This is a genomic window from Arthrobacter sp. BB-1, assembly GCF_006151685.1.
Lineage (GTDB): Bacteria > Actinomycetota > Actinomycetes > Actinomycetales > Micrococcaceae > Arthrobacter.
Genome location: NZ_VDEV01000022.1, coordinates 1 through 55440, shown reverse-complemented (window position 1 = coordinate 55440; position 55440 = coordinate 1). Strand labels below are relative to the sequence as shown.

Genomic DNA, 55440 nt, shown 5'->3' with positions numbered 1-55440 from the left:
CCCCGTCCTGCCGCGGGGCGGGAGCACTGCCGTGGAGGACCGGCCCGGCCCAGTGGCGGACCGGACTGCCCCGGACGGCGTGGACCTGGCGGGGCTGGAAACCGCCGAGGTCCCGGACACCGCGGCCGGGCTGGAAGTCATTCCGGTGGAGACACCGCTTCCCGTGGCCGGCCGGCTGGTCCGGCTGCGCGAGCGCCTGGTCCGGTCCAACAACATCATGGGCAAGGGGCTCCTAGCCCTGCTCTCAAGCGACAAGATCGACGAGAACGTGTGGGACGAGGTGGAGGAAACCCTCCTGCTGGCGGACCTGGGCACCGAACCCACCATGCAGCTCGTGGACGCCCTCCGCGAACGGGTCAAGGTCCTGGGCACCCGGACCCCGGAGCAGGTCAAAGAGCTGCTCCGCGAAGAGCTCATCAAGCTCGTGGACCCCACCATGGACCGCACCCTCAACGTCCAGCGCCACGCTGACAAGCCGGCCGTCATGATGGTGGTGGGCGTCAATGGCGTGGGAAAGACCACCACCGTGGGCAAACTCGCCCGCGTGCTCGTGGCGGAGGACAAGGATGTCCTCCTCGGCGCTGCGGATACCTTCCGCGCCGCGGCGGCCGAACAGCTGGCCACGTGGGGCCAGCGGGTGGGGGTACCGACTGTGAAGTCGGACATCGACGGCGCCGATCCTGCCTCCGTTGCCTATGAAGCAGTCAAGGCCGGCATTGACCAGGAAGTGGATGTGGTCATGATCGACACTGCAGGCCGGCTGCAGAACAAGGTGGGCCTCATGGACGAGCTGGGCAAGGTCAAGCGCGTTATCGAGAAGCTGGCGGAGGTGGACGAGGTCCTCCTGGTGCTGGATGCCACCACCGGCCAGAACGGCCTCAACCAGGCCCGCGTCTTCTCGGAAGTCGTGAACATCACGGGCATTGTCCTGACCAAACTGGACGGAACCGCCAAGGGCGGCATCGTCGTCGCCATCCAAAAGAGCCTCGGCGTCCCGGTCAAGCTGATCGGCCTGGGCGAGGGGGCGGACGACCTCGCCCCCTTCGATGCAGAGGCCTTTGTGGACGCGCTGCTGAACTGACCCGACGCCATTTCGTCGTGTAAAACGGCGGCCGTCCCACAGGGGCGGCCGCCGATTTCGTCAGTGGGCAGGGCCCACGGTCAGGACTTTGCTGCCCGCAGCGTTTCGCGGGTGGCGGCCCAGCCCGCGGCCGCCACGAGCATGATGCCGCCGGTCACCCCGAAAGCCCAGCCGTAGCCGAGCCGGTCCGCCAGCACACCCGCCAGGACCGGCCCAACGATCGCGCCGACGTCGGACGTCATTTGGTAGGCGGCCAGGACCTTGCCCCCGGAGCGGCCGCTGCCGATCACGTCTGCGACGGCGGCCTGCTGGGCAGGGCCGAAGAGGCCGGAGCCGATGCCCGACAGCGCCGACGCCGCAAGGAACCAGCCCAGCCCGGACGTAAAACCGATGGCAGCGGTGGCGGCCCCGGCAACAACCAGGCCGGCAATCATCATGGGCCTGCGGCCCAAGGTGTCAGCCAGCCGGCCGGAGAAGGTGAGGGCTGCGGCGTTCCCGGCGGCAAAGACCGCCAGCGCAAACCCGGCCGCCTCGGGTCCCGCCCCGAGTGCCGCCACCGCGAACAGCGGAACAGTGGCCATCCTGACTCCAAAAGTAGCCCAGCCATTCACGAAGCTGGACAGCAGGGCGATCCGGTAGGGGCCCATGGCCAGCGCTTCGCCCAGCGGCATGTCCGGCGCGCGTTCCTGCCTGTCCCCGCCGCCCCGGCGCTGATGGCTCAGCTGTGTCTGGACCACGACGGCGGCCATCACCAGGGCGGCCGCGTAGGCCAGGAAGGGAACGCGCAGGCCGAAGCCGGCCAGCAGCCCGCCGACGATCGGGCCGCAGACATTGCCGATGAGGAAGGCCGACGCGTAGGCGCCGGAAACGCGGCCCCTGCTCTCCGGCGGAGCAAGCCGCACCACCAGTGCCATCGAAGCGACCGTGAACATCACCGATCCGGCGCCGCCAAGCCCCCGGAACAGCAGGAGCTGCCAATAGTCCTGGGCGAACGCGCAGGCGGCCGTGGAGGCAGCCACGATCAGCAGGCCCATGACGTAGACGGGCCGTTCGCCGAGCCGGCCAATCAGGGCACCGCCGGCCGGCGCGAAGACCAGCCGCATGAACGCGAAGATCGCCACGATCACCGAAGCTTCGGTATTTCCCACGCCGAAGGTTGTGGCGAACTGTGGCAACACGGGCGCAACAAGGCCGAATCCAAGGGCAATGAGGAAGGCCGCGGCCAGCATCACCTTGATGTCGCGCGGCAGCTTTTGCCTCCCGGGGTGCAGCAGGGAAAAAATCCGCGCTGTGGCGCGGCTCACGCGGGGTACTGCCGTCATGGTCGAAGGATCCTTGCGTACTGGGGTGCCGGGCATCGGCGGGAGAGGGGAAACATAACCGTAACAAGCCGGATATGCACCATTTACTTCCTAGAGGTTGTTGTAACAGCCCCGCAATCTAAATCCTCCGCGGCCGAAACACGGCGCCGACACACTCGTTACAGGACGCAAAAGGCGTTGGCAGGCGGATCATCTCCGCAATTTCGACCAAATCGATAAGAGAGGCGTGCACCATGGAACTTACCGCAGGTCACGTATGGATCATGGTGTCGGCGGCGCTTGTGCTGTTCATGACACCGGGTCTGGCATTTTTCTACGGCGGCATGACCCGGGCCAAGGCCGCGCTGAACATGATGATGATGAGCTTCATCTCCATCGGCATGGTTGGCGTTGTCTGGGTCCTCTGGGGCGCCTCCATGAGCTCCGGCGAGGGCTTCCTCCAGATCGTGGGCAACCCCTTCGCCACCTTCGGGCTGGAGGGCATTGACACCCCGGACGGACTGATCAAGGTCGGCTACGCCGCCACCTTCGCCATCATCACCGTCGCACTGATCAGCGGCGCCATTGCCGACCGCGCCAAGTTCGGCGCCTGGTCCGTGTTCGTGCCCGTCTGGGTCACCCTTGTCTACTGCCCGCTGGCCTTCATGGTGTGGGGCGGCGGACTGTTCGGTCCTGAAGGTGCAGTGGGCCAGGCGCTTGGCCCGGCCATCGACTTCGCCGGCGGCACCGTGGTCCACATCAACGCAGGTGTTGCAGCGCTGGTCCTGGTCCTCATCATCGGCAACCGCAAGGGCTTCGGTAAGGACCCGAACCACCGCCCGCACAACATCCCGTTCGTCATGCTCGGCGCAGCCATCCTCTGGTTCGGCTGGTTCGGCTTCAACGGCGGTGCCGCCACCACCGCTGAGCAGGGCGGCCTCATCTGGGTCAACACCCTCGCCGCCCCGGCTGCCGCGATGCTCGGCTGGCTGGTCACCGAGCGCATCCGCGACGGCCACCCCACCTCCCTGGGTGCCGCCTCCGGTGTTGTTGCCGGCCTCGTTGCCATCACTCCCGCCTGCGCCAACGTCAGCCCCGTCGGTGCCCTCGGCCTCGGCGTCGTCGCCGGTGTCGCCTCGGCCCTCGCAGTGGGACTGAAGTTCCGCTGGGGCTTCGATGACTCCCTTGACGTCGTCGGCGTGCACCTTGTCTCGGGCATCATCGGCACCGTGGCCCTCGGCTTCATCGCGCTGCCCACCGACGGTGTGGGCGGCGGCCTCTTCTACGGCGGCGGCATGACCCAGATGTGGGCGCAGCTCGCAGCGGCCGGCATCGCCATCGCGTACTCGGCAATCCTGACGGCGATCATCGCCTTCGCCATCCACAAGACCATGGGCTTCCGGGTCTCGCAGGAACAGGAAACGGTGGGTGTGGACCTCAGCCTGCACGCCGAGACCGCCTACGAGTTCGGTGTGGGCGGACACGGTGGAAGCTTCCAGCCGCTGCACGACATGATCACCGGCAAGACCCAGCAGGACGCGGCGCAGACTTCCGGCGCAGCGGGTGCGCCGAAGACCGAATCAGCAACAGGTAAGGAAAGCGTGGGGGCATGAAACTGATTACTGCGATCGTCCGGCCGGAAAAGCTCGAGGCCATCCGGGAAGGGCTGGAAGCCTACGGCGTGCAGGGCCTGACGGTCAGCGCGGCCAGCGGTTACGGCCGGCAGCGCGGTTACACCGAGGTGTACCGCGGAGCGGAGTACAACGTGGACCTGCTGCCAAAAATCCGGGTGGAGGTCCTGGCCACGGACGAACAGGCAGATGACATCCTGGACGTCATCATCGCCAGCTCGAACACCGGCCGTGCAGGTGACGGCAAGGTGTGGACGGTGGACGTTTCCGAGGCGGTGCGGGTCCGCACCGGCGAACGCGGCGTCGCCGCAATCTAGGACAGCAACACAGCACCAACATCAGCAGGGCGGGCAGGGTAACCGGAAGGTTCCCTGCCCGCCCTGCTGTGCCGCGTCCTTTGCCGGCCCGCAGGCTGGACGCAGCCGCCATATAGCCGCGCCGGACTCAGTCTCCCGGCACCGTGCCGGGCCAGCCCGCGGGCCCGGCCGATCCGGCGTCGTATTCTTCCAGCGGGACGGAATCCTGCTGCCAGGCTTTGAGCACAGGTTCAACGATGCGCCAGCATTCCTCCGCCGTGTCGCCGCGGACGGATAGCAGCGGGTCGCCCGCGAGCACTCCCTCAAGGACCTCACCGTAGGGGAGGAGGTCGGACGCGCTCAGTTCCGCGTCGAGGGTGATGCGGCCCAGGCTGAAGATGTTCCCGGGACCATTGACGTCGACGTCGAACGCCAGGGTGTCCGGCCCAAAACCGATCCTTAGCTTGTTCGGGGAGTCAACGCCGGTAAAGCCCAGGGGAAGGTGGGGCACCGGACGGAAAGTGACCACGGCTTCCTTGCGCTTGACGCCCAGCGCCTTGCCGGAACGAAGAATGAAGGGGACGCCCTTCCAGCGCCAGTTGTCGATGTTCACCTGGATTTCGGCCAGGGTCTCTGTGCCGCGGGCCGCGTCCACGCCATCCTCCCGCGCATAGTCGGGGACCTCCTTCCCCGCCACTTCACCCGCCGTGTAGCGTGCCCTGCGGGTGGAACCGGCGTAGGCCTCCGGGACGCTGCTGGCGCGCAGGACGGTGGAGATGGCGTCGCGGAGGTCCCGTTCGCCGATAGTGGCCGGTGGCTCGATGGCCATCAGGGCCATGATCTGAAGGAGGTGGCTCTGGATCATGTCCCGGAGAGCTCCCGCGCCGTCGTAATAGCGGGCCCTTCCCTCCAGCGCGAGGTCTTCGTCAAAGATGATTTCCACTTTTTCCACGTGGTGGCGGTCCCAGACGGGCTCCAGGAAGTTGTTGGCGAACCGCAGGCCCAGGATGTTCAGGACGGTGGCCTTGCCCAGGAAGTGGTCCACCCGGTGGATGTGGTCTTCCGGGACCAGCCGGACCAGCGTTTGATTGAGCGCCCGGGCAGACTCCTGGCTGGAGCCGAAGGGCTTTTCCATCACCAGCCGCGTGCCGGCCGGAACCTGGCCGGGCCTGAGCGCCTCACAGGCGAGCTGGCTGACCCTTGGCGGGAGGGCAAAGTACACGGCGGTGGGCCCTTCCAACTCGGCAAGCAGCGCCGCCAGGGCGCCGTCGGCAGTGACATCAAGCTGGTGGTAGACAGTTTCCTTTTCCAGCGACTGCAGGGCTTCTTTCCCTTCAGGATCGGCAGGTCCGGCAGCTGCTTCGAAGGCCGCGTGCACCCGTTCGCGCCACTGTTCCGGGGTCCACGGATCGGACCCTGCACCGACGAGCCGAAGACCCGTGGCCCGGCCCTTTGCCGCCAGGCGCGCCAGGCCGGGCAGGAGCAGCCGGCCCGTGAGGTCGCCGGAAGCGCCGAGGATGAGGAGGGTTTTTACAGTTGGTTGGCTCGTCATTTTGCCAGCATGCCACCTTGGGGGTCCGACTTGGTACCCTAGATAGTCGAGTCCCGATCATCCACGGCCTATGATCATCCACAGCCTTTGATCATCCACAGAAAGAAGTGCACGTCGCGTGTTCAATTCACTCTCTGACCGGTTGACAGCAACCTTCAAGAACCTGCGCGGTAAAGGCAGGCTCTCCGAGGCCGACGTCGATGCCACAGTCCGCGAGATCCGCCGTGCCCTCCTGGATGCCGACGTTGCAGTTCCCGTTGTCCGTGAATTCACCGGCCGGGTGCGGGAACGGGCCCTGGGTGCCGAGGTGTCCGGTGCGCTGAACCCGAGCCAGCAGATCGTCAAGATCGTCAACGAGGAGCTGGTGGAGATCCTCGGCGGTGAAACCCGCCGGATCCGCCTGGCCAAGAACGGCCCCACCATCATCATGCTGGCCGGCCTGCAGGGCGCCGGTAAGACCACCCTCGCCGGCAAGCTGTCCAAGTGGCTTAAGGCCCAGGGCCACAGCCCCATCCTGGTGGCCTGCGACCTGCAGCGCCCCAACGCGGTCACCCAGCTGCAGGTGGTGGGCCAGCGCGCCAAGGTGCCCGTATTCGCGCCGCACCCGGGAGCCACATCCTCCGAGCTCGAGCACCCTGCCGGCGACCCCGTGGCGGTCGCCCGCGCCGGCGTGGAGGAAGCCCGCCAGAAGCTGCACGACGTCGTCATTGTGGACACCGCCGGCCGGCTCGGCGTTGACGCGGACATGATGGAGCAGGCGCGCCAGATCCGCCGCGCCATTGTGCCCAACGAAGTCCTGTTCGTCATCGACTCCATGATCGGCCAGGACGCCGTAAACACGGCGCTTGCCTTTGACGAGGGCGTCAACTTCACGGGCATCGTCCTGTCCAAGCTCGACGGCGACGCGCGCGGCGGTGCCGCGCTCTCGGTGGCGTCGGTCACCGGCAAGCCCGTGATGTTCGCGTCCACCGGCGAAGGCCTGGACGACTTCGAGCTGTTCCACCCGGACCGGATGGCTTCGCGCATCCTGGACATGGGTGACGTCCTGACGCTGATTGAGCAGGCGGAGAAATCCTGGGACAAGGACGAAGCCGCCCGGATGGCGAAGAAATTCGCCGACCAGGAAGACTTCACCCTTGAGGACTTCCTGGCCCAGATGCAGCAGATCCGCAACATGGGCTCGATGAAGAAAATGCTCATGATGATGCCGGGCGCGCAGAACATCCGCCAGCAGCTGGAGCAGTTCGACGAACGCGAGATCGACCGCGTCGAGGCCATCGTCCGTTCCATGACCCCGCACGAGCGTGTTGCGCCCAAGATCATCAACGGCTCCCGCCGTGCCCGTATTGCCCGCGGTTCCGGTGTCCACGTCTCCGAGGTCAACGGGCTGCTTGAGCGCTTTGCCCAGGCCCAGAAGATGATGAAGAAGATGGCCCAGGGCGGCATGCCGGGGATGCCCGGAATGCCGGGCATGCCGGGGGCCGGTGGCGGGGCGCGGAAGAACGCCAAGAACGCCCCCAAGAAGAAGGCGAAGTCCGGCAACCCGGCCAAGGCCGCCCAGGAGCGGAAGGACGCCGAGGCCCGCCGGGCGAACGCGGCCAAGGCGTTGCCCACCGGCGCTGCCTTCGGCCAGCAGGGCGGCGACTTCGACCCGTCCCAGCTGAACCTGCCCAAGGGCTTCGACAAGTTCCTGGGCAAGTAGCCATCCCTGTCTCCCAACCAGGTAGCGCCAAGTGTCGTTTTGACGGTTCATAACGACACTTGGCGCTACCTGGTTGGGATGTCGGGGCTGTGGAATAGGGTTGGGTCATGTTCAAGCAGAGGGTAGTGTTCGTGCACGGCGCGGGCAGCTTCGGCGCCGCCGCCTGGCCCCGCCAGCATGGCCTGGCACTGTCCTATGACGCCTTGTTCCTGCGCCGCCACGGCTACGATCCCGTGGCGGAGCCAGTGGAATCCTCCTTCGACGAGGACGCCCGGATCCTGCTGCGGTCGCTGGCCGATGACGGCCGGGGCGCCGTAGGCGGACACATCGTGGCACACGCCCAAGGCGCCATCGCAGCGATGATGGCCGCCGTCGAACGTCCCGACCTTGTCTACTCGCTGACGCTGGTGGAGCCAGCCTGCCTGTCCCTGACCGCGGAACTGCCGGCCACGGCAGCCCACATCGCGCTAATGAGGCCACTCCTGGACATCCGGCACCAACTCAGTGATGAGGACTTCCAGCGGGAATTCGTCCGCCGGGTCTACGCCACGGACCTGCAACATCCGGTCACGGTGGAAGAAAAGCGGTCCGCCCGGCGGCTGCGGCTGCAGGTGCCGTCGTGGGAAGCGCCGCTGCACATCGTTCCCGGTGTGCCTACGCTCGTCCTGACGGGCGGCTGGGAGCCGCTTTACGAAGAGATCGCGGGCTACCTCCGGGAGACCGGCGCCCTGCACCGCACTGCGGCGGGAGGGCACCGGCCCCAGGATTCAATCGAAGGGGACCGCATCATCCGCTCGTTTATCGGTGACGCCAGCCGGGTCCAGGCACGCGCCTCCTGAAACGTTAGCTTCCGGCGGCAACGCGGGGCTCCGGCAGGTACACCTTGCCGCCGGCCGCCCGGAATTCCTCGCTTTTGCCCTTCATTCCCGCCGCAGCCTCGGCCAGGGCTGCCTGCGATTCAGCGGAGCCGTATTCATCCCGGATGTCCTGGCTGATCCTCATGGAACAGAATTTGGGGCCGCACATGGAGCAGAAATGCGCGGTTTTGGCAGGTTCGGCGGGCAGCGTCTCATCGTGGAAGGCTTCAGCAGTGACAGGGTCCAGGGACAACGCGAACTGGTCGCGCCAGCGGAACTCGAAGCGCGCCTTGGACAGCGCATCATCACGCTCGTGCGCACCCGGGTGGCCCTTGGCAAGGTCCGCCGCGTGCGCCGCGATCTTGTAGGTGATCACCCCGGTCTTTACGTCGTCCTTGTTGGGCAGCCCCAGGTGCTCCTTGGGCGTGACATAACACAGCATGGCGGTGCCGTAGCGGGCGATCTCGGTGGCACCGATGGCCGAGGTGATGTGGTCATAGCCCGGCGCCACGTCCGTCACCAGCGGCCCGAGCGTGTAGAAGGGCGCACCCTTGCACAGCTCCTGCTGGCGCTCCACGTTTTCGCGGACCAGGTGGAACGGGATGTGGCCCGGACCCTCAACCATCACCTGGACGTCGTATTCCCAGGCGCGCTGCGTCAGCTCCGCCAGCGTGTCCAGTTCGGCGAATTGCGCTGCGTCGTTGGCGTCCGCCGTCGCCCCGGGCCGCAGGCCGTCGCCCAGGGAAAACGCGACGTCGTACCGTGCGAAAATCTCGCAGAGCTCGTCAAAGTGGGTGTAGAGGAAGTTCTCCCGGTGGTGCGCCAGGCACCAGCCGGCCATGATGGAACCGCCGCGGGACACGATGCCGGTGACCCGGTTTGCCGTCAGGGGAACGTACCGGAGCAGGACCCCGGCGTGGATGGTCATGTAGTCCACACCCTGCTCGCACTGCTCAATAACGGTGTCGCGGAAAACCTCCCACGTAAGGGCATTGGCTTCCCCATTGACCTTCTCGAGCGCCTGGTAGATGGGGACGGTGCCGATTGGCACGGGCGAGTTGCGGATAATCCATTCGCGGGTGGTGTGGATGTCATCTCCGGTGGAAAGGTCCATCACCGTGTCCGCGCCCCATTGGGTGGCCCACTGCAGTTTGTCCACCTCCTCGGCGATCGAGGACGTGACCGCAGAGTTGCCGATGTTCGCGTTGATCTTCACCAGGAAGGCCTTGCCGATGATCATCGGCTCGGACTCAGGGTGGTTGATGTTGCTCGGGATGATGGCGCGGCCCGCAGCCAGTTCGCTGCGGACCAGTTCCACATCGCAGTTCTCCCGCAGCGCCACGAAACGCATCTCCGGGGTGATGACGCCCTGCCGCGCATAGTGCATTTGCGTCACGGTCCTGCCGTCGACGGCGCGGCGGGGCACGGGGCGCGCTCCCTTCCACTCCGCGCTGGCAGCGCCCCGGCGGACAGCCGAGCGGCCGTCGTCGAGCAGGTTCCGTTCCCTGCCGCTGTACGCCTCGGTGTGCCCGCGCGCTTCGATCCAGTCCGTCCGGACGGGAAGGAGGCCGCGGACGGGGTCGCTCCCGGGCCCTGCCGTCCGGTAGGTCCGGAACGGGCCGTTGGGCTGCCCGTTCGGTGAGTCCGTCAGCTCTATTTCCGTGACGGGTACCCGGATGCCCGCCGCCTCATCGTGGACAAACGCCAACGAGCGGGACTTCAGGGATTGCGTGACAGCAGGCTGGTTTTGGCTGGTTTCCTCCGCGACTGGCGGGTTGTGGGCAGGGTTCAGCTGTGCAGTTTGCATACTCAAGGAATACTCACTTCCTTCGCCGGCATTACCCGGACAGGTTCGACGGTCGCAGGCTGCGTCAGCCCGATCTCAGCCCCTGCAGGGGCACCCGTGTGGTCAAGATGAAAGCTACCACACGCCCGCAAGGGCAAACGCGAGGGGGCCTTGCCACGTTGGCCGGTGCTAGCCTGTCCGGGCGAGGAGAGGAAGGCCATGCCAGAAATCATCCAGTTCACCGGAACTGTGCTTACCGGGCCGGACAGCGAGGCCCGCGGCCTGTGGTCCATTAACGGCAGGCTGACGTTCCGCCAACCGGCGAAGGCGCCGGACAGGATCCTGGCCGGCTGGGTGCTGCCGGGCTTCGTGGATGCCCACTGCCACATCGGCTTGGGGGTGGGAGGTGCAGTGGATGCGGCCACCGCCGGGGACCAGGCCCGGACGGACTTGATAGCCGGCACGCTGTTGGTCCGGGACGCAGGATCCCCTGCCGACACCAGGTGGCTGCAGGGCGGGAGCGACGCGGAAGAGGTTGAGCCGGACGGCCTGGTGGAGGCTGTCCGCAAGCAGGCCCGGGACGGTGACGGCTGGGTCAAACTCGTGGGGGACTGGATCGACCGCTATGCCGGCGACCTGGCCCCGTCCTTTCCTGCCGCCGTCGTCCGTGATGCAGTCCAGGCCGCCCACGATGAGGGTGCGCGCGTTACCGCGCACTGCTTTGCCGAAGAGACGCTCGACGACGTGCTGGATGCCGGCATCGACTGCGTGGAGCATGCCACCGGCCTGCTGCCACGCCACCTTCCCCGGTTTGTGGAGCAGCGGGTACCCATCGTGCCCACTTTGATCAACATTGCCACGTTCCCGGACATCGCGGCGCAGGCCGATCCCAAGTTCCCCGCATACGCGGCGCATATGCGTGCGCTGTGGGAACGGCGGGAGGAACGGGTGCTTGAGGCCTACGAGGCCGGGGTGCGGATTTACGCCGGAACGGATGCCGGGAGTGTCATCACGCACAGCAGGATCGCCGATGAGATCCTCGCCCTCCACGCGGCAGGACTGCCCATCGCCGCTGCGTTGGACGCGGCGTGCTGGAGCGCCCGGACGTGGCTGGGCGCGGAGGGAATTGCGGAGGGGGCGCGGGCTGACGTTGTGCTCTGCAGGGAGGACCCGCGAATGGTGCCGGACACGGTCCGTGACCTGGCGCACGTTGTCTTGGGAGGACGGTTGGTCCGCTGAAACTGCCGGGCGAATGTCGAAAATTGGGACTTGGAATAAATTGAAGCTTCAAGTAATTTTAAGAGTGAAAGGCCTCCAGATCGGATGGCCCACAGCACCGGGAGTTTTCAATGACTGCACAAGCCGCCAGCCAGGATCTCCTTCCTGCCGACCTTGCCATGGGCACCGTGATGCTCAAGGTGGGCGACATGAAGGTCATGACCGACTACTACCAGCGCGCCCTGGGCCTGGAGGTCGTCGCGGAGCAGGACGGCGGGCTTTACCTCGGCCGGCTGCAGAGGCCGCTGGTGCACCTTGCCCCCGCTCCGGGCCTGAACCTCCCGGGCAGGGGAGAGGCCGGCCTTTTCCACACTGCGCTGCTGTTCGAGAACCAGGCGGACCTTGCCGCCACCATCGCCACCGCCGCCCAGTTCGAGCCCCGCTCCTTCACCGGCAGCGCAGACCACCTGGTCAGCGAGGCCTTCTACTTCACCGACCCGGAAGGCAATGGGATCGAGCTCTACTGGGACCGGCCGCGCAGCAACTGGTCCTGGAATGGCACTGACGTGGTGATGGACAGCCTGGCCCTTCCGCCGCAGCGCTACCTGGAGCAGCACCTCACCGAGGAGTCCCTGGAACGCCAGCGCGGAACGGTTGCCGGCGTGGGCCACGTGCACCTTCAGGTGGGTGACGTCCAAACGGCCCGCGACTTCTACGTTGGGACCCTCGGATTCGAAAAGACCGCCGGCTGGCACGGCCAGGCCCTGTTCGTCTCGGCGGGCCGGTACCACCACCACATGGCAATGAATGTCTGGAACAGCCGCGGCGCGGGGCCGCGCAAGGACACGCTCGGCCTGGGTGAGGTCCTCATCGAGGTTCCGTCAGGGGACGACGTCGGCGCCCTCGCCGACCGCCTTAAGGTTGCCGGTGTTGCCGCCCACCACACCGGCGCCGAACTCCGGTTCGAGGATCCGTGGCGCAACAGGATCCGGGTCGCCGTCCGCTGACAGCGGCGTTTTGTGTACCGGGCGGGTGGTGGCATGGGCAGGTGCCGCCGGGGGTATCTGTACTAGGCTGAAACCGAACCGCCGGGCGGCACGCGCTGCCCCCCGGCAGGCCGCACCGTCAACGGAATGAGGGCACTTCCCATGGGCTTCACCGAAATCTTTGTTGCCACCCACGACGCCGCACTGAAGCGCGGCGGCATCCTGGATAAAGGCGGCAGTGCCCCCGGCGGCGACGCCGTCCGGATCCCGGGAATCAGCGACTTTGAAGTGGAGCAGCTGGGTGACCTGGCCGGCACCGCGGTCCACGCCGGCGGGGCCGACTATGAGCTGACCATGGTGGACGTGGCGAGCGATTCGCTGCTCGCGGTTCCCCCGGCGATGGTGCGTGCCCTGGCGGACCTCCTGTCCTACGAAACCGAAGGGGAGGGCGACGTCCTCGAAGACGTCGCTGAGCAGTGGGCGGCACAGGATGACATGCCGTTCGGTGCTGCCCAGGCGCGCACCTACGTCCGGCAGCTTGCTGAAATGGCCGGCAGGATCGATGACTCGGAGCGCACGGGCCTCTACGTCTGGTCCGCCTGAGCCGTCCGTGCCCATCCGTCCGGGCAGCGCGAGCAGGGCCGGTACGTGTCAAGTCGAAATCCGGACGCTGATCTGGCACAATAAACAGGTACTCGATCTGCGTGGCCCCTCTCTCCGCGTCCGGATCCTGTCCTTCGAACCCGCAAGTACGGCCCGCCCCACGGGTGCAGAAAGCCGGGTTCACCCCCTTTTTCTGAAACAGGAGTGACCACAACAGTGGCCGTAAAGATTCGCCTTAAGCGCTTTGGCAAGATGCGCGCACCGTACTACCGCATCGTCGTCGCGGACTCACGCACCAAGCGTGACGGCCGTGCCATCGAAGAAATCGGTAAGTACCACCCCACCGAAGAGCCCTCATACATCGAGGTCAACTCCGAGCGTGCGCAGTACTGGCTGTCCGTCGGCGCCCAGCCGTCCGAGCAGGTCGCCGCGATCCTCAAGATCACCGGTGACTGGCAGAAGTTCAAGGGCCTGCCGGGCCAGGAAGGCACCCTGAAGACCAAATCTGAGAAGGTCGCCTTCGTTGCCCCGGAGAAGGGTTCCGTCATCATCCCGGAAGCCATCACCAAGAAGGCATCCAAGTCTGATGCAGCCGAAGCACCCGCCGAGGCCGAAGCAGAGACCACCGAGGCTGAGTAGATTGCTGGCAGAAGCGCTGGAACACCTGGTCCGCGGAATCGTTGATTCCCCGGATGACGTCAAGGTCAGCTCCAAGAACAACCGCCGCGGGGACACCCTCGAAGTGCGTGTTCACCAGGACGACCTCGGACGGGTGATTGGCCGCCAGGGCCGCACGGCGCGTGCACTGCGCACCGTGGTGGCAGCCTTGGCCGGCGGTGAGCCGGTAAGGGTCGACGTCGTCGACACCGACCGCCGCCGCTGAGCGCTCGGCAATATCAGTTTTAGCTCCGGCCCTTCCACCAACGCGGTGGAGGGGCCGGAGTGCTTTCACCAGGACACCGTGGACCAACCACAACCCGAACAGAGGAACACATGCAGCTTCAGGTGGCACGAATCGGCAAACCCCATGGCATCCGCGGGGAAGTAACCGTCCAGGTCCTGACCGATGCCCCTGGGGACCGGTTTGTCCCGGGTGCCGAGTTCATGGTGGAACCGGCATCCGTCGGCCCGCTCACTGTGAACAGCGCCCGGTGGAACAAGGACATCCTGCTGCTGGGCTTCGAGGAGATTGAAACCCGCAATGAAGCGGAAACCCTCCGTGGTGCCAAGCTCTTCATCGAAACCGAAGAGCTGGAGGAGGACGACGACGAAGGCTGGTACGAGCATGAACTCGTCGGCCTGGAGGCCCGGGTGGGCTCAAACGTCGTGGGCAAGGTGGCCGCGCTGAACACCGGAACCGCGCAGGACCTGCTGATGGTCACCACCCCGGACGGCGGCGAGATCCTGGTTCCGTTCGTCGAGCAGATTGTTCCTGAAGTCAATGTCGAGGGCGGCTACATCCTCCTCACGCCGCCGGACGGCCTTTTCGAGCTGAATGCGGAGACAGAAGCAGCCCCTTCGGAGCCGGAAGGCAAAGCGTAGATGCGGATCGACGTCGTCAGCATCTTTCCGGAGTACCTGGCGCCGCTGGAACTGTCACTGATTGGCAAGGCCAGGCAGGACGGGATCCTGGACCTGCGCGTCCACGATCTCCGCGCCTTCACCACGGACCGGCACCGGACTGTGGATGACACGCCCTATGGCGGCGGTGCGGGAATGGTCATGAAGCCCGAACCCTGGGCGCAGGCCCTGGCCTCCATTGCAGAAGGCCGCCCGGAAGGGGCGGCAAGGCCCGTGTTGATCGTTCCCTCACCGGCAGGGGAGCGCTTCACCCAGGCGCTGGCGCACGAACTGGCGGAACACGAGCACCTGGCATTCGCCTGTGGACGCTACGAGGGCATCGACGAACGCGTGATCGAGTGGTCCCGGGAACACTTCGACGTCCGTCCCATCAGCCTGGGGGACTATGTCCTGAACGGGGGCGAGGTGGCGGTCCTGGCCATGGTGGAGGCCATCGGCCGCCTGCTGCCGGGCGTGGTGGGCAATCCGGAATCGCTGGTGGAGGAATCCCACTCCGACGGCCTCCTGGAGTATCCCGTCTACACCAAGCCCTCCGTGTGGCGTGAACGGGAAGTGCCGGCCGTGCTCTTAAGCGGCAACCACGGCAAGATCGCGCAGTGGCGCCGGCATGAACAGTTCCGGCGGACGGCAGAGCGCCGGCCAGACCTCCTCGAAACGTTCGACGCTGGAAAGCTGCCACGCGCGGACCGCGCCGAACTGCAGGAACTGGGATACGACGTCGTCGACGGACGCCTGCGCCGGCGCCCTGGCGCTGAAGGTGCCGAGCAGGACGCGGCCTCCTCCTAGGCGGTCGGGGGCGGCCATATATTCTTCGGGTGGTTGCGGGGATTGGCTGTAACCTCCGCGATGTGGCAAAATTAGTCCTTGTGTCTGCTGGGTCCGCACCTGCCACAGGGGGAGCGCAACCAACAGCTAAGACAACCGGCCCCGTCAATCAGTGAAGCGGCCGGACCACTTAACTTTCGGCAGCAATCTCCGGTTACGCCACCAGCGTTCCGGGCTTGCCTGCCGTGACCCAAAGTGAATGACCTGTGGCGTTCACCAGGAGTGCACATCATGCATATTCTCGATTCCGTCGATGCAGCCTCGCTGCGTACCGATGTTCCCGCGTTCCGCGCCGGTGACACCCTCAAGGTTCACGTGAACATCATCGAAGGCAAGAACACCCGTGTCCAGGTATTCCAGGGCTTCGTCCTGGGCCGCCAGGGCGAGGGTGTCCGCGAAACCTTCACCGTCCGCAAGGTGTCCTTCGGTGTCGGCGTGGAGCGTACCTTCCCGGTTCACTCCCCGATCATCGAAAAGATCGAGGTCGTTACCAAGGGTGACGTCCGCCGCGCCAAGCTTTACTACATGCGTGCACTGCGCGGTAAGGCTGCGAAGATCAAGGAAAAGCGCGACTTCAGCACCGCCAAGTAAGTCCCTTCGGACCTACGAAGGCTGGGCCGCAGCCGTATCCGGCCAGCGCCGGAGCCATCCAGCACCAGCGCCCAGGATACGGACCATGGACCAGACAAAACGCCAGCCCCGAAAAATGGGCTGGCGTTTTGCGTTCCTTGCCGTCTTCCTGGCTTTGGCCGTCAGCGGACTGGTCCGGTCGTTGTGGCTGGATGTCTACTTCATCCCCTCCGCGTCCATGGAGCCGGGACTGGAAGGCGGGGACCGCATCGTGGTTTCCCGGACCGACTTCCGGGATGAACCAATCCGGCGCGGGGACATCGTCGTCTTTGACGGGCGGGGCACCTTCGCTCCGCTCAAGAGCGGAAACGGCCCTTTCCTGGAGGCGGCGGCTGCCATTACCCAATGGCTCGGCCTTACTGGGAGCGACACAACCTACGTCAAAAGGGTCATCGGCGTGGCGGGGGATTCGGTGGCCTGCTGCGACGCCGGTGGAAGGGTTACTGTGAACGGGGAGCCCTTGGAGGAGCCGTACGTTTTCAGCGGCGACGCCCCCAGTACGCAGAAGTTCAGCGTAGTGGTCCCGGACGGGCGGCTGTGGCTGATGGGTGATCACCGGTCCCTGTCCGCCGACTCCCGAAGCCTGCTAGGTGCTCCTGGCGGCGGCATGGTCCCGCTGGACAGGGTTATCGGCAGGCCGGTCCAGATCATCTGGCCGCTTGATAGATTTGCATCATTACCACGTCCGCCTGCGGCAGGACCAACAACAGAGAACGGACAGTAGATGCCCGAGAACCACGCGCGGATTCCTGAACCACGTCAGGAGGGGGCCTCGGTTACACCCTCCGACGCGGCTCCGGTGACGGCCGCCCAGGATCCTGAGGCGCCTGCTCCCGCTGCCGCGGACAGCCGCTCTGCCGCCAGGGCAGCCGGGAAATCCGCGGGCAGCCCGGTCCTTGCGTGGCTGAAGGAAGTCGCCACGGTGGTGGTGATCGCCGTCGTGCTGTCCTTCCTTATCAAGACGTTCCTGTTCCGGGCGTTCTTTATCCCCTCCGAGTCCATGGTCAATACCCTGGACGTTGACGACCGCATTTTCGTCAACCTCCTGGTACCTGAACCGTTCGCGCTGACCCGCGGCGACGTGGTGGTTTTCCGGGACACCAAGGGCTGGCTGCCGGCCGCGCCGGAAAAAGAGCAGGGGCCCTTCACCTGGGTCCAGGACGGACTGACATTCGTTGGCCTGCTGCCGGACAACTCTGAACAACACCTGGTCAAAAGGGTCATCGGACTGCCGGGGGACCACGTGGTGTGCTGCGATGCCGGCGGTAAACTGACCATCAACGGGACGGCAATCGACGAAAGCTACGTCAACCCCGCCGAGGTGCCGCAGATCCGCAACTTCGATGTAGTGGTCCCCGAAGGGAAGGTGTGGGTGATGGGTGACAACCGGAACCACTCCGCCGACTCCCGTGCCCACATGGATTCCGACGGCGGGTTCATCGACCTCGACGACCTCGAAGGCAAAGCGGCGGTCATTGCCTGGCCGCTGAACCGCATCACCACCCTTGGCAACTACCCGGACGTGTTCCGGAACGTGCCGGCGGCGCCCTGACCATGACCACGGCAGTCAAGCCCAGGACGGGTTCCACCAAGGTGCCTGCCCGCGCAAAGGCTCCTACGTTGAGGCACGAGCGGACCTTCAAGGCCGAGGGGATCCGGTACCTGGCCGGGGTGGATGAGGTAGGGCGTGGCGCGCTTGCCGGACCGGTGAGCGTGGGTATTGCCGTGGTGGACCTGGAACGCCAGAAGCCCCTGGCCGGCGTGCGGGACAGCAAGCTCCTGAGCCCGGCGGAACGGGAGCGGCTTGAACCGCTGGTGCGCCGCTGGAGCGTGGCATCGGCGGTGGGCCATGCCTCCGCCCAGGAAATCGACTCGATCGGCATCATTGCCGCGCTGCGCCTCGCCGGAACACGGGCCTGGCGGGACATCCTCGAGGCAGGCGTCCGTCCCGAGGCCGTGCTCCTGGATGGCAGCCACAACTGGCTTTCCCCCGCCGAGCAACTGTCGTTGTTCGACGAACCCGTTTTCGAGGTCAGCTGTGACGCCCCCGTGCATACCAAGGTCAAAGCGGACATGCAGTGCTTGAGCGTCGCTGCCGCAAGCGTCATCGCCAAAGTTGAACGGGACCGGATGATGCGTGAACTGCACTCCCAGTTCCCGGACTTTGGCTGGGACATCAACAAGGGCTACGCCACGGTCCTGCACCGCGACGTCCTCCGCGCCGCCGGACCCACGCCCTACCACCGGGTCAGCTGGCGGCTGCTTGGCGGGGACCTGCTCGACGCCGGGCTGCCGGACCGCGAAGATGCGGACGGTGAAGTTCCGGACTGCGAAAATCCGGACGGGGAAGTTCCGGCCGACGCCTGAGTGCTCCGGTGCGGGCGCCAGCGGCCCCGGTGATGGTGCAAGATGGAAGCATGAGTGCTGAGGATCTTGAAAACTACGAAACCGACATGGAGCTCCAGCTCTACCGTGAATACCGGGACGTGGTCGGATTGTTCAGCTATGTGGTCGAAACCGAACGCCGCTTCTACCTGGCCAATCATGTTGACCTGCAGGCGCGAAGCGCCGACGGCGAGGTCTACTTCGACCTCACCCTGCAGGACGCGTGGGTGTGGGACGTCTACCGCTCGGCCAGGTTCGTCAAGAGCGTCCGGGTCCTCACGTTCAAGGACGTCAACGTCGAAGAACTGCCGCGCAGCGAGGAACTCGCCCTGCCCAAGGACGTCGACCTGGGCAACTAGGGCCTTTCCGCCGGCCGCCTTCCTCCCCGCCGACTCCTCCTGCACAGGGGGAGCTGACCGGGCTTAATCCACATAGGCGGTAATCTTCCTGTCCTCCGGGCCCCAGCCATCACAGGCTGGTTGCGGAGGTAGAAATGAAATCGAAAGACCTGTTGGGCCGGCACGGCGAGGACGTCGCCGCCGGCTATCTTGAAACCCTGGGCATGCTGGTGGTTGAGCGTAACTGGCGCTGTACCGAAGGCGAAATAGACATCGTTGCCCTCGACGGCGACGCCCTGGTCATCGCCGAAGTGAAGACCCGCCGCACTCTCGACTACGGCCATCCTTTCGAAGCCGTAGGCCCGGAAAAACTTGCGCGGCTCCACCGGCTTGGAGCCGCCTGGTGCCGGGACCGGGAGCTGCGGATGCCGCGGCGGCGCGTTGATGTCATCGCGGTGCTAGACGACGGCGGCGGGACACCCGTGGTGGAACACCTCAAGGGGGTGGGCTAAATGCCGCTGGGCCGCACCTACTCCATTGCCCTGGTGGGGCTGAACGGATACATGGTGGAGGTTGAGGCGGACATCGGCCAAACCCTCCCGGCCTTCATTCTCCTGGGCCTGCCGGACGCTTCCCTCAACGAGGCGAAGGAGCGCATCCGGTCCGCGGCGAAGAACTCCGGGATTCCCCTGAGTCGCAGGAAAATCACCGCCAACCTTATTCCCGCCTCGCTGCCCAAACGCGGTTCGGGTTTCGACCTGGCCGTCACCATGGCCGTGCTCCGCGCCGCCAACGACATCAAACCCACCGGTCGGACAGTGTTTATTGCAGAGCTTGGGCTCGACGGCAGGCTGCGTCCGGTCCGGGGGATACTCCCGGCCGTGATGGCCTCGGTGCAGGCCGGGTATCCGGACATCGTCGTGGCGCAGGCGAACTTCGCGGAGGCTGCCCTGGTGCCGGACGCCAGGGTGCGGGGGTACAGCACGCTGGCCAGGCTGGCGCTGGACTTCGGCGCGGACCCCCAGGAGCTCGCGCTGGATTTCGAACCCGAGGACGCGGACTCCACCGGCGAAGCAGTCGGCGAGTCGGGGGTATATCCGGACATGGCCGACGTATCCGGCCAGGGTGATGCCCGGCGGGCGCTGGAAGTGGCGGCCGCAGGGGCGCACCATCTTCTCCTGACAGGACCGCCGGGCGCCGGCAAAACCATGCTGGCAGAACGCCTTCCCGGCTTGTTGCCGGACCTTGGGGACCATGAGTCCATGGAGGTGACAGCCATCCATTCGCTGTGCGGGCTGCCGTCCTCCTCGGTGCAGCTGCTCCGCCGGCCGCCGTTCGAAAGCCCGCACCATTCGGCAACCGCGGCAGCCATCATCGGCGGCGGCTCAGGGCTTCCCCGTCCGGGGGCGGCATCCCGGGCACATCGTGGCGTCCTGTTCCTGGACGAGGCGCCGGAGTACGAGCGCCGGGTGCTGGATGCGCTGCGCCAACCGCTGGAAAGCGGCGAGCTGGTGATCCACCGGTCAGCAGGAATCGCCGCTTATCCCGCCCGCTTCCAGCTGGTCCTCGCGGCTAATCCCTGCCCCTGCGGCAAGGCATCCGGAAAGGGCCTGGACTGCACCTGCACACCCATGATGCGGCGGCGGTATCTCGCCAGGATGTCCGGTCCGCTCCTGGACCGGGTGGACATCCAGCTCCAGGTGGAACGGGTCTCCCTGGCCGACTTCGGACAGGCCGGGGCGGAGGAGGACACCGCCACGGTGGCACGGCGGGTGCGCGGCGCCAGGGCGCGGCAACTGGAACGGCTGGCGCCCTATGGCCTGGAAACCAATGCGCAGGTTCCAGGCCGCGTCCTGAGAGGCGAGCTTAGGCTGCAGGCAGGCGTCACCCGAATCCTTGACCACTCCCTTGAACGGGGCGTCCTTACAGCCCGCGGCTACGACCGCGTGCTCCGGCTGGCGTGGACGCTGGCCGACCTCGGGCACCGGGACCAACCGGACACCAACGACATCGGGCAGGCACTGGGCCTCCGGCAGGCAGCGGCGGCCGTGGCATGAACGCGGCAGCCAGGGACAGCGAACGGCGTTCCCGCGCCGCCCTCTCGCGACTGATGGAGCCGCAGGACGCCGCGGGCCTGGCCCTGGTGCACGTTGCCGGGGCAGTGGACGCAATGCGCATCGCTACCGGCGAGGTGGCGGCAGGGCCGGATCTGGAGCAGGAGATTACCGGGCTGCTCGCGGACAGCGGGCTGGCCACAGGCTGGGCCGGGATGGCCGGGTCGCTCAGGCGCTGGCAGCCCCGCATACCCGATCTCGCCCCGGAACGGGACCTCGCAACCATGGCGCGGCTGGGTGGGCGCCTGATCATTCCGTCGGACGAATTATGGCCAGTCCAGCTGGGTGACCTCGGGATCCAGGAGCCGATCTGCCTCTGGTGGCGGGGCCAGGAACAGCGGCTTCCCGGAGTGTCCACAGCCATTGCCCTCGTCGGGTCCAGGGACAGCACCAGCTATGGAGCCTCCGTCACGGGTGATATCGCCTACTCCCTCGCGCAGCGCGGATTCACCGTGGTGTCCGGCGGCGCCTACGGCATTGACGCACACGCCCACCGGGCAGCCCTCGCTGGAGCTTCGGATGCCATGCCGACCGTCGCAGTGATGGCCGGGGGAGTTGACCGGTTCTACCCTTCGGGAAACGAGGACCTCCTGCGGGCCGTGTGCAACCAGGGCGCAGTGCTCGCCGAGGTTCCCCCGGGGTCCGCCCCCACCCGCTACAGGTTCCTTCAGCGCAACCGCATTATCGCCGCCCTGTCCGCCGTGACCGTTGTAGTGGAGGCAAGGTGGCGGTCCGGGGCACTGAACACCGCACACCACGCCGAGACCCTTGGCCGCGCTGTTGGCGCTGTCCCCGGCTCCGTGCACAGCGCCAACTCGGCGGGCTGCCACCGTCTTCTTCGGGATGGAGGAGCCGTGTGCGTGACGGACGCCGCCGAGGTTGCCGAACTGGCGGGCCCCAGCGGCTCCGCCCTTCCGGACGCGCACCAGGGTCAGGCGGCCGTGCAGGACGGCCTGACCCTGGAGGACCTGATTCTCCTGGACGCCCTGCCGTTGCGCTCCACCACGTCGGTTGAGAAACTCGCCGTGGTCGCGGGCCTAAGCCAGGAATCGGTCCGGGCCGGCCTGGGCCGGTTGGGCTTACTGGGACTGGCGGTCTCGGAGCGGGGCGGCTGGAAACGCGGTAAGGCAACCACGTGATGTGCATTGACTCCGTCCCGCCGTTGGTGGGAATGAGGGCCCAAGGCGGGATCGCGTGTCACCGCTGCTTCGGGCACCGGACCTGAGACAGTAGGGGGGTGGAAAACGAGGAACTGCCCGTAGAGCTTGGCCGGGCGCTTGAGGCTTTCGCACGGTATCTGTCCGCCGAGCGCGCCGTTTCTCCACACACGCTCCGGGGGTACCTGGGTGACGTCCGGAGCCTCCTTGCCCACGCCTCGGCGGAAGGCGCTGACCGCCTTGGGGACCTGCAACTTGGCACCCTACGCCGCTGGCTGGGGAACCAAAGCCAGGCTGGTGCCGCACGAGCAACCCTCGCCCGGCGGTCCGCCTCCGTAAGGGTCTTCACTGCCTGGGCCCTGGCGGAGGAACTCATCGTTGCGGATCCTGCTCTGCGTCTCAAGGCCCCCAAACGGGAACAGTCGTTGCCCGGCGTGCTGCAGGCCGCGCAGGTGGCCCGGCTGCTCGCCACCCTGGAGGAAGGGGCGGCCGAGGGCGCGCCGCTGCCTCTGCGGAACCGTGCGATCGTGGAACTGCTTTACGCTACCGGTGTCCGCGTGGGCGAACTGGCCGGCTTGGATATCGATGACGTGGACTTTGACCGCCGCACCCTGCGCGTCATCGGTAAAGGCAACAAGGAACGCACGGTCCCCTATGGCGTTCCCGCAGCCCTGGCGGTGGACGACTGGCTGCGGCGCGGCAGGCCCCTGCTCGCAAGGGCCGGCAGCGGGCCGGCCCTCTTCCTGGGCACCCGCGGGGGCAGGGTGGACCAGCGTCAAGTCCGGGCCATGGTCCACGGCCTCTTCGCGGGGCTTGGCGATACCTCGGCATCCGGGCCCCACGCCCTGCGGCATTCCGCGGCAACGCACCTGCTGGACGGAGGGGCCGATCTCCGCGCGGTACAGGAAATCCTCGGCCACAGCAGCCTGGCCACCACCCAGATCTACACCCATGTCTCGGTGGACCGGCTGCGGCAGAGTTACCAGCAGGCCCACCCGAGGGCATAAGCCACGGCGCCATGAATCGCACTGGCGTAATTTCGTGGGGTACGGCACAATGAGAATCACGTCCGGTAACTTTCAAGTCCTGCGTGAAGCTTGCGGCTTCCCGCGTCACGGCAAGTCCGGACACAGCTTTATCTGATACATCTGAATAGGAAGGCAGGAACCGCCGCCGCAGTGCAGGCACCAGCAGTTCCATCCAGGCAGAGGTCGTTGGGGAAGACGTACCTATAGCTATGGAGGATGGAATGTCTGTTGCAATGACCCGCGGTGTGCTGTTTGTTCACTCGGCCCCTACGGCCTTGTGCCCTCATGTTGAGTGGGCCATCGGATCCGTCGTGGACAAGCGGACGGATCTTGAGTGGACCCCTCAGCCGGCCGCGCCCGGAATGTTCCGGGCGGAGCTGTCCTGGACTGGCGCCCCCGGCACGGGTTCCAAGCTTGCGTCCTCCCTGCGTGGTTGGGCGCACCTTCGGTATGAGGTCACGGAGGAGCCGAGCCAGGGTGTGGATGGCGGGCGGTGGTCGCACACCCCTGAGCTTGGGATCTTCCACGCCGTCACGGACGTCCACGGCAACATCATGGTGTCAGAGGACAGGATCCGCTACGCCTACGAGTCCGGCGCCGGTGACCCCGCCGCCGTCTACCACGAACTCTCCCTTGCCCTCGGCGAAGCGTGGGATGAGGAACTCGAACCGTTCCGGCACGCTGCCGAGGGCGCTCCCGTACGCTGGCTCCACCAGGTGGGCTGACCGCCGTCGACCTTTCGTTTTTCCATAGCTTCGTTTTTCCATAGCAAAGAGGAGGCCCCGCCAACCGGCGGGGCCTCCTCTTGTCAGCGGGACCGGCGTCAGACGCTGCGGACCGCAATCACGGCATTGTGGCCGCCGAAGCCGAACGAGTTGCTCAGCGCCACGATGTTGCCGGCCGGCAGGTCCCGGGCGGAGGTGACGACGTCCAGCGGGATTTCCGGGTCCTGGTTTTCGAGGTTGATGGTGACGGGTGCCTTCCGGTCGTACACGGCGAGCACCGTGAGAACGGCTTCGACCGCACCGGAGGCGCCCAGGAGGTGCCCCATCTGTGACTTCGTGGCGGAGACCGCCACATTGTCCACGTGGGCGCCGAGGGCGGCGCGCAGGGCGGTGTACTCAGGCTTGTCGCCCACCGGCGTGGAGGTGGCGTGCGCATTGACATGCACGACATCCTCAGGCTGGATCCTGCCGTCGAACATGGCAGCTTTCAGCGCGCGTGTTGCGCCCAGGCCCGCGGGGTCGGGAGCCGTGATGTGGTACGCGTCGGCGGTGACCGACGTTCCGGCCAGTTCGCCGTAGATGCGGGCACCGCGTGCCAGCGCGTGTTCCTCGGCTTCCAGGACCAGGGCGCCTGCACCCTCGCCCATGACAAAGCCGTCGCGGGCGGTGTCGTAGGGGCGTGAAGCCCCCTGGGGATCGTCGTTCCGGCGGGAAAGTGCCTGCATGGATGCGAAAGCCGCCAGGGGCATCGGGTGGATGGCAGCTTCGGCGCCGCCGCACATCACCACATCGGCCTTGCCCGAGCGGATCAGGTCCAGTCCCAGGTGCAGTGCTTCGGTGCCCGAGGCGCAGGCCGAGACGGGAGTGTGGGCGCCCGCGCGGGCACCCAGGTCCAGGCTGACGGCAGCGGCGACGCCGTTGGGCATCAGCATGGGAACGGTCATGGGCAGGACCCGGCGGGGGCCCTTTTCCTTGAGCGTGTCCCAAGCGTCCAGCAGGGTCCACACGCCGCCGATGCCGGTGGCGAAGGCAACAGCGAGGCGGTCCTTGTCGAAGTCGGTGATGCCGGAATCGGCCCAGGCCTCACGGGCGGCAATAACGCCGAACTGGGTGGAGGGGTCCATGCGCTTGGCTTCTACACGGCTGAGCACGTCCAGGGCAGGGGTGCTGCAGCGCGCAGCGAAGTGGACGGGCAGCTCGTACTTGGCCACCCAGTCGTCCTCCAGGGTGCGGGCACCGGAGACCCCCTTGAGCGCGTTGTTCCACATCGTGGGTACATCGCCGCCGATGGGCGTTGTGGCACCCAGACCGGTAATGACTACTTTGCGTGTCATGGGATCACTCTTTCGTCGGTGGGGAACCCGTCTTCCGGAGGTCCCGCGTTTTGATGATCGGCCACGGTCCAACGAGTGGAAGGTGCCGGAAAAATGCGGCGGGCTGCCGGTCCGGTCATCCGGACCGGCAGCCCTGCCATGCCGTAACGGCGGAAGCCTTGGCTAGGCCTGCGCTCCGGCGATGAAGCTGACGGCGTCGCCGACGGTCTTGAGGTTCTTGACCTCTTCGTCGGGGATGCGGACGCCGAACTTTTCCTCGGCGTTGACCACAATGGTCATCATGGAGATGGAGTCGATGTCCAGGTCCTCGGTGAAGGACTTGTCCAGCTCCACGGCCTCGGGGGCCAGGCCGGTTTCCTCGTTGACGATTTCAGCCAAGCCGGCCAGGATCTCTTCGTTGCTAGCCATTGATGGCTCCTTTTCTTGTATTGCCGGCAGGTGCTGCCGGAAATGGTCCGGGCCGCGGATGCGGCCCGATGGGGGCGTTGCTCGGGGTGTTCCTAGGGAAGGACGACTACCTGGGCGCCGAAGACCAGCCCCGCGCCGAAACCGATCTGCAGGGCCAGTCCGCCGCTTAGCTCCGGGTTTTCCTGCAGCAGGCGGTGCGTGGCGAGCGGGATGGATGCTGCCGAGGTGTTGCCTGCGTCAGCGATGTCCCGTGCCACTGTAACGCCCTCCGGCAGCTTCAGCTTCTTCACCATCTCGTCGATGATGCGCATGTTCGCCTGGTGGGGAATGAAGGCCACCAGGTCCTCCGCCTGGATGCCTGCGGCATCGAGGGCCTGCTGGGCAACCTTGGCCATTTCCCAGACCGCCCAGCGGAAGACGGTCTGGCCGTCCTGCCGGAGGGTGGGGTACAGCTCCTGCGCCTCTTCGAGGAGGGCGAGGTCGCCGGTGGAATCGGACTGCCGGGCGGCCATGCCAAGGTCCCTGACATCCAGCATGGAGCGCGTCATGCCGATCGCGTCCCACTTGCTGCCGTCCGATCCCCAGACAGAGGGGGCGATTCCGGGGTAGTCCGAGGGGCCGATGACGACGGCGCCCGCTCCGTCGCCCAGCAGGAACGAGATGGTGCGTTCCCTGTTGTCGATGACATCGGAAAGCTTTTCCGCTCCCACCACCAGGACGTACTTGGCGGCGCCGGAGCGGACCAGGGCGTCACCCTGGGCGATCCCGTAGCAGTAGCCTGCACAGGCAGCTGAAATGTCGAAGGCAGGAGCCGGGGTCGCGCCGAGGCGGTCAGCCAGGCTGGCCGCGGCCGAAGGGGTGGCATACGGGTGCGTCACCGTGGACACGATGACGGCGCCGAGCTGGGAAGGCTCGATGCCGGCCTTTTCCATGGCCTCGCGCGCGGCCCCCTCCGCCATGTCGATGACGCTGACGTCCGCGGGAGCACGGTGGCGCGTCACGATGCCGGTCCGCTGGCGGATCCACTCGTCGGAGGAATCGATCCACTGGCAGACGTCCTCGTTGGTGACGATGACGTCGGGCCGGTAGGCGCCCAGTCCAAGGATGCGGGTGTGCTCCTGGATGGGAGCCTGCTTCAGCGTGGGAACGCTCATGCGTCTCCCTCCAGTTCTGCGAAGAGCGCCAGGGCGGCGGAAAGGTCATCGGGGGTCTTGACGGCTACGGTCTTGACGCCGGGCATCCCCCGCTTGGCAAGGCCGGCCAGGGTGCCCGCGGGGGCAAGTTCAATCACTCCGGTGACGCCGCGCTCAACCATCGTTTCCATGCAGCGGTCCCAGCGGACCGGGCGGGAAACCTGGGCAATAAGGCTGTCGACGGCGGCACCGCCGTCGGTGACTTCGCCGCCGTCGAAATTGGACAGCAGCGGCACCTTCGGTGCCTGCGGCTTCAGCTGCGGCTGCAGCGCCTTGAGGGCGCTGACCGCGGGCGCCATGTGGCTGGTGTGGAACGCGCCGGCTACCTTCAGGGGAATGACCCGGGCCTTCGCGGGCGGGTTCTCGGCAAGGGCCTTCAGCTGTTCAAACGTGCCGGCGGCAACTGTCTGGCCTGCCCCGTTGACGTTGGCGGGGGTGGCGCCTGCGGCAGTAATGGCCGCAAGGACCTCGGCGGGGTCGCCGCCCACCACGGCGCTCATGCCTGTGGGAGTGACGGACGCGGCCGCTGCCATGCTGTTGGCACGTTCCCGCACGAAGGTCATGGCTTCCTGCTCCGTGAGCACTCCGGCGAGGGCGGAGGCGGTGATTTCACCAACGGAGTGGCCGGCGAGGATGACCGGAAGGGAGCTGAGCTCGACGTCGAACAGGGAAGCGGCGGCAACAAGGCCGGCCGCGACAATCAGGGGCTGCGCCACCGCAGTGTCCTTGATGGTTTCTTCATCCGAGGTGGTCCCGTGGGCGGTCAGGTCAATGCCTGCGATCTCGCTCAAGGAGGCCAGGTGGCCTGCCACCGAGGGCAGTTCCAGCCAAGGGGCCAGAAAACCCGGGGTCTGTGAGCCCTGTCCAGGGCAGACTATTGCAAGCACGTATCCAGCTTTCCAAATTACTGTGTGATCCAGCGGTGTTTGTCCGCACCAAGCTCACGGGGTCAGGTTGTAGGAAGTCTACAACGACTTAGGGCTGATTCCGGGACGGCAGGCGCTCGGCGGCAGCTTTCGGCGGCGCCGAAAGACGGCCCACTACGAGCGCAGCCTGCAGGACAAAGGCTTCCCTGGGGAGGAGCGGATCCCAGCCGGTAACATCACAAACACGCTTGAGGCGGTACCTGACGGTGTTGGCATGGACGAAGAGTTCCCGGGCCGTGGCCTCCAGCGAATGGCCCAGTTCCAGGTAGGTTCCCAAGGTCTCCACCAGGCCGTTGGACGCCGCCAGCAACGGGCGGTAGATGTTCTTGACCAGGGAACGGCGCGCGGCGTCGTCCCCGGAGATGACCCGCTCCGGGAGCAGGTCGTCGGCCGCGACCGGGCGCGGCGCGGAGGGCCACGCCCTGGCCGCTGTCAGCCCGGCGAACGCCGACTGGGCCGAGCCGCTGGCCTCGAGCAGGGAACCGGCTTCAGGGCCGTACACCACCGGCCCGGGCGCAAACATTTCACTGAGCTTCACATAGGCGGTCTCCCGGTCCTGGACGCCGCCCAGGATGAGGATGAGCCGGTCGCCCTGGATGCCCACCAGCGCGTCCTCCGCATAACGGCCGGCCATCCGGCGCAGTTCACTGACGTAGCTGGCGCTGGGCTCCGACGGTGAATTGCCCACCATGACAGTGAACCGTTCCTGGGCCTTCCAACCCAGTGCCGCGATCCTGGAACGCAGGGCGTCCGTGTTCTCCCCGCGAAGGATGGCATCGACGATCAGGGCTTCGAGCCGGGTGTCCCAGGAACCGCGGGATTCGGCGGCGCGGGCGTAGACGTCGGCGGCGGCGAAAGCGACTTCCCGCGAGTACCTCAGCACGGCTTCGCGCAATGCCGGCTGGTCGGCTTCCGGCGCAATCACCGGAACCTGGTCCTCCACCACCTCGACGACGATCCGGATCAGTTGCAGCGCCTTCTGCAGGCTGATGGACCGGGTCAGTTCGGTGGGCGCGGTTCCGAAGACGTCCGTCAGGATCCACGATGGCGAGCTTGGCCGCTCATACCAGGTGACAAAGGCGGCGATGCCGTTCTGGGCCACCATGCCGAGCGCCGAGCGTTCGTCCGAGCTGAGCCGGCTGTACCAGGGCAGCGACTTTTCCAGCTCGCGCATGGTGGTGGTGGAAAGCTGGCCAACGTTTGCCCGCAGCTTCTTCAGGGTTTCGGACTTCTCCGGCGTGACCCTGGGCGTGGACGGTTTGCGCTTGGCGGACGGGGAGGCAGGTGCTGGCATTCTTTGAGCATACGGGCAGCGCCCCGCAACCTCCATTTGTGCAAAGGCTACAATCCGCATTGCCCTGCGTCACACAACACCATGGCCGAAACGGACGACGGCGGCCCCCGCCTTTCGGAGGGAGCCGCCGTCGCGGTTCTGCTGGGGTGAGGGGCTAGGCCTCGCCGCCGGCGTTGCCGGTGGTGCCGGCATTGACGTTGTGAAGCCTGTACTTCTCAATCGCCTTGATCGGAGCCTGGGAATCCACCTCACCGCGGCGCGCGAGCATCTCCAGCGAACGCACCACGATCGAGTGGGTGTCGTTCTTGAAGAAGCGGCGGGCTGCGGCGCGGGTGTCTGAGAACCCGAAGCCGTCGGCACCAAGGGTGGCGAATTCGTTGGGGACGAATTGCCGGATCTGGTCAGGGACGGCTTTCATGTAGTCGCTGACGGCGACGACGGGGCCGGTGGCTCCCTCGAGCTGCTGGGTCACGAAGGGGACGCGGGCGGGTTCGCCGGGGTTGAGGAAGGCTTCCTCTTCCGCGGCGAGGCCGTCGCGGCGCAGCTCGTTCCAGGACGTGACGGACCAGACGTCAGCCGAGACCGACCAGTCTTCCGCCAGGATCCGCTGCGCCTCGATGGCCCACGGCACGGACACGCCCGAGGCGAGGATCTGGGTCCGGGGACCGTCGATCTTTGCCGGGGCAAGCAGGTAGATGCCCTTGATGACGCCTTCGACGTCCAGCTCCTCGGGCTCTGCCGGCTGGATAATCGGCTCATTGTAGACCGTGAGGTAGTACATGAGGTTCCGGTCCTCCGAATCAGGCCCGTACATGCGCTCAAGGCCGTCCCGGATGATGTGGCCCATTTCGTAGCCGTAGGCGGGGTCGTAGGTGACCACTGCCGGGTTGGTGGACGCGAGCAGGGGGGAGTGGCCGTCGGCGTGCTGGAGGCCTTCGCCGGTGAGGGTGGTCCGCCCTGCCGTGGCGCCGATAATGAAGCCGCGGGTCATTTGGTCTGCTGCGGCCCAGAAGGCGTCGCCGGTGCGCTGGAAGCCGAACATGGAGTAGAACACGTAGACCGGGACCAGGGGCACGCCGTGTGTGGCGTACGCGGTGCCGGCCGCGGTGAACGCCGCCACGGCGCCGGCTTCGTTGATGCCGGGGTGGATCAGCTGGCCCGCGGGCGATTCCTTGTAGGCCAGGACGAGGTCCCGGTCCACGGAGAGGTAGTTCTGGCCCTTGGGGTTGTAGATCTTCGCCGTCGGGAAGAACGCGTCCATCCCGAAGGTGCGTGCCTCGTCGGGGATGATCGGGGCGATGTGCTTGCCGAAGTTCTTATCCCGCATCAGGTCCTTGAGCAGGCGCACGAAGGCCATGGTGGTGGCGGCCTGCTGCTTGCCCGAGCCGCGCTTGGCCACCTCGTAGGACTTCGCGTCCGGCAACTCGATCGCCTGGTGCTTTGACCGGCGCTCCGGGACCGAGCCGCCCAGGGCGGCGCGGCGTTCCATCATGTACTTGATTTCAGGAGCGTCGTTGCCGGGGTGGTAATACGGCGGCTGGTACAGGTCTTTTTCGAGCTGTTCGTCCGTGATGGGGATCCGCAGGTGGTCGCGGAACTTCTTCAGGTCGTCCAGGGTGAGTTTCTTCATCTGGTGGGTCGCGTTGCGGCCCTCGAAGTGCGGTCCGAGCCCGTAGCCCTTGACGGTCTTGGCCAGGATGACGGTGGGCTTGCCCTTGAATTCGGTGGCTGCCTTGTACGCGGCGTAGACCTTGCGGTAGTCGTGGCCACCGCGCTTCAGGTTCCAGATCTGGTCATCGGTGAGGTCCGCGACCATGTCCTTTGTCTGCGGGGTCTTGCCGAAGAAGTGTTCGCGGACGAACCCGCCGGATTCGGCCTTGTAGGTCTGGTAGTCGCCGTCCGGGGTCTCGTTCATGATCTTCACCAGCGACCCGTCGGTGTCCTTGGCGAGGAGGTCATCCCATTCGCGGCCCCAGACGACCTTGATGACGTTCCAGCCGGCACCGCGGAAGAACGCTTCAAGTTCCTGCATGATCTTGCCGTTGCCTCGGACCGGTCCGTCCAGGCGCTGGAGGTTGCAGTTGATCACGAAGTTGAGGTTGTCCAGGTTCTCGTTCGCGGCGAGCTGGAGCAGGCCGCGGGACTCGGGCTCGTCCATTTCGCCGTCGCCGAGGAATGCCCAGACCTGCTGGTCCGACGTGTCCTTCAGGCCGCGGTTGTGCAGGTACCGGTTGGACTGCGCCTGGTAGATCGCGTTCATCGGCCCGATGCCCATGGACACAGTGGGGAACTCCCAGAAATGCGGCATCAGGCGCGGGTGCGGGTAGGAGGACAGGGCGTGGCCCTCGCGGGACTTCTCCTGCCGGAACCCGTCCAGGTCCTCCTCGGACAGCCGGCCTTCCATGTACGCACGGGCGTACATACCGGGTGAGGCGTGGCCCTGGAAAAAGACCTGGTCCCCGCCGCCGGGGTGGTCCTTGCCGCGGAAGAAGTGGTTGAACCCAACCTCGTACAGGGTGGCGGCGCCGGCGTAGGTGGAGATGTGTCCGCCCACCCCGATGTTCGCCCGCTGGGCACGGTGGACCATCACCGCTGCATTCCAGCGCATGTATGCCCGGTAGCGGCGCTCGTACTCCTCGTTGCCGGGGAATTCGGCTTCCTGGTCCACCGGGATTGTGTTCACGTAATCGGTGGTGGTCACCATCGGCACCCCGACGCTTTGCGCGCCGGCGCGCTGCAGCAGGCTCCGCATGATGAATTGGGCACGCTCGGTGCCCTGTTCCTTGATCAATGAATCCAGGGACTCAACCCACTCGGCAGTCTCTTCCGGATCACGATCAGGCAGCTGGTTAGTCAACCCGCTGAGGATATGGGAGGTATCTTCTCCTGCAGCCACGTCCAACCTCTCTTTGCGCGCATTGGTGGCGCACTCAGGCCGGGCAGGGTGACCGCCCGGCGAACGTACGCCGTGTGCGACGTATCGGTTACAACAGCCCGGTCATGTGTGCCGGGCAGGGTCCTAGTTTTCCTACGACTGCATTGGAGTTACAGGGTTGTTGCCCCGCAGGCATAGTTGTCACCTGCCACTCTAACTCTGTCCCTTACGCGATGCGTAGCCGCGGCTTGGGCGGCCCAGTTGTATTTCGCCGTCATACTGGTTGTGTGACGAAAAGCCGCTGGGCAGCGGGCTGGACGGACCCGATGTGACGCAGAATATGCCGCATCACGGGGGCGGCAGCTTGAAGCTCAGGCACAAAGGGTGTTGGCTTGGGAGTAATGGAAATCACTATGCGCACTGCATATATGAGGCATTGGAGGTACACGTGAGCGAGGCCGACGCCGCCACTTCGGTAAATGTGGCGGAAAAATTGGGTTTCAAGAACGGGGATCTGATTCAGGAGTTCGGTTACGACGACGACGTCGATTTCGACTTGCGTGACGATATTGAGGACCTCACCGGTTCCGAGATGCTCGACGAGGACGACCACGACGTGGCTGACGCAGTCATCCTGTGGTGGCGCGACGGCGACGGAGACCTGGTGGACAGCCTCATGGATTCGCTGACCACACTGAGTGAGAACGGCGTCGTGTGGGTACTGACTCCCAAGTCCGGCAGGGACCGATATGTCTCCCCAGCTGACATCCAGGAGGCGGCGCCAACCGCGGGACTGCACGTTACTACCTCCGCGGGCGTGTCCAAGGACTGGAGCGCAACGCGGCTGGTGAGCAGGAAGAACAAGTGACGGCAGCGCTTGCCGCTGCTTCCGTAGCTGTCCCCGCAGTCGGTGGGGCGGCGCCTGATTTTGAACTCGTCAACCAATACGGCGAGCCGGTCAGGCTGTCCTCCTTCCGGGGCCAGAACGTGGTCCTTGTGTTCTATCCCTTTGCATTCTCCGGCATCTGCACCGGCGAACTCTGCGAACTACGGGATAACCTGGCGCTGTTCGAGGATGCGAATGCCACCGTCCTGGCCGTCTCCGTGGACAGCAAGTTCAGCCTCCGGGCCTACGCGGCCCAGGAACAGTACAGCTTCGACCTGCTGGCCGATTTCTGGCCGCACGGTGCCGTCGCCAGCCGGTACGGAGTGTTCGACGCCGACAGCGGCATGGCGCGGCGGGGCACCTTCATCATCGATGCCGGCGGAACCATCCGATACAGCGTCGTGAATCCGCGGGGCCAGGCCCGGGACATCGGGGAATACCGCACGGCACTTGCCGGGCTGGACAAGGCCTGACGCGCCGTGGGCGGGCAGCGGCCTGGTGTAGGCCTCACAGGCTTCGCCAGCATGCCGCCTGTGCCTCCCGGACCCCCATCCGCAGGAGAACTTGAAGTCCTGGTTCGGATCAGGGACGTGCTGGCAGGGGACCGTTTCGCCTTGCTCACCGGGGCCGGACTCAGTACCGACTCGGGGATCCCCGACTACCGGGGACCCGGTTCGCCCCCTCGCTCGCCCATGACCTACCAGGAATTCGTCAAGGCGGCCGCCAACCGCCAGCGCTATTGGGCCAGAAATCACATCGGCTGGTCACACCTTCGGCGCGCCGATCCGAACCAAGGCCACCTCGCCGCGGCAGAACTGGAACGCCGAGGGCACCTTACCGGCCTCATCACCCAAAACGTGGACCGCCTGCACCAGGATGCCGGCAGCACCAATGTCGTCGACCTTCATGGCAGGTATGACCAGGTGGTCTGCCTGGACTGCCGCCGGACTTATACCCGGCACCTGCTGGCAGGAATCCTTGGCGAGCTGAACCCCGACTTCCTGGAACGGGCGGTGCGGACGGGCCTGGTGGAGATGGCGCCCGACGCCGACTCCACCGTGGAAGACCAGGCATTGATCAGCAGCTTCGTTGTGGCGGCCTGCCCCGCCTGCGGCGGAATACTGAAGCCTGACTTCGTGTACTTCGGTGAGAACGTGCCCAAGGACCGGGTGGAAACCTCGTACCGGATGGTCGATGACGCCGCAGCCCTGGTTGTTGCGGGATCGTCACTGACGGTGATGAGCGGCCTGCGTTTCGTCAGGCACGCCGCCAAGGAGGGCAAACCGGTGGTCATCATCAACAGGGGTGCCACCCGTGGGGATGACAAGGCAACCATCAAGCTGGAAGCCGGCGTCAGCGAATCGCTGGCGTGGCTCGCTTCTGAGCTCCCGCCCGTGGCAGGGTAGGGCCCGAAGCCGGCACATCCGCGGCCGATTCGCATTTGGCGGCGGGGATCGGGTAGAGTCTATGTTCGTTGGTCAGGGCGCAGCAGTGCCCGGTCCGGCCACTTTGGGTCTTTAGCTCAGCTGGTAGAGCGCCACGTTTACACCGTGGATGTCATCGGTTCGATCCCGGTAGGACCCACAAGCAGCCCCGCTGCTTCCGCCGCCAAGCGGAAGCAGCGGGGCTTTTGCGTTGCTTCCGCTTGGCCCCTAATGCAGGCCCTTCCCTGAATGTCCGACCCCTGCCATAGCTTGCAGGGATGGAACACGTGATTGTGCGGACGGGGACGGATGGGCTGCCGGCGGCGGTGCTCTGCAGTGGCAGGGAATGGGCCGTGGGCGCGGAGCCGGTCAGGTGGTTCGAGCGGGTCAGCTGGTGGGAGACCCACCGCAGGATGCCCAGGGGCCTGAGCCGGGTGGACGTCGAGGTCCTGCAGCTTCAGGTGCGGCTGGGCAGGAACGCCGGCTCCGCCCTTACCACGATGCTCCTTGAGCGGGACGGGCTGGGTGGGGGCTGGCGGCTCAGGGAGGCACTTGCGGACGCTGCATAGCCGTATCCCGCCGGCACGCGGTGTCCTCCGGGCATTGGAAAACCCTCCACCGCGACTATTGGGGGATGCCGCGGTGGAGGGCCTGAGTTGAATATACCGTGAACCCCTGGAAACAAAAAGTCGCCGTACGGATGTCAGCGCTCCACCGGAATGAAAACGCGGGGTTGCTCGGTCCACGTGTCGGACATCTGGGACATGGTCCGCCTCATGATCTTGTCTGACGCTTCGCGTGCGGCTGCGGCATCGCTGCGGGCGATTGCCTCCGCCACATCCACGTGCCACTGGAGGGCGGCCTCGTGCGGGTGGTCCGGCATCAGGCCGTGCACGGTCCGGCCCGTCAGGGTCTCCGCCACCTGGCCCATGAGGTTCGCGAACATCTCGTTGCCCGAACCGGACAGCAACAGCGAGTGGAACTGGATGTCCAGCTCAAGGAAGCGGGGCACATCACCCTTGCGTCCGGCGTCGAGCATTGCACGGGCAACGTCCACCAGCTCCAGCCGCAGCGGCGCCGGCGCGTTCTGGGCGGCCAGCTCGGCTGCGGCCGGTTCCACGGCGGAGCGCAGCTCGGCAAGTGACCGAAGCTGCGCGCCGCGGGCGTCGCTGGCCAGGCGCCAGCGGATGACCTGGGGGTCGAACGGATTCCAGCGGCTCGGGGGCAATATCCGGATACCCACCCGCTTGGTGGTCTCCACGAGTCCGAGGGACTGCAGTACACGGACGGCTTCACGGATCACTGACCGGGATACCCCGAGTTCATCCTCGAGTTTTTCGGCGAGCATAATATGGCCGGCAGGCAGCTCCCCTGAGATAATTCGGGTGCCAAGATTCTCTATGGCACGGTGGTGCAGGCTGCTGGTCATGCAGCTAAGCCTAGTGTGAACGGGTTCGCCCGAAGGCAGCCGCCAGGGGCCGAAGCGACACAAACGGTTCCATAACGTGGGCGTTACTTTCCTGTGACCTCCCAAATATATATGCTTTATTCAGACCCTTGGTCTGCAACGTGTTTCCCTACCAAGGGGAGCCCTGCACATCCGCGCAAAGTACGAATTGGAGTTTTGATGTCTGCACACATCGGTGTCACCGGCCTCGCGGTGATGGGCGCCAACCTCGCCCGCAACCTGGCCAGGAACGGCTTCACGGTTGCCCTGCACAACCGCTCAGTCGAGAAGACCGACGCCCTGCTGGAAAGGTACGGCTCCGAAGGCGACTTTGTCAGGACGGAGACCCTGCAGGAACTGGTCGATTCCCTGGAAAAGCCGCGCCGTGTGCTGATCATGGTCAAGGCAGGAAAGCCCGTTGACTCGGTCATCGAACAGTTGGAGCCGCTCCTGGAACCGGGCGACATCATCATCGACGCCGGCAACTCCCACTACGAGGACACCCGCCGCCGCGAAGCGGCCCTTGCCAAGAAGGACCTGCACTTCGTGGGCGTTGGCGTTTCCGGTGGCGAAGAGGGCGCCCTCAACGGCCCCTCCATCATGCCCGGCGGTTCCAAGGAGTCGTACAAGGCCCTGGGCCCGCTGCTGGAAAAGATCTCAGCCAAGGTGGACGGCGAACCGTGCTGCGCCTGGGTGGGAACCGACGGCGCCGGCCACTTCGTCAAGATGGTCCACAACGGCATTGAATACGCCGACATGCAGGTCATCGGCGAAGCCTTCGACCTCCTGCGTTCAGGTGCCGGCATTGAGCCGGCCGAACAGGCCAAGATCTTCTCGGAATGGAACCAGGGCGAGCTCTCCTCGTTCCTGATCGAGATCTCCGCTGAGGTCCTGGGCCACGTGGATGCCAAGACCGGCAAGCCGTTCGTCGACGTCGTGGTGGACGCAGCCGGCCAGAAGGGCACCGGCCGCTGGACTGTCATCTCCGCACTGGAGCTCGGCTCGCCGGTTTCCGGCATCGCCGAATCCGTCTTCGCGCGCGCCCTGTCCTCGCAGACGGAGCAGCGCAAGCTGGGCCAGGAGTTGCTGGCCGGCAACGAGGCGTCGGTGGAGATCCCCGAGACCTTCGTTGAGGACGTCCGCCAGGCACTGTACGCTTCCAAGCTGGTCTCCTATGCCCAGGGCATGGACATGCTGACATCCGCGGCCAAGGAGTACGGCTGGGACCTCAAGCTGGACGAGATTGCCTCACTGTGGCGCGCAGGCTGCATCATCCGTGCAGAGCTCCTCAAGGACATCACCAAGGCCTATGCCGCCGACGAGAAGCCCGCAAACCTCCTGTTCGCACCGGCCTTCACCGAGGCCATCGCAGGTGCACTGCCTGCCTGGCGCCGTGTCGTGGCCACCGCCGTCCAGCTGGGGATCCCCGTTCCGGTGTTCTCCTCTTCCCTGGCCTACTACGACGGCCTGCGCCGCAAGCGCGTCGCTGCCGCCCTGATCCAGGGCCAGCGTGACCTGTTCGGAGCCCACACCTACGGCCGCGTCGACTCCGAGGGTACATTCCACACCCTTTGGGGCGAGGACAAGTCCGAGATCGAAGCAGTGGACACGCACTAGCACTTGCCGCCGCATGACAAAGGCGGGCAGTTTCCCGGTTCTCCGGGAGACTGCCCGCCTTTTGCTGTACCTGCTACTGCTAGATCCGGTACTCGATGTCGTATTCAGCCGGGTCCACGGCGGGCTTGGTTTCCCGCTGCGCGTCCCGGTGTCTCCATTTGGCCGGGACGCCGGTGACAATCGATTCGGGCGGGGCGTCCTTGACCACCACGGCGTTGGCGCCCACGGCGCTGTCCCGGCCAATGGTGATCGGCCCCAGGATCTTCGCCCCGGCGCCGATCGTCACCCGGTCACCGATGGTGGGGTGGCGCTTGATGCGGGCCAGGGAGCGGCCGCCCAGGGTGACTCCGTGATAGATCATCACGTCCTCACCGATCTCCGCAGTTTCCCCGATGACCACGCCCATGCCGTGGTCAATGAAGAAGCGGCGGCCGATGGTGGCACCCGGATGGATCTCTATGCCGGTGAGGAACCTGCCCAGCTGCGAGAGCAACCGGGCAGGAAAACGCAGGCCCGGGTTCTGCCACAGCCGGTGCGTCAGCCGGTGGATCCAGATGGCATGCAGGCCGGAGTATGCGAAAAAGTTCTCAAAAGAACCTCGAGCCGCCGGGTCGTGGGACCGGGCGGCGTCGAGGTCTTCCTTTAGTCTTGCGAAAAAGCCCACAAAGTTCTTTCTACAGGAAACGGGCGAACAGCGGACTGATCAGCCGCGGATGTCGTCATAGAGCACGGTGGAGATGTAACGCTCGCCGAAGTCACAGACAACAGCCACGATCAGCTTGCCCTTGTTTTCGGGACGCTTCGCCAGCTCCAGTGCACCCCAGACAATGGCGCCGGAGGAGATGCCGCCCAGGATGCCTTCCTTGACGCCGAGCTCGCGGGCCACGCGGACGGAATCCTCAAGGGTGGCGTCGAGGACCTCGTCGTAGACGTTGGTGTCCAGGATTTCGGGGACGAAGTTAGCGCCGATGCCCTGGATCTTGTGCGGGCCGGGTGCGCCGCCGTTGAGGATGGCGGAGTCCTTGGGTTCGATCGCGACGATCTGGACGCCGGGCTTGCGCTCCTTCAGGACCTGGCCGACTCCGGTGACGGTTCCACCGGTGCCTACGCCTGCAACGAAGATGTCCACTGCGCCGTCGGTGTCAGCCCAGATTTCCTCCGCCGTGGTGCTGCGGTGGATCTCAGGATTGGCTTCGTTGGCGAACTGCTGGGCCCAGATGGAGTTCTCGGTGTTGGCCACGATTTCCTGGGCCTTCTCCACAGCGCCGCGCATGCCCTCGGAACCCGGGGTCAGGACGATCTCGGCGCCAAAAGCGCGCAGCATGACCCGGCGCTCGGTGGACATGGTCTCCGGCATCGTGAGGATGACCTTGTAGCCGCGGGCAGCACCCACCATGGCCAGGGCGATGCCGGTATTGCCGGAAGTGCCTTCAACAATGGTCCCGCCGGGCTTCAGTGCACCTGATTTCTCGGCGGCATCGACGATGGCAACGCCGATGCGGTCTTTGACGCTGTTGGCCGGGTTGTAGAACTCAAGCTTGACGGCGACGGTGGCGTCCAGGCCCTCGCTGAGCCGGTTGAGCTTGACCAGCGGGGTTCCGCCGACCAGCTGCGTTACATCGTCATAGATCCGTGCCATGTAGATACGCCTATCTTTGAGGGGTGAATACTGAGGTCAGCCTAACGAGGCCGCGTAACCGTGGCTAAGCGTTAAGCCATGCAGAGTAATATTTCCTGGCCTTGGCGAGCTTGGGGTTGATGATCACCTGGCAGTACCCCTGCTCGGGATGCTTGGCGTAATAGTCCTGGTGGAACTCCTCGGCAATATGGAACCGGGGGAGCCGGACCACCTCGGTGACGATGGGGTTGGCCCACAACGCCTGGTTCCGTTCAATCGCTTCCTCGAACAGGATCTTCTCTTCGGTGGTCTCGTAGAACATGGACGAACGGTACTGGGTGCCGACGTCGTAGCCCTGGCGGTTCAAGGTGGTGGGATCGTGCAGTGCGAAGAACATGTCCAGGATGACTTCCTCCGGGATGGTCTCCTCGTCGAACGTCACGGCCACAACCTCGGCATGGCCGGTGGTGCCGTTGCAGACCGAATAGTAGTCCGGCTGCGGATCATGGCCGCCGGTGTAGCCGGAGACCACCGAGGTGACTCCCTTGGTCTTCTGGTAAACGGCGTCGAGGCACCAGAAGCAGCCTCCGCCTAAAACAAAAGTTTTCATGACCTCTTCAATGGTTGGGGGCACGGGAAGATTCCCGGCCGTCCGTGGGTGGGGCTTGTAAACGTGCGGCGCGGCTGGCCCGATGGGGTAAAACTAAGACTATGGAACCTGCGGACACCGACGTTACCGGCCCAAACAACGGCGACGGCGTCGATCACGGCGTCAAGCACGACGACGGGCACGACGACGGGACCGGCGGCGGCAGCGCACCGTCAGCCGGGCAGGGGGCAGCGGAGCCCGCAGAGGCGCCCACCCTGGGCGAGCTGCTCCTGGCGGTGGAAGAGCTGTGGCCGGAATCCCTTGCAGAGAACTGGGACGAAGTGGGACTGGTTGCAGGCCATCCCTCAGCGCCCGTCACCAAGGTGATGTTCGCCGTCGACCCTACCTTGGAAGTCATTGAAGAGGCCGTGGAGTGGGGCGCGGAACTGCTGATCACTCACCATCCCCTGCTCCTGAAGGGCGTCACCTCCGTCGCGGCCACCACGCCCAAAGGCCGGGCCGTGCACCGGTTGATCGAGTCCGGCACCGCGTTGCTGACGGTCCACACCAACGGTGATTCCGCCGTCGGCGGCGTGTCCGACGTCCTCGCCGATGCGCTGGGCCTCCAGGACGCCGTCCCGCTGACTGTGGCAGCAAACGGCCTTCCTGAAGAGGGCATCGGGCGGGTGGGGGACCTGGCGGAAGCCATGACCCTGGGCGACTTCGCAGCCCGCGTGTTCGGGATCCTCCCCTCCGTAGCCGGGGGAGTGCGGGTTTCCGGGGACAAGGACGGCCTGGTCCGTCGCATCGCCGTGTGCGGTGGTGCCGGGGACTCCCTCTTTGGTGAGGTCAGGGCCAGCAACGCGGACGTCTATGTGACCGCCGACCTCCGCCACCACCCGGCGTCGGAAGCTAGGGAGGCTGCCCTGAACGGCCGGCCCTACCTTGTGGATGTCTCCCACTTCGCCAGCGAGTGGCTGTGGCTGCCTGCCGCTGCGGCTGCGCTGGGCAATGTCCTCGCTGACCAGGGCCATGACGTTGAAATCCAGGTCAGCACCACCAACAGCGATCCCTGGGACTTCATCCTGACTCCGGGCTAAGCCTGGCGTGAAGGGTCCCCGGGCGAGCGGAGCGAGGCAGGGGAGCAGGCCAGGCGCTAGAGTCTAGGAAGCGCCGGTCAGGTGCCCGGCCCCGGCCGGTAGGGATCAAGCGGAGGTAACAGTGGCGAAGGCAGCACCGGCGGAACAGTTGAAGTTGCTCGAACTGCAGGGGCTGGACGCAAAGCTGAAGTCGCTCGCCAACCGCCGCCGCTCCTTGGAAACCGATCCCCGCATCAAGGACCTGGAGGCGGCGCTGGCTGTTGCCAACGGCGAGCTGGGCGCGGCGAAGGTGGCTGTCCATGACGCCGAGGCCGAACTTAAGCGGGCCGAGGCGGACGTGGAACAGGTGGCCTCGCGGATCCAGCGGGACGAGGCGCGGCTGAACAGCGGCACCGGATTGTCCAAGGACCTGGTGGCGCTGCAGAAGGACATTGCCTCGCTCAACAAACGCCTCTCGGACCTTGAAGACATTGAGCTTGAGGTCATGGAGCGGCTCGATTCGCTGCGGGAGCGGCAGGCGGCACAGCAAGCGATCGTGGACGATATCCAAGGGTCCTTCGGCACAATCAGGGCCGAGCTCGACGCAGCCCTTGCTGAAGTGGAGGCGGAGGCCGGCGGCCTCCGCGCCCGGCGCGACGAATTTGCCGCTGGCCTCGATGCCGGCGTGCTGGCCGTGTACGAAAAAACGCTCGCCAAGCGCGGTGTGGGTGCCGCCCGCCTGTTCCATGGCACGTCCGAGGCGTCGGGCATGAAGCTGAGCCCCGGCGACCTGGCCGAGATCAAGGCAGCCGCCGCGGACGACATCGTCTTCTGCCCGGACTCCGGCGCCATTCTGGTCCGCTCGGAGGAGTGGGCCTGACCCAACCAATCTGACCCAACTAGGTAGCGCTAAGTGTCGTTTTGGCGGCTCATAACGACACTTAGCGCTACCTAGTTGGAAGGGCGGGGAATCAGCCCGGCAGGATGATGTTCAGCGCGTGGGGTTTCCGCGCGGAACCGTCCACGAGCTGTGCCTGCCAGACTTCCCGGGCGGCCCTGGCAAGGTCCGACGGCGTTGCTGGAGCTTTGCCCCGCCGCGCCAGCAGGTGCCGCGCGAGTTCGCCACGGGTGTGCTTGGCGAAGTGGCTGACCACCTTCCGGACGCCGTTCACCTCCGTAAGAACGTTGACCGCCACTGTCTGCGCCGGTGGCGGGGCCCACGCCGCGGAGTAGGTGCTCGAGCGGCAGTCCACCAGCAGGTGCCCCTCGGCAAGCGGCGCCAGCGCACTGGACAGGTGCGGCTTCCAGAACGAGGCGAGGCGGCCGACGTCGGGCAGTGCGGTCCCCATGGACAGGCGGTAGGCGGGCACGCTGTCGCCGAAGCGGATGGCGCCCCAGAGCGCGGAAATCACCAGCACCGACTCGTCTGCCTTGCGCCGCTGCACGGGGGTGAGTGTCTTGTAGCCCAGCGCGTCATAGAGGACGCCGGAGTAGATCTGGTGTGCAGGGGCCGCCGGTTCACCATGGAGCCGGGTGTTGCGCTCGACGTCGTCCTTCAGGGAGGCCCCCACCCCCAGCAACGCGAGGGCATCGTCATGCGCGCTCACCGTCCCCAGCGCGTCCAGCACCTTGGCGCGGCAGGAGTTCAGCTCCGGGAAGCTGAGGGAAGGCCAGTCGACGGCGGAACCACGGACCGCGGGTGTCTTGCCTTCGGAAGGGGGGAGCAGAATCAGCACCGTCCGATCCTACCGGCGGAGGGAAAGTGGCAGCGCCCCGGTAGACTGGACATGGATGGGTTGACCAGGCGGCCGCGCGTCACGCAAGTGGCTCGAGGAACGTCCGGGCTCCGCAGGGCAGGGTGGTGGGTAACGCCCACTCGGGGTAACCCGCAGGCCAGTGCCACAGAGAACAGACCGCCTGGGTCGCGCCGGTTTGAAAGCGGCACGAACCAGGTAAGGGTGAAACGGTGGTGTAAGAGACCACCAGCTTCCCGGGTGACCGGGAAGGCTAGGTAAACCCCACCCGGAGCAAGGCCAGACAGGACACGTTTGAGGGCTGCCCGCCCGAGTGTCCGGGTAGGCCGCTGGAGGGCGCCGGCAACGGCGCTCGTAGATGGATGGCCGCTACTCCCGCACCGGCAACGGGGCGGGAGCACAGAACCCGGCGTATCGGTCAACCCATCCACCCCGTCCGGTTTGACCTTGAGAGTTGTGTTGGGGATCCTGAACCGTGCCCGCAAATATTGACCCGCCCTCCGGCGACGGAGCCGCCGAATCGCGGGGTCCCGCCCGCGCACAGCAGGCCGTTGCCCTGGCCGGGTTCCTTGCGCTCTCCGCCGCTGCCTGGGCCCTCGCGTCAGTCCCCATCATCCTGCATTCGGCTGGCTGGTTCGCGGGATCGGCCAAGGCCCCCTGGATGCCGCCGGGCTGGATGTTCAGGAGCATGTGGATGCTCTTGTATGTGGGGGTGGCGGTCGCCGCCTGGCTCGTCTGGCGAAAAGGGGAGTTGAGGGGAGGTGCCCTGGCCGGGTATCTGGTCCAACTGGTGCTCAATGCCGCGTGGCCGCTGGCCTTCTTCGGGCTCTTTCCGGTGTTTGGTGCCGCTGCCCTCTGGGCCGCTTTCTGTGTCATAGCCGGGCTTGCGGCCTCGCTTGCATTCCTCGTTGTGCGGTTCGGACCGGTGAGCCCGGCTGCGGGCCTGCTGATGCTGCCCTATTTTTCCTGGGTGGTGTTTTCGTCCAGCCTCAATCTCTATTCGGCCATCCACAACTGACTCCCCGGACGCAAGGCCCTTCCCTGTGAGTGATTTCACGTGGTTCCGGCCGGTCAGGGGTGGCTGGCCAACTTAGAATGGAGACCGGACGCAGGAGTTCTTCCGCCCGGGTTGCCTTCGCAGCCGGCGGTTTTTCTTTGCACGCGATCCAGGCGCCTGGGGGCCGACCCCTGCAGGCGCGGGTGCCCCTGCACAACATGTGGTGGCCGACATCCGTGTACGAGGACGTACACGGCTGAACCGAGGAAGGTATTTCTGTGAGCCAGACGTCAGATTCTTGTCTTGATACGTGGATGGGCCGGGAGGCCCTCGCCGAGGCCATGATTCCGGTGATCGGCCGGCTGTACCGCGAGAACAACGTGGTCACCAGCATCCATGGCCGGAGTTTGATCAACAAATCCACCATGAACATCCTTAAGGCGCACCGCTTTGCACGCCGGATGAGCAAGGACGAGCTTCTCCTGGAGGAGACGGCGCCCCTGCTGAACACCCTGGCCGGACTCGAGCTCGGTGCCGCTGCCATCGACATCGCCCGGCTGAACCAGAAGTTCAAGGAAGAAGGCGACGGCGCCACGCTGGAAGAATTCCTGCGGGCGGAACTTGCCGACGTCGTGGGCAAGCGCGGCGGCGATGACCGCACCAGCACCGACGTGGTGCTTTACGGCTTCGGCCGGATCGGCCGGCTCCTGGCCCGCCTCCTCATCGAAAAGGCAGGCGGCGGACACGGCCTCCGCCTGCGCGCCATCGTGGTCCGCAAAGGTGCTGACAACGATCTCTCCAAGCGCGCCAGCCTCCTGCGCCGCGACTCGGTCCACGGCTCCTTCGAAGGGACCATTCGGATTGACGAGGAGGCCAACACCATCACGGCCAACGGCGTGCAGGTACAGGTCATCTACTCGGACAACCCCGCCACCATCGATTACACCGCCTACGGAATAAACAACGCCCTTGTGGTGGACAACACCGGACGCTGGCGTGACCGGGAGGGCTTGTCCCAGCACCTGCAGAGCAAGGGCGTGGCCCGGGTCCTGCTGACCGCCCCGGGCAAGGGCGATCTCAAGAACATCGTCCACGGCATCAACCACGGCACCATCGAGGACACCGACCAGATCGTCTCCGCCGCGTCCTGCACCACCAACGCCATCACGCCGGTGCTGAAGGCAATCAACGACAAGTTCGGCGTCGTGCACGGCCATGTGGAGACGGTGCACTCCTTCACGAACGACCAGAACCTGATCGACAACTTCCACAAGGGTGACCGGCGCGGCCGCTCGGCAGCACTGAACATGGTGATCACGGAGACCGGCGCCGCCAAGGCCGTGGCCAAGGCCCTGCCCGAACTGCTGGGCAAGCTGACCGGCAGCTCCATCCGCGTCCCCACCCCGGATGTTTCCCTCGCCATCCTGAACCTGAGCCTGGAGAACGGGACCACCAAGGACGAGGTCAACAACTACCTGCGTGAGATGTCGCTGCACTCGGACCTGCGCAAGCAGATCGACTACATCGACTCACCCGAAGTTGTTTCCACTGACTTCGTCGGTTCCCGCCGGGCCGGGATCGTGGACGGCCTGGCCACCGTGTCCACGGACAAGAACCTTGTGCTCTATGTCTGGTACGACAACGAGTTCGGCTACAGCTGCCAGGTGGTCCGCGTCATGGAGGAGATGGCCGGGGTTAACCCGCCTTCCTTCCCCGCAAAGGAATCCGCCGCGGCCCTGGCTGCGATCGCCGTTTAGGTTCCGGCCGCCGGTCCCGCGATTTCCCGGCTGATGGTGCTGGAATCAGCCGGGAAACGGGACCACACTGGTGGCATGGACAAAGATTCGACACTTCAGCACGAGACAACCCTTGAGCACGCCCTCGACGTGGCCAAAGCCAACCATAAGGAGGCCGTCCGGCTGCTGGAGGGCGCCCGCGCCGCGTACAAAACGGGCGACGTCGGAGAGGACCGGGTGCGCCAGCTGGAAGGACTGCTGGCAATCGCCGAGGAGGACCTCCGGCGGGTGATGCGGGAGCAGTAAGCCCCGCGGCGGAACACTTCCGCCAGCGCCGCCCACTTGCCCTCCACACTGTGGAAAACACTGGGGAGGGCAGGCTGGTGGCCTAGGCTCTTCTGGTGCATGATGTCGCCGGAGGGGCTGGAGCCCCATGACTGTGAGCTGGTCTGCCTATCGGAGTGCCCGCCGTCGCTCCCGGCAGGCATGGGGCATCCTGGCAGTGGCTGCCGCCTCGGCGTTGGCGGCCCTGTCCTGGTTCTTTACTGCCGGCCAGTTTGCCTTGGCGGAGCCCGCCGTCGCAGGTCCCGCGGAGGCCCCAGTCTTTGATCCCGCCTGGATGAAGCCTGTCGTGCCAGTGCGCCCGGTGCCCCCGGGCAGTGCCCTCGCCGCATTGGAGGGGCTCGCCGTCAAGGGCCGCGCCGCCAAGGACAACTACGACCGCGAAGCCTTCGGCCAGGCGTGGCTGGACGTGGACCGGAACGGGTGCGACACCCGCAACGACATGCTCCGGCGTGACCTCACCGCCGTGGTGTTCATGGAGGGGTCCAACTGCAGGGTGGCAGCAGGCACCATCCGGGAGCCTTATACCGGGCAGTCCCTGGACTTCCGCCGCGGCTCCGAAAGCAGCCGCGCAGTCCAGATAGACCACGTCGTGGCCCTGGGTGACGCCTGGCAGAAGGGCGCCCAGGGGCTGACGGCCAAACAGCGCCAAAGCCTTGCCAACGATCCGCTGAACCTCATCGCCGCGGACGGCCCGGCAAACGAGGAGAAGGGTGCCGGCGATGCCGCAACGTGGCTTCCCAGGAACAAGTCCTTCCGCTGCCACTATGTGGCCCGCCAAATATCCGTCAAGGCAGCCTACGGACTCTGGGTCACTGAGGCGGAAAAGGACGCCATGAAGCGCGTGCTGGTGTCCTGCCCGGGCCAGTCCACCATTGCGGCAGGGTGACCGCCTGCTTTAGTGGCCGAACGGGTCAGGGTCGACGCCCGGCATCCAGGTCAGTCCGGGAACTCCCCAGCCGCTCTTCTTGGCCTGCTTCATGGCCTTGCGCGCGTAGCGGTCCATCAGCCGGTTGACGTAGAGCTTTCCGTCCAGGTGGTCATATTCGTGCTGGATGATCCTGGCAAACCAGCCGGTGGCTTCGAACCTGACGGGCTGTCCAAAACCGTCAAACCCTTCAACGCGTGCCCACTCGGCGCGCTTCAGGGGATACTGTCCGCCGGGGAAGGACAGGCAACCTTCCTCTTCCTCATCCGGGTCCGGTACCGCACCGGAAATCTTTGACAGGGTCAGGACCGGGTTGACCAGCACGCCCGTGGGCGGGGCGCCGTCGTCATTGGCGTACTTGTACACGAAGATCCTCTTGCCCACGCCTATCTGCGGAGCTGCGAGCCCCACGCCGTTGGCGGCGTCGTTCGTCTCAAACATGTCCGCTATCAGGGTCCGCAGCTCGTCGTCGAACACTTCAACCTCGGAAGCGCGGCGGTGCAGTACGGGTTCTCCCCAGATGGTGATTGGCAGAACGGTCATCTTCAGCGGTCCTTCAGCGGTATCTCGTGCGAGGTGCAAGTGTGCGACGGTGAAAAAACGAAGGAGGCCGCACCGGATATCCGGTGCGGCCTCCTTCTTGGACGGCTGCACATACCGTCCCGTGAGGGTGAGCTACGGGGGTTGAACCCGCGACCTCCTGGACCACAACCAGGCGCTCTGCCAACTGAGCTAAGCCCACCATGTGCCTGCAGATTTACCGGCGGACCGGCGCTCTGGAAAGGCAACTCATATAGCTTACCTGCTCTTCAGGGGTGCTTTGTCCACTTTTGGGGTTTTCGCCCAAAATTCCGTCGAAGGTGGCGCAGATTACCCTTCCTGCTGCCCGGCGTCCCCGGCGGATGTGATGCGGCGGGCAATCCGCTGGGCCGTGGAACTGTCCGGTCCCGGCGCGGGTACGAATACGGCTTCCCGGTAATAACGGAGCTCGTCGATGGAGTCCTTGATGTCCCCCAGGGCGCGGTGTCCGCCCTTTTTCGCCGGCGACTGGAAGTACGCCCTCGCGAACCAGCGGCGGGAAAGTTCCTTGATGGTGCTGACGTCGATCACCCGGTAGTGCAGGTGCTCAACCACCGCCGGCATGTCCCGGGACAGGAACACCCGGTCAGTGCCCACCGAGTTGCCACCCAGGGGCGCCTTGCGCGGGTCCGGCACCCATGCGGAGATGTACTCCATGACGGCGGCTTCCGCCTCGGCCATCGTCTTGCCGTGGGGCAGTTCCTTGAGGAGCCCCGATTTGGTGTGCATGTCCCGGACGAAATCGCTCATCTGGGCCACTGCCGCATCATCCGGTTTGATGACCACATCGACGCCGTCGCCGAGGATGTTCAGTTCGGAGTCGGTGACCAGCGCCGCCACCTCGATCAGGGCGTCATTCTTGATGTCCAGGCCGGTCATTTCGCAGTCGATCCAGACGATTCGTTCGTTAGATATAGGCACCGGACAAGCCTACCGTTACACCTCCAGGCCACCGTCCGATGCTAGGATTTCGAAGACGCGGCGGGTCATGCCGCTCCCGTGGGAATGCGCCCCGGGCGGCCGGTGCGCCGCCGGGCGAAACCGCAGACGACATAGATTGGACAATCCTGAAATGACGGCGCCTGTGCCTGCGACGGGGGAGGCGGCGCCCGCCGCCACTGCCGCAGCGGGCGGCGCCGAAGTGGATAATCCCCGGTCCCCGCTCCTTGCCGGCTTCGTTGGGTCCATGTTCATGCTCATCGGGTCCTTGGGCGTGGGCTGGCTTGCCCCGGTCTCTGAACTCCGCAGGATGCCACTGTTCATCTGGATGCGCGCCGAAGCGGTCGGCGTTGCCCTCTCGATTGTCCTGCTGGCCGTGGGAGGCATGCTCCTGGTCCGTGCCTGGCTCAGGCTGGGGCAGCGGGTCAGGGTGTGGGGCGGGCAGGCCCGCAAAGCTACCCTGATGGCCGTTGTGGCCTGGGGCCTCCCCATGATGTTCAGCGTGCCGCTCTTCAGCCGCGACGTTTACGCGTACATCGGACAGGGCCGGCTGATGGTTGAAGGGTTCAACCCCTACGAGAACGGCATCTCGGCGCTGTCCAACTACTTCCAGCTGGGCGCGGACAAGATGTGGACCGAAGCGCCCGTACCCTACGGCCAGCTGTTCCTGTGGATCGAACAGTTCGTCGTCTGGTCCACGAACGTCCAGCCGGAGGCCAGCGTGATGCTCTTCCGGCTGGTGGCCGTGGCAGGAGTGATCCTGTGTGTCATTTATGTTCCACGGCTGGCCGAGCTGCACGGCGTCAACCCGCACCGGGCCCTGTGGCTCACCGCCGCGAACCCGCTGTTCCTGACGAACTTCATCGCGAGCGTCCACAATGACGCACTGATGATCGGGCTGGCGCTGGCCGGGCTCTACTACTCCGCGACGCACAGGCTGGTCCGCGGCATTGTCCTGGTGACCCTTTCCATTGCGGTGAAGCCCATCACTATCGTCTTCCTGCCGTTTATCGGGCTCCTATGGGCTGGCAAGGACGCAGGCTGGCTCCGCAAGTTCGCGTTTTGGGGCCTGACAGCTGGGCTGAGCCTCGGAATCCTGGCCTTGATGAGCCTGGTGAACGGTTTCGGCTTCGGCTGGGTCAACGGGCTCTCCGCCCCCGGAAGCATCTCCATCTGGTACGCGCCCGTGGGGCTGATCGGCATGGTGGTTGCCTCGCTGGCCAATCCGTTTGGACTGGACGGGGCCGCCTTGGCCGGGGTTGTGCACAACGTGGGCAAGCTTATTGCCGTGGGCATTGTTGCCTGGCAGATCTTCCGTGGGGACTATGACCGGCTGATGCGCCGCCTCACTCTCGCGTTTGCCGCCGTGGTCCTCCTCGCTCCGATCATCCAATCCTGGTACGTCGTTTGGCTGATACCCCTGTTCGCAATAACCGGCATCAGGAACGACTGGCAGGTCAAGGCGCTCTACTTTGTTGTCTCGTTCTTCATGATCTACGCCATTTCGGACCAGCTGGAAGTCTTCCCGTACCTGCAGACCGAGGACCTCGGCTTTGCGCTGGCACTGGCGCGGGTGGCCGCTGCGGTGACCGGCCTGCTGTTCGGCCTGTACCTGGTTTTCTGGGACCCACGCACCCGCCGGCTGTTCCGCAAGACCCACGAGGCCGTCGTCGAACGCCCCGTCATCTAGGTAGCGCCAAGTGCCGTTTTGAAGCTCCAGAACGACACTTGGCGCTACCTGGTTGGGGTTGGGGGAACGTGACGTGAAGTCCGGCCTGTTTGCCGGGCCATTGGACCCTGCTGTCCGCGGTGCGCCGGCCATAGGGTCGAATCATCCCGCATGGCAAGGAGGCGCCGGATGGAGGGTTCGCGGCAAGCGCCGCCAGGCAGGGCGCTGCGCACCGTGGTGGGCGTCTTCGGGCTGCTGGCGGCCCTGGCGGGCATGGAACACGGGATTGGCGAGATCCTCCAGGGCCCCGTGGCGCCTGGTGGCCCGGTGTTCCGTTCCTGGCCCGGGAACGAGGCGTTCGGAATCCTGGACGGGGAGCCTGCCTTTACGGTGTTGCCGGACCTCTTGGCGTCGGGCGTCGCGACCGTGGTGGCTGCAGGGGTTTTCGCCGCCTGGGCGGTGGCCGGCATACGCGGCCGGCGGGGGCCCCTGGTGCTGATTGGGCTCTCGCTGCTGCTGTTCGCGGTCGGTGGCGGTTTCGGCCCGCCGCTGCTGGGAATCATCCTGGGCATTGGGGTGTCCAGGCTGGCCGCACCTTCGCGGCCGCCGGGACCGGGCACCCGGGCAATGGCGAAGGCATGGCCGTGGGCGCTGGGCGCCGGTGTGGCGGGTTACCTCGGGCTGGTGCCGGGCACGCTGGTGATGCACGCCACGTGGGGAACTCCACCCGCATCCGTGGTGTACGCGCTCATGGCGATGGCCTTCGGCGGTGTGATCCTTGCCCTTGCGGGTGCCAGGGCAAGTAACAGGCTGGAGGCCTGGCGTGCCGCGGAACGGTCAAAGCGATCCCGGTCCGGAACGTCCCCCTGACCCAGGGTGCTTGCAGGCTGCCGTTATATGCCAGGTGTCGGGACAGCGAGCCGCCGGAGGGCTTCCCTCCGGGACAGGGGACTGAGGGTGGCCGCGTGTTCTGCCACGAAGGCCGCCACCCACTCCGGCGCCGTCTTTGAATACTCGCGCAGGGCCCATCCGATTGCCTTCCGGATGAAGAACTCCCGGTCTGCCATGTTTGTTTCAAGGATCCGGGCCAGCAGCCCGGAATCAGTGGCGGCCTTCGCCTTCAGCTGCGAGAGGATGGCAGCCCGCCTCATCCAAAAGTCCGGATCGGTGCCCCAGCCAAGCAGCATTGCTGACATCTCCGCACGGTTGGCCTGCAGCAGGCCGCAGAGGCGGGTGGTTACCGGGTCCACCACATCCCACCAGGCGCCACTGCGGATCATTTCCTCGTAGACGGGCAGCATCAGCATGTCACCGGCGGCCAGGGGGTCCGCGGTCAGGTCGATGGCTGCATACCGTTCTTCGCGGGCCGTGGCGTTCCGCCATAGCTCAAGGACGGTGCCGCGCAGCTGCACGGCTGACGTAAAGGGGCTGTCGGCAGCGGCCGCGGCGGCGATCCGGCGGACTTCGGGGACACGCACACCCAGGCAGGGCAGGGCAGATTTCATGTAGGCCTGCGCGCCGGCGCCCCGCACTGGGTCTGCCCGTTCGCGCAGCGCACCGCGGATGGCAGAGAGTACCTGGCTGTTAACCACGCCTTCTTCGGCCATGGTGCAACTTTAGCCAGCGGGAAGGTTTCCGTGTGCGCGGGCAGGCGCATGCGTTAGGCTGGTTAGCGCTCACAAGCATCTCGGCGTCAAAGGGGATCTTCATGCCATCCACGGAACACAGCATTGCCAGCGGCCCCTACACCGCCGTGGTCACAGCGCGCGGGGGTGCCCTCCGGGAGCTGCAGCACAACGGCCGGGACCTGGTGGTGGGCTTTGGCCCGGACGGCAGGATTCCCGACTACCGCGGGGTCATCTGCGTCCCCTGGCCCAACCGCCTGGCTGACGGCAGGTACACCTACGCCGGAACGGCCTACCAGGCCGCGATCAACGAGCCCCAGCGGGGTGCGGCGCTGCACGGCCTCGCCACGGAGCGGACCTGGGAGGTGCGGGAGGCGGCTGAGGACCGGGTGGTTCTCGCGTGCACCATCAGCGCGGGCCCGGATTACCCATCGGACCTTGAGGTGTCCGTGTCCTACTCGCTGGATCCCGATGGCTTGCACAGCACGGTGAGGACGGTGAACACCGGGTCCGCCAGTGCCCCCTATGGTGCCTGCCCGCACCCGTACCTGGTGGCCGGTCCAAATGGGCTGGACGAATGGACGCTGGAAGTGCCGGCGCGCGAGTTCCTTGAGGTGACGCCGGACCGGCTGCTCCCCGTCGGCATGAAGGGCGTGGAAGAGCGCGGCTTTGATTTCCGCAGACCCCGGCGGTTGGGGCCCGTGAAGATCGACCATGCCTTCACCGGCATTTCCCGCGACGCGTCCGGGCTGGCCAGGGTGCGCGTGCAGGACCCCGCGGGAACGGGTGTGGAGCTGGAATGGGGCACGGAGTTGCCGTGGGTCCAGATCCATACGGCCGATAAGCCGGTGGCCCCGGACAGGCTGGGCCTGGCGGTTGAACCCATGACCTGCCCGCCGGACGCCTACAACTCGGGGGTGGACCTGCTGCACCTCAAACCGGGGGAGTCGCACTCGGCGTCCTGGACTATCCGGGCCCTGGCTTAGTCCGCGCCGCAGGCGGTTGAGAACCGGGACGTCCAGCCTGCCCGCGCAAGCCAGGCCGCGCACGGAGCCGTCCACTGGTCCGGCCCCGGCTCTCCGGCCGCAAGGCCCAGTCCGAGCCGCCCATGGGGAGAGACGTGCAGCTTCCCAGCCCGGACGCCATGCTCAGGCCACTGCCTCCGTGCTGCGGCGAAGGGTGACTTCGCCCTTCACGGGCTGTGGATCCCCGGTCTCCTGGCCATCGTTGCTGCCCGCCGCGCCGGCTGTCGCCCGGGTGGCAAGCCGGCCGATGTCTTCCAGCGGCAGGCGGACCGTGGAGAGGGCCGGTCGGAAGTCCCGCAGGGTCTCGATATCATCAAATCCGGCAATCCTGGCGTCCCGCGGAACCCGGAGCCCTTCAGCCCGCAGGGCGGCCGAGGCGCCGATGGCCATCACGTCGTTGACAGCGAAGATGCACATCGTCGCGGCGGCAGGGGCCTCGCCGTCCTCCGTCCGCCCGGCCTTGATCCTGGCAGCCAGCTTGAGGCCGGCATCGTAGCCCCCAGCGCGGTTGAATGACGTGCGCAGTACCTGCGCAGGGCCCCGGCCGGCCTTTGCCAGACCTTCCTGGAAGCCGCGAATCCGGTCATCCGAGGTGAACAGGCCCTCAGGGCCACCGATGATGACGAAATCGCCAACCCATCCGGCGGCAAGCTCAGCTGCCAGGGCGCCGGCGAGCTCCTGGTTCGGCACGGCAACAACGTGGTAGCCCTCGGAAGCGGTGGCACCTACCACCGGGTGTCCCACCACTGCCACCTTGCCGCCGTTGCGGCAGTACCGGTCAAGTTCCGCTGCAAGCCCGGCGTTGCCGTCCCGGTCCTCTTCCCGGGACGAGCGTGAGCCGGCGACCACGATGGAATCGGCGCGCCGTGCGGCGAAGGCTGCCACGGCCTCCCGCTCCTCCGCGGGCGCCCCGCCGCTGGTGGCAAGCAGCACCAACTTGCGCTGTTCCCGGGCGGCCTCCAGGACGCCACGGGCGATGGCGGCGAAATATGGGTCCGCGATGTCGTGCACAATCAAGCCGATGAGGCCGGAACTGGACTTGGCGAGCCCCTGGGCCTGGGCGTTGGGAATGTATCCAAGCGAGTCCGCTGCCTGGCGGACCCGGTCCGCGATGTCCTGGCCTGGCTTGCGTGCGGAACCATTGAGGACCCGGCTGGCAGTGGCGGGAGATACCCCGGCCAGCCGCGCAACCTCGGTAAGGGTGCTTGCAGCCACGGCGTCTCCTGGTCGGGTTTGTGGGGTCAGTAGGCGTAACCAAGTATGGCAGTTTCGGGCCAGGTTCGGAAAGCGCTTGCCAGTTGTCGGATGGGCGAACGGCATCACCGGCCGGATAGGCTACCGCGGGCACCTGCTGCGGTCCATCCTTCCCATCCCGGACGCAGGAGCCCATTGTGGTGGGCCGTAACGAAGCAAGATCCGGGAACTGGCCGAAAAGCACAAGGCCTCGGAGTGGAGCACCGACCTCGGCGCCGTTATCAACGACCCCACCATCGACGTCGTGTTTGACGCTTCCATGACCAGCCTCCGCGCCGCCACGCTGAAGAAGGCCATGCAGGCCGGCAAACACATCTTTACCGATAAGCCCTCCGGCGAAACCTTTGCGGGCGCAACACCGTCCTGGCCACGGTGAAGGAAGCGCTGCGCGGAGCTTGTCCTACCGTGCGCTTGACACCTCTGCATGTCCTGTCCAGACCCCAGGCTCCTGCCACGTTCTACACAACTGGCAGGACCTGCGCCCCACATGAAAAGACCCGGACCGCGCTGTTAATTTCACAGTGAGGTCCGGGTCCTTTTGCGTGGATACGTCAGGCGTACATCGAGGCGCAGCGGCGGTAGCGTGCCAGCACGCCGCCGTCGTCCTGCCCTGCAGGGAGGTCGACGGCGTCCAGTGCCCACTGCGGAAATTTTCCGGTGAGTGCCGCGGCGGCCTGGCGGGCGGCGCCGTCGGCCACGTATTCTCCCGGGCGGGGCACGGTGACGCTGATGCCCAGCAGTTGCGCTGCCGCCGCCTGGACCGCCGCTGACTGCGCTCCGCCGCCCACCAGGATGATGCGGCGCGCTTCCACGCCCTGTTCCTGCAGGGCGGCCAACCCGTCTGCGAGCGAGCAGACCACGCCTTCGACGGCGGCGCGCGCCAGGTTTGCCGGGGTGTAATTCCCGCGGGTGATGCCATGCAGGGAACCCGTGGCGTCCGGCAGGTTCGGCGTGCGCTCGCCGTCGAAGTAGGGGACGAGGGTGAGGCCACCCGCGCCTGGTTCGGCCGCCAGCGCCAGCTCGTTGAACTCCGCAATACTGACGTCCAGCAAGGCAGCGGTGGCGTCAAAAACGCGGGTAGCGTTCAAGGTGCACACCAGCGGCAGGTAGTTCCCCGAGGCGTCGGCAAACCCTGCCACCAGCCCGGACGGGTCGGCGGCCGGCGTGTCGGACACGGCGAAGACCGTCCCCGAGGTGCCCAGCGACATCACAACATCACCCACGCGGGCGCCCACACCCAGGGCCGCCGCCGCGTTGTCCCCGGCCCCGGCGGCCAGGAGGGCGCCTTCCGGAGACCTGCCGGCGGCCTCCAGTGGGCCTACCACTTCGGGCAGCAGCGGGATGTGCCCCAGCGAGGACTCCAGGAGCCCCGGCAGGTACTCGCCCGTCGCCGTCGAAAAGTAGCCCGTCCCCGAAGCGTCCGAGCGGTCGGTCCTCAGGGCCGCCAGCCCTGCCTCGCCGCTCCCGGGGCCATAGCCCATGAGCCGCCAGGTCAGCCAGTCGTGGGGGAGGCAGACCGCGGCAACCCTGGCCGCGTTCTCCGGCTCGTTGGCGGCCAGCCAGTGCAGCTTGGTCAGTGTCAGCGAGGCCACCGGGACGGTGCCCGTGGCACCGGCCCAGTAGCGGGCGCCGGCGGCTGCATCGCCGTCGCCTGCCGCCTTGATCAGGTCCGCGGCCGCACCTGCGCTGCGGGTGTCGTTCCAGAGCAGTGCGGGCCGGATGACCTGGCCGTCGCTGTCCAGGCAGACCATGCCGTGTTGCTGGCCTCCCACCGAGATGGCGGCGACGTCCTCCAGTCCGCCTGCCTGTCCGGCTGCCTCCTGGAGGGCGGCCCACCAGTGGTCCGGGTGGATTTCGGTCCCGTCGGGGTGGCCCGCCCTGCCCTGCCGGACCAACTCTCCCGTGTCCGCATCGCGGATCACCACCTTGCAGGACTGGGTGGAGCTGTCGATGCCTGCTACAAGAGCCATGGGTTAGCGGGCGTTGAGGAGGTGTTCGATGGCGAGCTGGTTGAGGCGGACGAACGCGAAGGAGCGTTCGGCGGCCTTGTCGGCGTTGAAGTCCTCGAAGGCGGTGGCGTCCGCGAGCAGGTCCGCGGTGGTTTCA

General features: G+C 66.1%; 55 protein-coding genes, 2 tRNA genes, 1 other RNA gene, 2 pseudogenes and 1 riboswitch (1 of these 61 only partly in view). Of the genes and pseudogenes, 39 read left to right on the top strand and 21 right to left on the bottom strand.

Going from position 1 to position 55440, the window contains the following annotated elements; genetic code table 11:
* A protein-coding gene (gene ftsY / locus FHJ30_RS12095) for a signal recognition particle-docking protein FtsY (protein WP_139029543.1) crosses the window boundary here: on the top strand, positions 1-1081 show its 3' portion. The gene continues 128 nt to the left of window position 1, outside the view; the window shows 1081 of its 1209 coding nt (coding positions 129-1209); its start codon lies beyond the left edge, outside the window; the stop codon is at positions 1079-1081.
* 80 nt (positions 1082-1161) lie between these two features.
* Here the strand turns inward: ftsY and FHJ30_RS12090 are convergent, their stop codons facing one another.
* Positions 1162-2403 carry an MFS transporter gene (locus tag FHJ30_RS12090; protein ID WP_373683149.1) on the bottom strand — a complete coding sequence of 414 codons (1242 nt, stop codon included), beginning with the start codon at positions 2401-2403 and terminating at the stop codon, positions 1162-1164.
* A gap of 233 nt (positions 2404-2636) precedes the next feature.
* Here FHJ30_RS12090 and FHJ30_RS12085 point away from each other — a divergent pair, with 233 nt between their 5' ends.
* Together FHJ30_RS12085 and FHJ30_RS12080 are read left to right on the top strand one after the other, a co-directional pair.
* Positions 2637-3995 carry an ammonium transporter gene (locus FHJ30_RS12085; protein WP_139029542.1) on the top strand — a complete coding sequence of 453 codons (1359 nt, stop codon included), beginning with the start codon at positions 2637-2639 and terminating at the stop codon, positions 3993-3995.
* Positions 3992-4330, top strand: a complete 339-nt coding sequence (locus FHJ30_RS12080) for a P-II family nitrogen regulator (RefSeq protein WP_013601408.1) — start codon at positions 3992-3994, stop codon at positions 4328-4330. Before FHJ30_RS12085 ends, FHJ30_RS12080 begins: the two co-directional genes overlap by 4 nt.
* Positions 4331-4457: 127 nt before the next feature.
* On the opposite strand, the gene FHJ30_RS12075 is transcribed toward FHJ30_RS12080, so the two are convergent.
* Positions 4458-5861 (bottom strand): glucose-6-phosphate dehydrogenase, encoded by a 1404-nt coding sequence (locus tag FHJ30_RS12075; RefSeq protein ID WP_139029541.1) that lies wholly within the window; start codon positions 5859-5861, stop codon positions 4458-4460.
* A gap of 118 nt (positions 5862-5979) precedes the next feature.
* Between FHJ30_RS12075 and ffh the strand changes: the two genes are divergently transcribed.
* Both ffh and FHJ30_RS12065 read left to right on the top strand, forming a co-directional pair.
* Positions 5980-7563, top strand: coding sequence for a signal recognition particle protein (gene ffh, locus FHJ30_RS12070; protein ID WP_139029540.1), 1584 nt, complete (start codon positions 5980-5982; stop codon positions 7561-7563).
* Between the two features lie 107 nt (positions 7564-7670).
* Positions 7671-8402, top strand: coding sequence for an alpha/beta hydrolase (locus tag FHJ30_RS12065; RefSeq protein WP_139029539.1), 732 nt, complete (start codon positions 7671-7673; stop codon positions 8400-8402).
* A gap of 4 nt (positions 8403-8406) precedes the next feature.
* Here the strand turns inward: FHJ30_RS12065 and thiC are convergent, their stop codons facing one another.
* Entirely contained in the window at positions 8407-10227 is a 1821-nt protein-coding gene (thiC, locus tag FHJ30_RS12060) for a phosphomethylpyrimidine synthase ThiC (RefSeq protein ID WP_139029768.1), read from the bottom strand.
* Positions 10228-10335: riboswitch (TPP riboswitch) on the bottom strand.
* A gap of 90 nt (positions 10336-10425) precedes the next feature.
* Here thiC and FHJ30_RS12055 point away from each other — a divergent pair.
* The 17 genes from FHJ30_RS12055 (at position 10426) to FHJ30_RS11975 (ending at position 23796) form a co-directional block, all read left to right on the top strand.
* A complete protein-coding gene (locus FHJ30_RS12055; RefSeq protein ID WP_139029538.1) occupies positions 10426-11445 on the top strand; it encodes an amidohydrolase family protein in 1020 nt (339 codons plus the stop codon).
* A gap of 110 nt (positions 11446-11555) precedes the next feature.
* Positions 11556-12431 (top strand): VOC family protein, encoded by an 876-nt coding sequence (locus FHJ30_RS12050; protein ID WP_139029537.1) that lies wholly within the window; start codon positions 11556-11558, stop codon positions 12429-12431.
* A 141-nt stretch (positions 12432-12572) separates the two neighbouring features.
* On the top strand, positions 12573-13013 hold the full coding sequence (locus FHJ30_RS12045) for a hypothetical protein (protein WP_171059032.1): 441 nt from the start codon (positions 12573-12575) through the stop codon (positions 13011-13013).
* 216 nt (positions 13014-13229) lie between these two features.
* The gene (gene rpsP, locus FHJ30_RS12040; protein WP_102974722.1) at positions 13230-13652 is read left to right on the top strand and encodes a 30S ribosomal protein S16; all 423 of its coding nucleotides are present in this window, start codon (positions 13230-13232) and stop codon (positions 13650-13652) included.
* A gap of 1 nt (position 13653) precedes the next feature.
* Positions 13654-13896, top strand: coding sequence for an RNA-binding protein (locus FHJ30_RS12035; protein ID WP_018759999.1), 243 nt, complete (start codon positions 13654-13656; stop codon positions 13894-13896).
* Between the two features lie 110 nt (positions 13897-14006).
* Complete coding sequence (gene rimM / locus FHJ30_RS12030) at positions 14007-14555, top strand: ribosome maturation factor RimM (RefSeq protein ID WP_139029535.1); 549 nt, start codon at positions 14007-14009, stop codon at positions 14553-14555.
* Positions 14556-15380: a tRNA (guanosine(37)-N1)-methyltransferase TrmD gene (gene trmD, locus FHJ30_RS12025; RefSeq protein WP_139029534.1), complete on the top strand. Its 825-nt coding sequence runs from the start codon at positions 14556-14558 to the stop codon at positions 15378-15380.
* 270 nt (positions 15381-15650) lie between these two features.
* Positions 15651-16010 (top strand): 50S ribosomal protein L19, encoded by a 360-nt coding sequence (gene rplS / locus FHJ30_RS12020; protein ID WP_050054723.1) that lies wholly within the window; start codon positions 15651-15653, stop codon positions 16008-16010.
* A gap of 85 nt (positions 16011-16095) precedes the next feature.
* Positions 16096-16773 carry a signal peptidase I gene (gene lepB, locus FHJ30_RS12015; protein ID WP_139029533.1) on the top strand — a complete coding sequence of 226 codons (678 nt, stop codon included), beginning with the start codon at positions 16096-16098 and terminating at the stop codon, positions 16771-16773.
* Positions 16774-17601 (top strand): signal peptidase I, encoded by an 828-nt coding sequence (gene lepB, locus FHJ30_RS12010; protein WP_139029532.1) that lies wholly within the window; start codon positions 16774-16776, stop codon positions 17599-17601.
* A 2-nt stretch (positions 17602-17603) separates the two neighbouring features.
* Positions 17604-18416, top strand: coding sequence for a ribonuclease HII (locus tag FHJ30_RS12005; RefSeq protein ID WP_139029531.1), 813 nt, complete (start codon positions 17604-17606; stop codon positions 18414-18416).
* A gap of 50 nt (positions 18417-18466) precedes the next feature.
* Positions 18467-18793: a DUF2469 domain-containing protein gene (locus tag FHJ30_RS12000; protein WP_139029530.1), complete on the top strand. Its 327-nt coding sequence runs from the start codon at positions 18467-18469 to the stop codon at positions 18791-18793.
* 134 nt (positions 18794-18927) lie between these two features.
* Positions 18928-19284: a YraN family protein gene (locus FHJ30_RS11995; protein ID WP_139029529.1), complete on the top strand. Its 357-nt coding sequence runs from the start codon at positions 18928-18930 to the stop codon at positions 19282-19284.
* Positions 19285-20829 (top strand): YifB family Mg chelatase-like AAA ATPase, encoded by a 1545-nt coding sequence (locus FHJ30_RS11990; protein ID WP_139029528.1) that lies wholly within the window; start codon positions 19285-19287, stop codon positions 20827-20829.
* Entirely contained in the window at positions 20826-22025 is a 1200-nt protein-coding gene (gene dprA, locus FHJ30_RS11985; protein ID WP_139029527.1) for a DNA-processing protein DprA, read from the top strand. The genes FHJ30_RS11990 and dprA overlap by 4 nt, the downstream gene beginning before the upstream one ends.
* A gap of 98 nt (positions 22026-22123) precedes the next feature.
* Positions 22124-23050, top strand: a complete 927-nt coding sequence (locus FHJ30_RS11980) for a tyrosine recombinase XerC (RefSeq protein WP_139029526.1) — start codon at positions 22124-22126, stop codon at positions 23048-23050.
* A gap of 242 nt (positions 23051-23292) precedes the next feature.
* Positions 23293-23796 (top strand): DUF3145 domain-containing protein, encoded by a 504-nt coding sequence (locus FHJ30_RS11975; protein WP_041652118.1) that lies wholly within the window; start codon positions 23293-23295, stop codon positions 23794-23796.
* 98 nt (positions 23797-23894) lie between these two features.
* On the opposite strand, the gene FHJ30_RS11970 is transcribed toward FHJ30_RS11975, so the two are convergent.
* The 6 genes from FHJ30_RS11970 to aceE all read right to left on the bottom strand — a co-directional run bounded on the left by FHJ30_RS11970 (position 23895) and on the right by aceE (position 31847).
* A complete protein-coding gene (locus FHJ30_RS11970; RefSeq protein WP_139029525.1) occupies positions 23895-25130 on the bottom strand; it encodes a beta-ketoacyl synthase in 1236 nt (411 codons plus the stop codon).
* Between the two features lie 162 nt (positions 25131-25292).
* The gene (locus tag FHJ30_RS11965) at positions 25293-25538 is read right to left on the bottom strand and encodes an acyl carrier protein (protein WP_009359314.1); all 246 of its coding nucleotides are present in this window, start codon (positions 25536-25538) and stop codon (positions 25293-25295) included.
* Between the two features lie 92 nt (positions 25539-25630).
* Positions 25631-26692: a beta-ketoacyl-ACP synthase III gene (locus FHJ30_RS11960; protein ID WP_139029524.1), complete on the bottom strand. Its 1062-nt coding sequence runs from the start codon at positions 26690-26692 to the stop codon at positions 25631-25633.
* Positions 26689-27618 carry an ACP S-malonyltransferase gene (locus FHJ30_RS11955; protein WP_171059006.1) on the bottom strand — a complete coding sequence of 310 codons (930 nt, stop codon included), beginning with the start codon at positions 27616-27618 and terminating at the stop codon, positions 26689-26691. Before FHJ30_RS11955 ends, FHJ30_RS11960 begins: the two co-directional genes overlap by 4 nt.
* Before the next feature lie 88 nt (positions 27619-27706).
* On the bottom strand, positions 27707-28951 hold the full coding sequence (locus FHJ30_RS11950) for a CdaR family transcriptional regulator (RefSeq protein WP_139029522.1): 1245 nt from the start codon (positions 28949-28951) through the stop codon (positions 27707-27709).
* 154 nt (positions 28952-29105) lie between these two features.
* The gene (gene aceE, locus FHJ30_RS11945) at positions 29106-31847 is read right to left on the bottom strand and encodes a pyruvate dehydrogenase (acetyl-transferring), homodimeric type (RefSeq protein ID WP_139029521.1); all 2742 of its coding nucleotides are present in this window, start codon (positions 31845-31847) and stop codon (positions 29106-29108) included.
* 427 nt (positions 31848-32274) lie between these two features.
* Between aceE and FHJ30_RS11940 the strand changes: the two genes are divergently transcribed.
* The 5 genes from FHJ30_RS11940 to FHJ30_RS11920 all read left to right on the top strand — a co-directional run bounded on the left by FHJ30_RS11940 (position 32275) and on the right by FHJ30_RS11920 (position 34705).
* On the top strand, positions 32275-32694 hold the full coding sequence (locus FHJ30_RS11940; RefSeq protein WP_139029520.1) for a DUF3052 domain-containing protein: 420 nt from the start codon (positions 32275-32277) through the stop codon (positions 32692-32694).
* Positions 32691-33185: a peroxiredoxin gene (locus tag FHJ30_RS11935; RefSeq protein ID WP_139029519.1), complete on the top strand. Its 495-nt coding sequence runs from the start codon at positions 32691-32693 to the stop codon at positions 33183-33185. The genes FHJ30_RS11940 and FHJ30_RS11935 overlap by 4 nt, the downstream gene beginning before the upstream one ends.
* A 51-nt stretch (positions 33186-33236) precedes the next feature.
* Positions 33237-34118 (top strand): NAD-dependent protein deacetylase, encoded by an 882-nt coding sequence (locus FHJ30_RS11930; RefSeq protein ID WP_373683148.1) that lies wholly within the window; start codon positions 33237-33239, stop codon positions 34116-34118.
* Between the two features lie 105 nt (positions 34119-34223).
* Positions 34224-34296 (top strand) — tRNA-Val (locus tag FHJ30_RS11925).
* Between the two features lie 118 nt (positions 34297-34414).
* Positions 34415-34705, top strand: a complete 291-nt coding sequence (locus FHJ30_RS11920) for a hypothetical protein (RefSeq protein WP_139029517.1) — start codon at positions 34415-34417, stop codon at positions 34703-34705.
* 134 nt (positions 34706-34839) lie between these two features.
* On the opposite strand, the gene FHJ30_RS11915 is transcribed toward FHJ30_RS11920, so the two are convergent.
* Positions 34840-35565, bottom strand: coding sequence for a FadR/GntR family transcriptional regulator (locus tag FHJ30_RS11915; protein WP_139029516.1), 726 nt, complete (start codon positions 35563-35565; stop codon positions 34840-34842).
* A 198-nt stretch (positions 35566-35763) separates the two neighbouring features.
* On the opposite strand from FHJ30_RS11915, the gene gndA reads away from it, so the two are divergent.
* Positions 35764-37200, top strand: coding sequence for an NADP-dependent phosphogluconate dehydrogenase (gene gndA / locus FHJ30_RS11910; protein WP_139029515.1), 1437 nt, complete (start codon positions 35764-35766; stop codon positions 37198-37200).
* Positions 37201-37279: 79 nt separating this feature from the next.
* Here gndA and epsC read toward each other — a convergent pair whose 3' ends face one another.
* The 3 genes from epsC to msrA form a co-directional block, all read right to left on the bottom strand.
* Complete coding sequence (gene epsC, locus FHJ30_RS11905) at positions 37280-37864, bottom strand: serine O-acetyltransferase EpsC (protein ID WP_139029514.1); 585 nt, start codon at positions 37862-37864, stop codon at positions 37280-37282.
* Positions 37865-37903: 39 nt separating this feature from the next.
* Positions 37904-38839 (bottom strand): cysteine synthase A, encoded by a 936-nt coding sequence (gene cysK, locus FHJ30_RS11900; protein WP_139029513.1) that lies wholly within the window; start codon positions 38837-38839, stop codon positions 37904-37906.
* Between the two features lie 64 nt (positions 38840-38903).
* Positions 38904-39428 carry a peptide-methionine (S)-S-oxide reductase MsrA gene (gene msrA / locus FHJ30_RS11895; RefSeq protein WP_139029512.1) on the bottom strand — a complete coding sequence of 175 codons (525 nt, stop codon included), beginning with the start codon at positions 39426-39428 and terminating at the stop codon, positions 38904-38906.
* A gap of 101 nt (positions 39429-39529) precedes the next feature.
* On the opposite strand from msrA, the gene FHJ30_RS11890 reads away from it, so the two are divergent.
* Both FHJ30_RS11890 and FHJ30_RS11885 read left to right on the top strand, forming a co-directional pair.
* Positions 39530-40507 (top strand): Nif3-like dinuclear metal center hexameric protein, encoded by a 978-nt coding sequence (locus tag FHJ30_RS11890; RefSeq protein ID WP_139029511.1) that lies wholly within the window; start codon positions 39530-39532, stop codon positions 40505-40507.
* 121 nt (positions 40508-40628) lie between these two features.
* A complete protein-coding gene (locus FHJ30_RS11885) occupies positions 40629-41366 on the top strand; it encodes a zinc ribbon domain-containing protein (protein WP_139029510.1) in 738 nt (245 codons plus the stop codon).
* Between the two features lie 91 nt (positions 41367-41457).
* Here the strand turns inward: FHJ30_RS11885 and FHJ30_RS11880 are convergent, their stop codons facing one another.
* Complete coding sequence (locus FHJ30_RS11880) at positions 41458-42222, bottom strand: YaaA family protein (RefSeq protein WP_139029509.1); 765 nt, start codon at positions 42220-42222, stop codon at positions 41458-41460.
* A 56-nt stretch (positions 42223-42278) separates the two neighbouring features.
* Here FHJ30_RS11880 and rnpB point away from each other — a divergent pair.
* From rnpB to FHJ30_RS11855, 5 genes are all read left to right on the top strand, one after another.
* Positions 42279-42670, top strand: an RNA gene (gene rnpB / locus FHJ30_RS11875) — RNase P RNA component class A.
* A gap of 45 nt (positions 42671-42715) precedes the next feature.
* Positions 42716-43258 (top strand): TspO/MBR family protein, encoded by a 543-nt coding sequence (locus tag FHJ30_RS11870; protein WP_139029508.1) that lies wholly within the window; start codon positions 42716-42718, stop codon positions 43256-43258.
* Positions 43259-43515: 257 nt separating this feature from the next.
* A complete protein-coding gene (locus FHJ30_RS11865; RefSeq protein WP_139029507.1) occupies positions 43516-44994 on the top strand; it encodes a glyceraldehyde-3-phosphate dehydrogenase in 1479 nt (492 codons plus the stop codon).
* A gap of 75 nt (positions 44995-45069) precedes the next feature.
* Complete coding sequence (locus FHJ30_RS11860; RefSeq protein WP_104998252.1) at positions 45070-45279, top strand: hypothetical protein; 210 nt, start codon at positions 45070-45072, stop codon at positions 45277-45279.
* A gap of 127 nt (positions 45280-45406) precedes the next feature.
* Positions 45407-46204, top strand: a complete 798-nt coding sequence (locus tag FHJ30_RS11855; RefSeq protein ID WP_139029506.1) for an HNH endonuclease family protein — start codon at positions 45407-45409, stop codon at positions 46202-46204.
* A gap of 9 nt (positions 46205-46213) precedes the next feature.
* Here the strand turns inward: FHJ30_RS11855 and def are convergent, their stop codons facing one another.
* The 3 genes from def to orn all read right to left on the bottom strand — a co-directional run bounded on the left by def (position 46214) and on the right by orn (position 47743).
* On the bottom strand, positions 46214-46786 hold the full coding sequence (gene def / locus FHJ30_RS11850) for a peptide deformylase (protein WP_139029505.1): 573 nt from the start codon (positions 46784-46786) through the stop codon (positions 46214-46216).
* A gap of 126 nt (positions 46787-46912) precedes the next feature.
* Positions 46913-46985: transfer RNA gene (locus tag FHJ30_RS11845), tRNA-His, on the bottom strand.
* Positions 46986-47113: 128 nt separating this feature from the next.
* Positions 47114-47743: an oligoribonuclease gene (gene orn / locus FHJ30_RS11840; protein WP_139029504.1), complete on the bottom strand. Its 630-nt coding sequence runs from the start codon at positions 47741-47743 to the stop codon at positions 47114-47116.
* A gap of 151 nt (positions 47744-47894) precedes the next feature.
* On the opposite strand from orn, the gene mptB reads away from it, so the two are divergent.
* Both mptB and FHJ30_RS11830 read left to right on the top strand, forming a co-directional pair.
* Positions 47895-49451: a polyprenol phosphomannose-dependent alpha 1,6 mannosyltransferase MptB gene (gene mptB, locus FHJ30_RS11835; RefSeq protein WP_139029503.1), complete on the top strand. Its 1557-nt coding sequence runs from the start codon at positions 47895-47897 to the stop codon at positions 49449-49451.
* Between the two features lie 168 nt (positions 49452-49619).
* The gene (locus FHJ30_RS11830) at positions 49620-50300 is read left to right on the top strand and encodes a hypothetical protein (protein ID WP_139029502.1); all 681 of its coding nucleotides are present in this window, start codon (positions 49620-49622) and stop codon (positions 50298-50300) included.
* A gap of 23 nt (positions 50301-50323) precedes the next feature.
* On the opposite strand, the gene FHJ30_RS11825 is transcribed toward FHJ30_RS11830, so the two are convergent.
* Positions 50324-51037, bottom strand: a complete 714-nt coding sequence (locus FHJ30_RS11825) for a DNA alkylation repair protein (protein ID WP_171059004.1) — start codon at positions 51035-51037, stop codon at positions 50324-50326.
* Positions 51038-51138: 101 nt separating this feature from the next.
* On the opposite strand from FHJ30_RS11825, the gene FHJ30_RS11820 reads away from it, so the two are divergent.
* Positions 51139-52041 carry an aldose 1-epimerase family protein gene (locus tag FHJ30_RS11820; RefSeq protein WP_139029501.1) on the top strand — a complete coding sequence of 301 codons (903 nt, stop codon included), beginning with the start codon at positions 51139-51141 and terminating at the stop codon, positions 52039-52041.
* 162 nt (positions 52042-52203) lie between these two features.
* On the opposite strand, the gene FHJ30_RS11815 is transcribed toward FHJ30_RS11820, so the two are convergent.
* Positions 52204-53295 carry a LacI family DNA-binding transcriptional regulator gene (locus tag FHJ30_RS11815; protein ID WP_139029500.1) on the bottom strand — a complete coding sequence of 364 codons (1092 nt, stop codon included), beginning with the start codon at positions 53293-53295 and terminating at the stop codon, positions 52204-52206.
* Between the two features lie 76 nt (positions 53296-53371).
* Here FHJ30_RS11815 and FHJ30_RS21685 point away from each other — a divergent pair.
* Positions 53372-53689: pseudogene (locus FHJ30_RS21685) on the top strand (Gfo/Idh/MocA family oxidoreductase); the annotation flags it as partial.
* Positions 53690-53885: 196 nt separating this feature from the next.
* On the opposite strand, the gene xylB reads toward FHJ30_RS21685, so the two are convergent.
* Both xylB and FHJ30_RS11800 read right to left on the bottom strand, forming a co-directional pair.
* Positions 53886-55304 carry a xylulokinase gene (gene xylB / locus FHJ30_RS11805; RefSeq protein WP_139029499.1) on the bottom strand — a complete coding sequence of 473 codons (1419 nt, stop codon included), beginning with the start codon at positions 55302-55304 and terminating at the stop codon, positions 53886-53888.
* Positions 55305-55307: 3 nt separating this feature from the next.
* Positions 55308-55440: pseudogene (locus FHJ30_RS11800) on the bottom strand (xylose isomerase); the annotation flags it as partial.

What these genes read in the sequence shown, in the direction of transcription:
- FHJ30_RS11950 (WP_139029522.1), bottom strand. Translation starts at nt 28,951, where the DNA reads ATGCCAGCACCTGCCTCCCCGTCCGCCAAGCGCAAACCGTCCACGCCC.
- FHJ30_RS12045 (WP_171059032.1), top strand. Translation starts at nt 12,573, where the DNA reads ATGGGCTTCACCGAAATCTTTGTTGCCACCCACGACGCCGCACTGAAG.
- FHJ30_RS11975 (WP_041652118.1), top strand. Translation starts at nt 23,293, where the DNA reads ATGTCTGTTGCAATGACCCGCGGTGTGCTGTTTGTTCACTCGGCCCCT.
- FHJ30_RS11965 (WP_009359314.1), bottom strand. Translation starts at nt 25,538, where the DNA reads ATGGCTAGCAACGAAGAGATCCTGGCCGGCTTGGCTGAAATCGTCAAC.
- trmD (WP_139029534.1), top strand. Translation starts at nt 14,556, where the DNA reads ATGCGGATCGACGTCGTCAGCATCTTTCCGGAGTACCTGGCGCCGCTG.
- FHJ30_RS12050 (WP_139029537.1), top strand. Translation starts at nt 11,556, where the DNA reads ATGACTGCACAAGCCGCCAGCCAGGATCTCCTTCCTGCCGACCTTGCC.
- FHJ30_RS12075 (WP_139029541.1), bottom strand. Translation starts at nt 5,861, where the DNA reads ATGACGAGCCAACCAACTGTAAAAACCCTCCTCATCCTCGGCGCTTCC.
- FHJ30_RS12005 (WP_139029531.1), top strand. Translation starts at nt 17,604, where the DNA reads ATGACCACGGCAGTCAAGCCCAGGACGGGTTCCACCAAGGTGCCTGCC.
- FHJ30_RS11960 (WP_139029524.1), bottom strand. Translation starts at nt 26,692, where the DNA reads ATGAGCGTTCCCACGCTGAAGCAGGCTCCCATCCAGGAGCACACCCGC.
- FHJ30_RS11830 (WP_139029502.1), top strand. Translation starts at nt 49,620, where the DNA reads ATGGAGGGTTCGCGGCAAGCGCCGCCAGGCAGGGCGCTGCGCACCGTG.
- FHJ30_RS11890 (WP_139029511.1), top strand. Translation starts at nt 39,530, where the DNA reads ATGGAACCTGCGGACACCGACGTTACCGGCCCAAACAACGGCGACGGC.
- FHJ30_RS11860 (WP_104998252.1), top strand. Translation starts at nt 45,070, where the DNA reads ATGGACAAAGATTCGACACTTCAGCACGAGACAACCCTTGAGCACGCC.
- rplS (WP_050054723.1), top strand. Translation starts at nt 15,651, where the DNA reads ATGCATATTCTCGATTCCGTCGATGCAGCCTCGCTGCGTACCGATGTT.
- FHJ30_RS11825 (WP_171059004.1), bottom strand. Translation starts at nt 51,037, where the DNA reads ATGGCCGAAGAAGGCGTGGTTAACAGCCAGGTACTCTCTGCCATCCGC.
- cysK (WP_139029513.1), bottom strand. Translation starts at nt 38,839, where the DNA reads ATGGCACGGATCTATGACGATGTAACGCAGCTGGTCGGCGGAACCCCG.
- FHJ30_RS12080 (WP_013601408.1), top strand. Translation starts at nt 3,992, where the DNA reads ATGAAACTGATTACTGCGATCGTCCGGCCGGAAAAGCTCGAGGCCATC.
- FHJ30_RS12085 (WP_139029542.1), top strand. Translation starts at nt 2,637, where the DNA reads ATGGAACTTACCGCAGGTCACGTATGGATCATGGTGTCGGCGGCGCTT.
- FHJ30_RS11820 (WP_139029501.1), top strand. Translation starts at nt 51,139, where the DNA reads ATGCCATCCACGGAACACAGCATTGCCAGCGGCCCCTACACCGCCGTG.
- FHJ30_RS12055 (WP_139029538.1), top strand. Translation starts at nt 10,426, where the DNA reads ATGCCAGAAATCATCCAGTTCACCGGAACTGTGCTTACCGGGCCGGAC.
- FHJ30_RS11855 (WP_139029506.1), top strand. Translation starts at nt 45,407, where the DNA reads ATGACTGTGAGCTGGTCTGCCTATCGGAGTGCCCGCCGTCGCTCCCGG.
- msrA (WP_139029512.1), bottom strand. Translation starts at nt 39,428, where the DNA reads ATGAAAACTTTTGTTTTAGGCGGAGGCTGCTTCTGGTGCCTCGACGCC.
- mptB (WP_139029503.1), top strand. Translation starts at nt 47,895, where the DNA reads ATGACGGCGCCTGTGCCTGCGACGGGGGAGGCGGCGCCCGCCGCCACT.
- FHJ30_RS12090 (WP_373683149.1), bottom strand. Translation starts at nt 2,403, where the DNA reads ATGACGGCAGTACCCCGCGTGAGCCGCGCCACAGCGCGGATTTTTTCC.
- rimM (WP_139029535.1), top strand. Translation starts at nt 14,007, where the DNA reads ATGCAGCTTCAGGTGGCACGAATCGGCAAACCCCATGGCATCCGCGGG.
- lepB (WP_139029533.1), top strand. Translation starts at nt 16,096, where the DNA reads ATGGACCAGACAAAACGCCAGCCCCGAAAAATGGGCTGGCGTTTTGCG.
- FHJ30_RS11915 (WP_139029516.1), bottom strand. Translation starts at nt 35,565, where the DNA reads ATGACCAGCAGCCTGCACCACCGTGCCATAGAGAATCTTGGCACCCGA.
- FHJ30_RS11995 (WP_139029529.1), top strand. Translation starts at nt 18,928, where the DNA reads ATGAAATCGAAAGACCTGTTGGGCCGGCACGGCGAGGACGTCGCCGCC.
- FHJ30_RS11920 (WP_139029517.1), top strand. Translation starts at nt 34,415, where the DNA reads ATGGAACACGTGATTGTGCGGACGGGGACGGATGGGCTGCCGGCGGCG.
- FHJ30_RS12000 (WP_139029530.1), top strand. Translation starts at nt 18,467, where the DNA reads ATGAGTGCTGAGGATCTTGAAAACTACGAAACCGACATGGAGCTCCAG.
- lepB (WP_139029532.1), top strand. Translation starts at nt 16,774, where the DNA reads ATGCCCGAGAACCACGCGCGGATTCCTGAACCACGTCAGGAGGGGGCC.
- thiC (WP_139029768.1), bottom strand. Translation starts at nt 10,227, where the DNA reads ATGCAAACTGCACAGCTGAACCCTGCCCACAACCCGCCAGTCGCGGAG.
- xylB (WP_139029499.1), bottom strand. Translation starts at nt 55,304, where the DNA reads ATGGCTCTTGTAGCAGGCATCGACAGCTCCACCCAGTCCTGCAAGGTG.
- def (WP_139029505.1), bottom strand. Translation starts at nt 46,786, where the DNA reads ATGACCGTTCTGCCAATCACCATCTGGGGAGAACCCGTACTGCACCGC.
- dprA (WP_139029527.1), top strand. Translation starts at nt 20,826, where the DNA reads ATGAACGCGGCAGCCAGGGACAGCGAACGGCGTTCCCGCGCCGCCCTC.
- FHJ30_RS11990 (WP_139029528.1), top strand. Translation starts at nt 19,285, where the DNA reads ATGCCGCTGGGCCGCACCTACTCCATTGCCCTGGTGGGGCTGAACGGA.
- FHJ30_RS12065 (WP_139029539.1), top strand. Translation starts at nt 7,671, where the DNA reads ATGTTCAAGCAGAGGGTAGTGTTCGTGCACGGCGCGGGCAGCTTCGGC.
- FHJ30_RS11970 (WP_139029525.1), bottom strand. Translation starts at nt 25,130, where the DNA reads ATGACACGCAAAGTAGTCATTACCGGTCTGGGTGCCACAACGCCCATC.
- FHJ30_RS11930 (WP_373683148.1), top strand. Translation starts at nt 33,237, where the DNA reads ATGCCGCCTGTGCCTCCCGGACCCCCATCCGCAGGAGAACTTGAAGTC.
- gndA (WP_139029515.1), top strand. Translation starts at nt 35,764, where the DNA reads ATGTCTGCACACATCGGTGTCACCGGCCTCGCGGTGATGGGCGCCAAC.